Genomic DNA, 57,075 nt, shown 5'->3' with positions numbered 1-57,075 from the left:
CACCGGCACCATCGCGCGCACGGTAACGAACGTGAAAAGCGGAGCCACCAGCCCGGTCTCGGGCATGGTGCATGCCTTGGTGCTGCTGCTGGTGATCTTGGCGGCCGCGCCGCTTGCGGCCTCCATTCCGCTGGCCACCCTGGCGGCCATCCTGATGTACGTGGCCTGGAACATGGGCGAATGGCGCGAGTTCGCGCGGCTCAGGACCTATCGGCTTCCTTACCGCGTCACGCTGGTGTCGGTGTTCCTGCTGACGGTGATCTTCGATCTGACGATCGCGGTGGAATTCGGCATCTTCGCCGCCTGCATCACCTTCATCTACCGCATTTCCAGCCTGTCGCGCGCGGAACGGATCACGGCGGCCGAGCAGCCCCTGCTGGCCGGGGTGGAGGGTAAGGTGGCGGTCTGGCGCCTGTACGGCACGGTCTTCTTCGGCGCGACCAAGCTGGTGGAGTCGCTTGAGGACCATCTGCCCGAGCGGGCGCTGGTGCTGGACCTGAAGAACGTGATCTACGTGGATTCGACGGGGGCCGAGGCGCTCGAAGGGCTGAGCGATGCATGCGACGCGCGTCAGGTTCGGTTGATCGTTTCCGGGCTGATGGGCCAGCCGCAGGACATTGCGCGCCGCATCGGCTTGTACAAGCGCCTGCAGGGCCATCTGCAGCCCGACGTGGCGAGCGCCACGGCGGCTGCCGTGGCGCTCGCCCGGGCGGACGGCGGCGCGTAGGGGGCAGCCGCCGCCAGCCGGCTAGCGGAAGACCACCGTCTTGTTGCGGTTCAGCAGGATGCGGTGTTCGACGTGGCTGCGCACGGCGCGCGAGAGCACCAGGGATTCGATGTCGCTGCCGACCTGGGTCAGGTCCTGGGCGGTCATCGTGTGGTCCACGCGCTCGATGTCCTGGTCGATGATCGGGCCTTCGTCCAGGTCCGAGGTCACGTAGTGGGCGGTGGCGCCGATGATCTTGACCCCGCGCGCGTGCGCCTGGTGATAGGGGCGGGCGCCCTTGAAGCTGGGCAGGAAGCTGTGGTGGATATTGATGGCGCGGCCGTTCAGGGCGCGGCACATGTCCTCGGACAGGATCTGCATGTAGCGGGCCAGCACCACCAGGTCGATGTTTTCCTGCTCGACCAGGGCCAGCACCTGGCGTTCCTGTTCCGCCTTGGTGTCGGCGGTGACAGGCAGGTGGTGGAAAGGGATGCCGTAGGACGCCGCCAGGCTGGCGTAGTCGTTGTGGTTCGACACGATGGCGGCCACTTCGGCGTGCAGGTGGCCGCTGTGCACGCGGAACAACAGGTCGTTCAGGCAGTGTCCCTGCTTGCTGACCATGATGAGCAGGCGTTCCTTGCGGCGGGCGTCGTGCAGCTTCAGCTCCATTCCGTACTCGTCGGACATGGCGGCCAGGCGGGCGCGCAGGTCGCTGGCGGACACGCCGCCAGGCGCGTCGAAGTGCACCCGCAGGAAGAAGCGCCCGGTTTCCTCGTCGCCGAACTGCTGCGAATCCAGGATGTTGCAGCCCAATTCGAACAACAGGCCGCTGACGCGGTACACGATGCCCGTGCGGTCGGGGCAGGACAGGGTCAGGATGTAGTCGTTGTGCTGCATGGCTCAGGAAAGAAAGAGGAAAAATAAAACCAGAAGGCGGTAAGAATGTTAGCCCTCCCGCCGGGCCGCCCCAAGGGAGGGCAGCCCCCTCGGGGGGCAGCAAGCACGCGTAGCGTGCGCGGCGTGGGGGCACTCATCCAAGCCCTCCCGCCGGGCCGCCCCAAGGGAGGGCAGCCCCCTCGGGGGGCAGCAAGCACGCGCAGCGTGCGCGGCGTGGGGGCTAACCATACAGTAGACGGGCCAGGGCCTCTTCGGCCAGGGCGAGGCTCGAAGTCAGGCCGGGCGACTCGATGCCGAAGAGATTCACCAGGCCGGGCACGCCGTGCGCGGCCGGCCCGAGGATGGCGAAATCGGCGGCGGGTTCGTGCGGGCCGGATATCTTCGGCCGGATGCCCGTGTAGCCGGGTGCCAGGGCGTCGTCGGGCAGGGCCGGCCAATAGCTGCGGACCGCGGCGTAGAACACGTCGGCGCGGGCCGGATCCAGCGTGTAGTCCTCGGTGCCTACCCATTCCGTGTCGGGGCCGAACTTGGCTTGCCCGCCCATGTCCAGCGTCAGGTGCACGCCCAGGCCGGCATGCTGCGGCACGGGGTAGATCAGGCGCGAAAACGGGGCGCGGCCGGACAGCGTGAAATAGCTGCCCTTGCAGAGGTAGTCGGTAGGGATGCTGGCCGGCGGCACGCCGTCGATGCGGCGAGCCAGCGCCGGCGCCTGCAGGCCGGCCGAATTGATGAGCACGTTGCAGCTCAGGCTCATGGCTTCGTCGCCGCCGAACTGCAGTTCAAAGCCGCCTTCCGGCCGCACGCGGCCGGACACCAGCGGCGTGTGGAAGACGCATTGGGCGCCCGCGTTCTCGGCGTCGCCCTGGAACGACAGCATCAGCGCATGGCTGTCCACGATGCCCGTGGACGGCGAGGACAGGGCGGCGGTGCATTGCAGCGCCGGTTCCAGGCGCATGGCGTCTTCGCCCGACAGGAATTGCAGATCGTCGACGCCATTGGCTCGGGCGCGCTGCGCGATGCTTTCGAGTTGCGCGGCCTGCTCGGCGTTGGTGGCCACGATGAGCTTGCCCAGGCGCTTGTGCGGCACGCCGCGCTCCGCGCAATAGGCGTAGAGCAGGTGCTTGCCGCGCACGCACAGCCGGGCCTTGAGGCTGCCAGCGGGATAGTAGATACCCGCGTGTATGACTTCAGAGTTGCGCGAGCTGGTTCCGGTGCCGATGGCCTCGGTGGCTTCTGCCACCAGCACTTCCCGCCCCGACTGGGCTAGCGCGCGCGCGATCGCCAGGCCCACCACGCCCGCGCCGATGACGACGCAATCGACGTCCGCGCTCATGGCGTCTTCCTGGCCGAGCGATCGCCGGCGGGAGTCAGGTCGAAGCCGCCGGCATGGAAAACCAGGGGCGGTTCGGCGCTATGGCCGCAACGCTCCACCTCGCCCACCATGATGACGTGGTCGCCCTCCACGTAGCGGCTGCGGTTGTGGCATTCGAACCAGGCTGCGCAGTGGCCGTCCAGCATGGGTGTGCCGCCCGGGGCGTGGTGCACGGGCAGGCCGGCGTAGCGATCGGGGGTCTTGCCGGTGGCGAAGCGGCGCGCCAGCGCGATCTGTTCGGCGCCCAGCACGTTGACGACGTAGCGCTCGCACTGCTCGAAGGCGGCCAGCGAGGACGAGTTCCGGGACAGGCTCCACAGCACCAGCGGCGGGTTCAGCGAGACGGAGTTGAAGGAACTCACCGTCAGCCCGATGGGGGCACCATCGAGGCCGGCCGTCGTCACGACGGTCACGCCCGTGGCGTAGCGGCCCAGCGCGGTGCGGAAAAAAACAGCGTCAAAATCAGGGGAGGAGGCGGTCATGCAATCGTGGATTGGGGCGGGCGCGCGACGCGCCCGGCATCAAGGCGACAGACGTTCGATCTTCCAGGCCGCGCCTTCCGCGACGTAGCGCAGGCGGTCGTGCAGGCGCGAGGGCCGGCCTTGCCAGAATTCGAATGCGGTGGGCTTCAGGCGGTAACCGCCCCAGTGCGGCGGACGCGGCGGCTCTTCGCCGAAACGCTCGCGGAATTCCCGTTCGCGGGCTTCCAGTTCTTCACGGGTGATGGGCTGGCTCTGGCGCGAAGCCCAGGCGCCGATGCGCGAACCGGCGGGGCGGCTGCGGTAGTAGGCATCCGATTCCTCGGTGGCCACTTTTTCCACCACGCCCTCGATCCGGACCTGGCGTTCCAGCGGCTGCCAGAAAAACAGCAGGCAGGCGCGCGGCTCGGCCTGCAGGTCCAGGCCCTTGCGGGACTCGTAGTTGGTGAAGAACGTGAAGCCGCGCTCGTCGAAGCCCTTGACCAGGACGATGCGCGCGCTGGGCTGGCCGCTGGCGTCCACCGTGGCCAGGGTCATGGCGTTGGGCTCGGGCACCTTGGAAGCCAGGGCCTCGTCGAACCAGAGGGTGAATTGCGCGAACGGCGAAGCCGAGGCCTGGCTTTCGAGCAGGACGTTCTTCTCGTAACTTTGACGCAGATCGGAGACGGACATGGGCGTAAGGATTCAGCGTTGATAACAGGGAGTTTATACCGCCTGGACCGCCGTCCCTCTATTGACCCCGCTCAGGTCTCCGGCAAGCAAGCCCCGGAATCCGGGGCGGGCGCCTCACGCGCCTTCCGGCAGGGGGCGCCCATCCTGCTCCAGCCGCCGGGCGATGGCGTCCAGCCGGGCATCATGGATGCCGGCGGCGCGCAGCGCCTGGGCGGTCTGCACCACATAATCGGTGCAGGGCCCGTAGCGGCCGGCGGCGCGGCGCACGATCTCCAGCAGCTCGGGCTCGGGCAGGGCGCGGATATAGGCGGGATTGTCCCGGTTCATGATGAAGACCAGCGCCCGGACGGTGCCGGCCTCGGTCGTGCAGTTGAGCCAGCGCGGCAGGTAGGCGCCCGTGGACATTTCGCGCTCCCAGAGCGCGGGGAAGTAATTGGGCACCTGGTGGCCGGCCAACCGGTACACCACGCCGCGGCACGAACCGCCCCGGTCCAGGCCGAACACCAGGCCCGGGCATTCCGGGGTGCCCCGGTTCACCCGCGACCACAGGCACAGCGCCCGGTGATGGCCGCGCAGGGTGGCGAGCCGGCGCTCCATGAAGTCGAAATCAGGGCGCCAGATCAGCGAACCGTATCCGTACACCCATACATCCTCGCCCGATTGCCAGTGGCGCAAGGCCTCGTCCAAGGAGCCCTGCCGTTCTTCGGGCGTCCAGAGGCGAAACGGCAGGCTGGAGCCGGGAATGCCGGCGGGAGGGGAAGACGGGATGTTCACGACTACGGTTTGCGGTCAGATTCGATCGGGGGATTGCGGTTGGCCCAGCCCCCGGCCATCAAGGCCAGGGAATAGGCCCAGAAAAGGGGGGCAACGCCAATTACCGCACCGAGCGCGCCGAAGGTCAACGGCAACGAGACCTGGGAGCCGTTGATGAGGGCCATACGCAGGCCTACGGCCTCGGCGGCGCGCCCCGGAGGCGAATGCTGGTGCAGCAGGGACAGCATGCTGGGCTGGCAGCATCCCAGGGCCAGCCCCAGGATGAAAGACAGCACGATCAGCACGGTAACGTCGGTGAACAGCGGGTAAAACATGAAGTCGATGGCCGCCGTCGCCATGGCGACCCGCACTAGCGTCCAGGACCGCACCCGGCGCTGGATCAGCGGGAGAACCAGGCGGATGACGAACGTTGCCGCCGCGAAGGACGCAAGAATCACGCCGATCGTGGTGGCCGACAGCCCGATGGCCACGCCGAAGATGGGCACGACGAACAAATGGGTGTCCCAGGCGCCGGACAGAATGGTGTTCACCATCAGGATGCGGCGCAGCGCGGGCACGGCAAGCAATTCGGTAACGCGCCGCCGTTCGGCCTCTTTTGCCCCGGACAGCAGCGAATCCGCCGCCTTCAATTGGTGACGCAGCACGTAAAGCCCGCCCGCCGACAGCAAGGGGCCCAGCGTGAGCAGGCCGAAGGCCAGGCGGGTGCCCAGGTGGTCGATCGCCAGGCCGGCGATCAGCGGCCCGGAAAAGCCCGACCCCGCCAGGGCCAGCGACATGAAGGAGAAGTTGCGCAGCCGCTGCGTGGGCTCGGCGTGGCCCAGCATGTCCTGGGTGGCGACCTGGTGCAGCATGAAGCCGATGCCGATGCAGCAGGATGCGATGAGCAGCGCCAGCTGGGTCTGGAAGATAAAGGGCAATAGGGTGCCGAACGCGACCAATGTAGTGCCGATGACCAGCGGCCGCACGATGCCGACCCGGTCGACCCAGCGGCCCGCGCGCACCGAGAAAAGCATGGGCAACACGGCGAATACCGCAACCAAAGTGCCCACCTTGAAGGTCGACAGCCCCATTTGCAGTGCGGTCAGCGAGACGGTGATGCGTCCCCCCGTCAGCGCCACGTGATTCATCATGGCCAGGAGGCACAGCAGCACCGCCCCGGAAAATTCCGGGGAACTGGACGGCGAGGAGGGGGATCTATGGGAGGTAGACACGGATACGGCTTAACTGCATTCATTCTGTCCATATCGTCGCCCAATGTCGAGGCGGGCGTGTTTTGCAGTGCCGCAATTGGCGCCAATCGTCCGTTACACGATAAAGGCCATCTAGGGTCGAACTCGCATGCTTATGGCGCAAGATGGCGGCATGTTCGGCGCTTCTGGCCGCGCGGAAGCGGCGCCGGCCCGGGCCAAAGCGTTGTATCGTTCTCGCAACGGAACAATCGGCAGGATCCCTGGCAGCGGCGGCGCTTTACGGTTTTTCACTGTTTTGCCATAGATTGACCATGGTTTGGCCGGGCCCCGCGTTTAGGATGTGCAGGCATCGCGGGCAGGCTGTCCTGGTTCCGTCCGCAATTCGCAATACCGGCGCGGGAGCGGATCCCCGCGCCCCATTCGGCAGGTTCAATGAAAAAGTCCCGCAGCAAGTTCAAACGCTATTCCCTGATAGCCGTTCTGCTCCTCCTGGTCGTTTATGCCGTGCGCGCCGCCTTTTTCTCGGCGCCGCCTCCGCCCACTTTCGCCGTGGCCGAGGTCACGCGCGCCGATCTCGAGGACAGCGTCCTGGCCAGCGGCACCATCGACGCCATCGAGCGCGTGAGCGTGGGCGCCCAGGTTTCCGGCCAGCTGAAATCCCTGAAGGTGGCGCTGGGCGACCGGGTCAAGAAGGGCCAGCTGGTCGCCGAGATCGACGACCTGACCCAGCAGAACGACTTGCGCAACGCCGAGGCCGCCCTGCAGACGCGCCGCGCGGAGCGGGCCGCCAAGGTCGCCATGCTGAAGCAAGCCGAGCTGGCTTTCCGCCGCCAGCGCCAGATGCTGGCCGCGGACGCCAGTTCGCGCGAAGCCTACGAGACCGCGGAAGCCACGCTGGGGGTGACCCGCGCGGAGATCGCGTCGCTGGACGCCCAGATCGCCCAGGCCGAGATCCAGGTGGACACGGCCAAGGTCAACCTGGGCTACACCCGCATCGCATCGCCCATCGACGGCGTGGTGGTGGCGGTGGTCACCAAGGAAGGTCAGACCGTCAATTCGATCCAGAGCGCGCCCACCATCATCAAGGTGGCCCAGGTCGACACCATGACGGTGAAGGCACAGATCTCGGAGGCGGACGTGACCCGCGTGAAGCCCGGCCTGCCCGTGTACTTCACCATTCTGGGCGAGCCCGACGAGCGCTATCACGCCAAGCTGCGGGCGGTGGAGCCCGCGCCGGATTCCATCCAGAAGGACGACGCGGCGTCCTCGCTGACCGCGTCCTCCACCGGCAGTTCCACCACCGCGGCCGTCTATTACAACGGCCTGTTCGACGTGCCCAATCCCGACGAGAAGCTGCGCATCTCGATGACCGCGCAGGTCTTCATCGTGCTGGGCGAGGCCAAGGACACCGTCGTGGTGCCGGCCTCGGCTCTGGGCAAGCGGGGCGAAGACGGCCGCTACGCCGTGCGCGTGGTCCTGAAGGACAACAAGACGGAAGAGCGGCAGGTCAGGATCGGCATGAACAACAACGTCCAGGCGCAGGTGCTGGAGGGGCTGGAGGTGGGCGAGCGGGTCGTGTCGGCCGACGCCGCCCCGGCCGTCCCGGCGCCGGGGGCCTGAGATGAGCGGGCCCCTCATCGCGCTGGCAGGCGTGCGCCGCGAGTTCCCGGCGGGCGAGCAGACCATCGCCGTCCTGAAGGACATCGACCTGGCCATCGAGGCGGGAGAAATGGTGGCCATCGTAGGCGCATCCGGCTCGGGCAAGTCCACGCTGATGAACATCCTGGGCTGCCTGGACCGGCCGACCCGCGGCGAGTACCGGGTGGACGGGCGCAGCACCGGCGAGCTGGACCCGGACGAGCTGGCCGAACTGCGTCGCGAGCATTTCGGCTTCATCTTCCAGCGCTACCACCTGTTGTCGGACCTGACTGCGCTGGGCAACGTCGAAGTGCCGGCCGTCTACGCAGGCAAGCGGCGCGAGGCGCGCCTGACGCGCGCCGGCGAGCTGCTGGAGAGGCTGGGGCTGGGCGAGAGATCCGGGCACCGGCCCGGCCAGCTTTCCGGCGGCCAGCAGCAGCGCGTGAGCATCGCGCGGGCGCTGATGAATGGCGGCGACATCATCCTGGCCGACGAACCCACCGGGGCGCTGGACACGCATACCGGCCAGGAAGTGCTGCGCATCCTGGAAGAGCTGAATGCAGCGGGGCACACCATCATCATCGTGACTCACGATATGAACGTGGCGCGCCATGCCCAGCGCATCATCGAGATCAGCGACGGCGAGATCGTTTCCGACCATCGCAACCCAGACGCCCCGCGGCGCGAGATCGCCAGGGACGAGCCGCCGGGGCTGGCCCAGCGGCCCGCCTGGCAGGCCTACCTGGACCGTTGCGGCGAAGCCCTGCGCATGGCGCTGCTTGCCATGAACGCGCACCGGCTGCGCACCTCGCTGACGATGCTGGGCATCATCATCGGCATCGCGGCGGTGGTGTCCGTGGTTGCGCTGGGCGAGGGCTCGCGCCGCAAGATCCTGGACGACATCAGCGAAATCGGCACCAATACCGTCGAGATATTTCCCGGCAAGGACTTCGGCGACGAGAAGGCCGTCAACATCCGCACGCTGGTGGCCGCGGATGCGGATGCGCTGGCGCGCGAATCCTATGTGGACAGCGTCACGCCCGAGGTGTCCACCAGCAATACGCTGCGCTACCGCAACGTGTCGGTGAACGGGGTGATACAGGGCGTGGGCGAGCAGTATTTCCGCGTGCGCGCGATCAGGCTCGCGCAGGGCAAGTTCTTCGACGAAACCAGCGTGACGCGCCGGGCCCAGGAAGTGGTGATCGACGACGGCACCCGCCGGACGCTGTTCGGTTCGCATACCGACCCCATCGGCCAGGTGGTGTTCCTGGGTTCCATGCCGGCGCGCGTAATCGGGGTGACGCAGAAGAAGGACTCCGTCTTCGGCAGCAAGGACACCTTGAACGTATGGATCCCCTACACCACGGCGCTGTCGCGGGTGCTGGGCCAGCAGCACCTGAAGAGCATCACGGTGCGGGTCAACGACGCCTCGCCGCCCGCCGCGGCGGAGCAGGCCATCGTGCGCCTGCTGACACGCCGGCATGTGGTGAAGGACTTCTTCGTCTTCAACACGGATGCCATCCGCAAGACCATCGAACGCACCACGGCGACGATGACGCTCCTGGTATCCATGATCGCGCTGATCTCGCTGATGGTGGGCGGCATTGGCGTCATGAACATCATGCTGGTCTCGGTCACCGAGCGCACCCGCGAAATCGGCGTGCGCATGGCGGTGGGCGCGCGGCGCAGCGACATCATGCAGCAGTTCCTGATCGAGGCTGTGCTGGTGTGCCTGATCGGCGGAGCGATCGGCATCATTCTTTCCCTGGGGCTGGGCGTGCTCGTGTCCAAGGCCACGGGCGGTTCGTTCACAATGATCTACTCCACGGCGGCCATGGTGGCCGCGTTCACCTGCTCGACGCTGATCGGGGTGCTCTTCGGCTATTTGCCGGCGCGCAATGCGGCGCGGCTGGACCCCGTCGAGGCACTGGCCCGGGAATGAGGACGATGAAAGCGGTTTCCTTGATCTGCAAACCCGCCGCGCTGACGCTGCTGCTGGCGCTTGGCGGCTGCGGCGGCCTGCTGCGCTCCGACTACGAGACGCCGGCGGCCTCGGTGCCGGCGGCCTGGTCCCATGGCCCGGCCGTCTCTGCGGCCCAGGCCGGCGCGCTGGTCGAAGGGGGGGCGTGGTGGCGCAACTTCGGCGACCCGGTGCTCAATGGCCTGGTCGAGGGCGCGCTGGCGCGCAACAATGACCTGGCCGCCGCCGCCATCCGGGTGCGCCGGGCCCAGTACCAGGCCGGCCTGTCCGAAGACCAGCTGTTCCCGCAGCTGGGCGGGACCGCCAACGTGACGCGCACCCGCACGCTCAGCGGCGAACGCTTCACCACGCGGAACAATGCGGCCGAGCTGACCGTCAGCTATGAAGTGGACCTGTGGGGCAGGCTGTCCCGCCAGCGCGATGCCGCGCAATGGGAGGCGCTGGCCACCGAGCAGGACCGCCAGAGCGCGGCGTTGTCGCTGGTCGGCACCACCGCCACGCTGTACTGGCAGACTGCCTTCATCAACCAGCGCATCGCGAGCAGCGAAGAGAGCATCGCCTACGCGCGCAAGACGCAGGACCTGGTACGCGCCCAGTACGCGGCGGGGGGCGCGTCGGCGCTGGAAATGGCCGAGGCCGAGCAGACCGTCGCCAGCCAGCAGGCCGCCCATGAGCTGCTGGTGCAGGCGCGGGTGGAGTACGCGAACGCATTGGCCATTTTGTTCGACGGCCCGCCGGAGCGCACCATGGCCGATCCGCCGCGCCTGCCGCAATATCCGTTGCCCGAGGCGCGCGCCGGCGTCCCGGCCGAACTGCTGGGCCGTCGCCCCGATCTGCGTGCCTCTGAACTGCGCCTGCGGGAATCCCTGGCCAACGTCGACGCGACCCGCGCCAGCTTCTATCCGCCCCTGACCCTGACGGGCGCCCTGGGCAGCGCCAGCCCGACGCTGTCCGACATCCTGCAGAACCCGGTCGGATCGCTGGCCGCCGGGCTGACCTTGCCGTTCCTGCAATGGAACCAGATGCAACTCAACATCAAGATATCCAAGGCGGACTACGAAGAGCGCGTGGTGAATTTCCGGCAGTCGCTGTACCAGGCGATGGCCGACGTGGAAAACGCCCTGTCGAACCGCACTCAGCTGCGTTTGCAGGCCGAGCAGTTGGATGCGTCGCTGCGGGCGGCCCGCCAGGCCGAAAGCCTGTACGAGGTTCGCTACCGGGCGGGCGCAGTGCCGCTGAAGGACTGGCTGGACGCCCAGGAAAAGCGCCGCACGGCCGAGATTGCGCGAGACGAGAACATGCTGAACCGGCTGGTGAACCAGGTAACGGTGTACCAGGCGCTTGGCGGGGATGATGCGGCGGACGAGCTTGCCGGTGTGGCGGCGGGATCTTGAGGCGCTTGTCGCGTCGGAGAGCCGCCGGTGTCTGACACCCAGCGCATATCGGGATAGTGTCTGACTCCCTGGGGAGACGGCGGTCAAGTTGCATGGGCGCGCCATAGGGTGTCTGACACCAGCGCATATCGATGGGTGTCAGACACCCGCGGGGCGCTGGAGCCGCGTGAAGGGCACTTCCTTGGGTGTCAGACACTGGGGTGTCAGACACTTGAACGGTGGGGCCCTCATCCCCCCATACCGCCTGCCCTAAAATACCCTCCCATGAACTCCCCAGAACTTCACCATCAGGAACCCGCCGACCTGGACCGCCGCTTCGGCGGCCTGTCGCGGCTGTATGGCCCCGAAGCCCCCGCCCGCCTCCGTAACGCGCATGTCGCGGTCGCCGGCCTGGGAGGAGTCGGGTCCTGGACCGTGGAGGCCTTGGCGCGCTGCGGGGTCGGCGCCTTGACGCTCATCGACCTGGACCACATCGCCGAATCCAACGTCAACCGGCAGATCCACGCGCTGACGTCCACGCTCGGGCAATCCAAGGTCGACGCCATGGCCGAACGCGTGCTGGCCATCAATCCGGAATGCCGGCTCACGCGGGTGGACGATTTCGTGTCGCCGGAAAACGTGGCCGACGTGCTGCCCGGCCCGTACTCCGTCATCATCGATTGCACCGACCAGGCCGCCGCCAAGATCGCGATGATCCTGCACGCGCGGGCGCAGGGCGTGCCCATGCTGCTGTGCGGCGGCGCGGGCGGCAAGACGGATCCGCTGGCCTTGCGGGCGGGCGATCTGTCGGCGGCGGTGAACGACGCGCTGCTGTCCAAGCTGCGCAACAAGCTGCGGCGCGAGCACGGGTTTCCGCGCGCTTCCGACCAGAACGGCAAGGCCTTGAAGCGCGTGCCGAAGATGGGCATCCATGCCTTGTGGTTCGACCAGCCCGCCATCCTGCCGGACGCCTGGACCCGCGCCACCGAAGGCGAGGACGATATGGGCGCGTCGGGCCAGGTGCTGGCGCCGCAAGGGCTGTCCTGCGCCGGATACGGTTCGGTCGTGACCGTCACCGCGGCCATGGGCATGGCCGCGGCCAACGAAGCGCTGCGCCTCGCCGTCTGAGCGCAGGGCCGCGGCGGGCCTGGCTACTACAGCGCCACGAACACCATGCCGTCCTCGATCCTGACGGGGTAGGTGGCGATGTTGTCGCGCAGCGGCGAACAGAGCGCCCGGCCGTCGCGCACGTCGAAGCGGCCCTGGTGCAACGGGCATTCGATTTCGTGCCCGGTCAGGAAGCCGTCGCATAGCCGCGCATTGCCGTGCGTACAGAGATTGTCGGTGGCGTAGACTTCGCCGTCCACGCCGTAGAACGCGATTTCACGGCCGCCCGCCTCGACGGCAATCACGTCTTCTTCCGGCACGTCGGCCCTCGCGATGGCCTTGATCCATTGCATGCTCATGGTGAGGTGTCCTGGTCAGATGGGGTAGATGAGCGAATTCGGCACGAGCTCGCTGTCGAAGATGCATAGGCGCGATTCGAACTTCAGGCCGTCGGGGCCGCGGCGCACCACGTCCAGGTAGCGGCCCACGTTGAACACCGTGGTCAGCTGGCTGGGCTTGGTGCGGAATACGGCGTAGTTGGCTTCGGATTCGATGCGGTCGCCCTGCACCGACAGCACGCGCGGCGCGCCCACGACGTGGCGCTGGTAGTAGGGGTCGTGGAAGATCGTGTCGGTGGCGCCGTAGATGCGGTCTTTCAGCATGCCGCGGCTCTCGAAGGACATGGTCGCCAGGGGATAGCCGCGTTCATGGTTTTCGCGCGGCAGCACCTTGTACACGCAGTCTTCCGTGAAGAAGTCGGGCCAGTTTTCCCATTGCTCCGCGTCCAGCGCGGCGGCGTAGTCGTTGTACAGGCAGGTCAGTTGGTAGTAGAGGGGAAAGTCCAGCATCGTCAGGCCTCCATCACCCGGCGCCAGTACGCGTACATGCCGCGGATCAGCGTTTCGGTCACCATGTGATCCGTGTTCTCGGCGGCCTTGCCTCCCAGTTCCGCCACGCTGCGGTGCCAGGGCTTTTGTTCGAAGCCCGCTTGCGAAAACTCGATGACCTCGCCGTCGTCGGCGGATACGAAGCCCGCCGGGCCGAACAGATTGGCCTGGCGCAGGCGGCGGCGCGTCATTTCCGGTGCGTCATCGGCGAAGCCGAAATGCGTCCAGACGAAATCGAAGGCGTCGTGGCCCACCGGCTGGATGTGGCGGGTGGACAGGGAGTTCACCTGCTGCTGGATGATGACGCTGGGGAACAGCGTCATCAGCACGGCGGTGGGGCCGTTCCACCAGGGTTCCGGCACGATGTCCAGGAAGCGGTCGTCGTTCAGCGACATCTGCTCCTTGAAGCTGGATACGCCGCTGGTCACGCTGCCCTTGCCGCCCTGGCCGCGGGTGGAGATCATGGCGGCGTGGCGGAAGTGGCGGTCCATCTTCAGTTCCGACCGGTTGTCCGCCCTCCACAGGCCGAAGGTGACGAACCACGTATGCAGCAGGCCCGGGTGGTATGGGTCCTTGATGTTCTCCTGCATCAGCTTCCAGTTGCCCGGGATACGCTGGCGGCTGTAGCCGTGGATCACCAGTTCGCGTCCGTCGAAGACGCGGTCGAAATAATGCAGGATGTCCGGCCCCAGGTAGTCTTCCAGCGGCTCGACGTCGTGGTCGAACGAGGCGAAGACCACGCCGTTGCGGCAGGCCACCGCCAGCTTGGTCAGGCCATGCTCCTCGGGATTGAAGTCGGGCGGCATGCCGCCGTTGACCCGGCCGTCCTGCTTGACGCCGCGGCGGAAGGGCACGCCGATCAGGTTGCCCTGCAGGTCGTAGTTCCACTGATGGTAGGGGCAGACGAACTCGCTGCGGTTGCCGGAGCGTTCGCGGCAGAACTGGACGCCGCGGTGGGCGCACACGTTCTCCACCACGCGCACCTGGCCGTCGTTGTCCCGCAGCAGGATGACGGAGCGTTCGCCCACGGCGGTGCGCTTGAAGTCGCCGGGATTCGGGATTTCCGCCTCCAGGCCCACGTAGCTCCAGTGCCCGCGGTAGAAGAAGCGCTCCAGCTCGCGCTGGTGCAGGGCCGCGTCCGTATAGACGCCGAACGGGATGCGGTGGGAACCGTCCCCTTGCCAGGGCGGCACGAATTCGAGGGGGGCTTGGGGGGCGTTCATGGCGTGCCCCTGGTACAGGGCGCGGCCACGAGGCTCGTGCTGGGATGCATTGCGGGTCTCCTTGGTTCGGCTGGCCGCGAGGCGGCCGGGCAGAGCCTGCGCGGCATGGGCGCGGGCGTTTTTCCGCATGATCGGGCAGGGCGTGAAATAAATAAATAGAATCTGATCAATGAGATAAATCACCAAAATGAATATTGGTGGAGACAAGCGCATGAACCTGCAAGACGTGGACCTGAACCTGCTGGTCGTCTTCAATGAATTGAGGAAGCACGGGCGGGTATCGGCCGTGGCGGAGAGCCTGGGGATTTCGCAGCCCGGCGTCAGCAATGCGCTGGGCCGGTTGCGCAAGCTCCTGGGCGACGAGCTGTTCCTGCGGACCTCGCGCGGCATGGTGCCCACGCCCTACGCCGAGGGGCTGGCGCGGCCGATCGCCGATGCGCTGGACGCTCTGCACAGCACGCTGAACGCCCGCGCGGCGTTCGACCCCGCGCACAGCGAGCGCGCATTCGTGATCGGCGTGAACGACGTGGGCGAGACCTACTTCCTGCCCCGGTTGATGCGCGCCCTGGAGCGCGCGGCGCCGGGCGTCACCGTGCGCACGGTGCGCACGACCTCGATCGACGTGAAGGACGAAATGGAACGTGGCCGGATCGATCTGGCCATGGGCTTCCTGCCCGGCTTGAAGAGCGGTTTCTTCCAGCGGCTGCTGTTCCGCCAGCCCTATGTCTGCATCTTCCGGCGGAACCATCCGCTGGCGCGCACCGGCGTGTCGGCCAGGCAGTTCCGCGCGGCGGAGCACGTGGCCATCGTGTCGGAAGGAACCGGCCATGGCGTGGTGGACGAAGTGATCGGGCAGGCCGGCATCCGGCGGCGCGTGCGCCTGACGGTGCCGCATTTCATGGCGGTGGGGCCGGTGCTTGCCGCCACCGACATGATCGCCGTGGTGCCGCGGCGCTTCGCCGACTGCGCCAGCGGGCCGTTCGGCCTGGCCGCCGCGGCCTGTCCTGTGAAGATACCGGAGTCGGTGATCAATGTGTTCTGGCACGCCCGCAACCACCGCGAGCCCGCCAATCAATGGCTGCGCCAGGTGGTGGTGGACGAGTTCGCGGATTGAGCCGGACGGTGCCCGGGAGCGGCCTCAGCTCGCGTGCAGCGTCACGGGGAACCAGCCGCGCAGCGCATTGGACAGGCGGATTTCCTCGGCGGCGTGCAGGTCGGCCAGGGTCAGGACGCGCTCCTCGACGCGGCCGGTATCAAGCAGTTCTGCACGCTGCACGCCCGGCAGGCAGCCGCTGTCCACGGGCGGCGTGTACCAGTCGCCATCCATGCGCAGGTAGACGTTGCTGCGGCTGCCTTCGCAAAGCTCGCCGCGCTCGTTCAGGTAGAGCAGGTCGAAGATGTGCGGATGCGAGGGCAGCCATTCGATCGTCTTGGTGTACCAGGGCCGGTAGGTGGTCTTGTAGCGCAGCAGCGGCTCGGACGAGCGCAGCGTTTCGGGCGCCAGCATGGCTTCCTGCTTCGGGGCCAGGGAGGGCAGGGAAGCGGTCTGGATGCTGCGGCTGCCGTCGCGCGCCACCAGCAGGCGCAGGCGATGCGGCCCCGGCGTCGCCAGGCCCAGCGCGGCGACCATGATGTCGGCTTCCACCGCCCGCCCGCCCCAGCCGTAACCCAGGGCCTTGCAGGACGCTTCCAGGCGCTTCAGGTGGCGGGAAAGGAGCGGCACGCGTCGCTCGGCATCCACCAGGATGGTCTCGATCAGTTCGGGTTGCATGGGACTCTCCATGGCGCGTGGATGCGCGCTCTATCCTACTACCGCGGCCTCTGCCTGGGGGCCTCAGGCCCGCAAAATCCGGGCCTTCCAGTGGCATTCCTGCCATTCTTCCGCCGGGTCGGAATCATGCACGATGCCGCCGCCCACGCTGTAGACGCCGTGGCCGGACGCGTCCAGGACCAGGGTGCGGATCGCGACGTTCAGCGAAAAATCGCCGTCCGGCGCCAGCCAGCCGATGCTGCCGCAATACAGGCCGCGCGGCGCGGCCTCCATCTGGCGGATCCGGCGCATGGCCGCGACCTTGGGGGCCCCGGTAATGGAGCCGCAGGGGAACAGCGCGCGCAGCACGTCCTCCAGGCTGGCGCGGGGCGCCAGCGCAGACACCGTGGACGTCATGGTCCAGACCGTGGGGTAGCGCTCCAGCGAGAACAGGGCATCCACCTGGACCGAGCCCGGCTCCGCCAGCCGGCCGAGATCGTTGCGCAGCAGGTCGACGATCATCAGGTTTTCGGCGCGGTTCTTCTCGCTGGCCAGCAGCGCCTGGCCCAGGCGCTCGTCTTCGGCAGGGTCGGCGTGGCGCGGGGCCGTTCCCTTCATGGGACGGGTGATCAGGCGAGGGCCGTCGCGGCGCACGAACAGCTCGGGTGAAAAGGACAGCACCGTGCGCGCTTCGTCCTGGATGTAGGCGCCATGCGCCACCGGATTGCGGGCCGCGATGCGCCGGTACAGCGTGGCGGGATCGCCCTGGTACCGAAGGTCCAGGGGCTGGGTGAAATTCACCTGGTACAGCTCGCCGTCGCCGATCAGCGAGCGGATCGCGTCGATCTGCCGCACGTAATCCGGTTCGGTCAAGCGAGGGGCGGGCAGGCTGATGGCCGCCGGGGCGCTGCCGGCGTCCGGCGCGTCCCAGGGCGCCTCGTCCACCTTGCGCTCGAATACCAGCGCGGTCAGGCGCGGATCGCCGCCGCCGGACGGAGGCCGCCAGGGACCGGTGGGCGGCGCCAGCGCCGCTTCCGGCAACAGCCATTCGCCCAGCTCGTAGTCCAGCAGGAGCGCCACCCATCGCCCCTGCCGCCGCGCCGCCTCGATGGCGGCCAGCGCGGGGGCGATCCCGGCGGCCGAGCGCGCCTCGATCCGAGAGCGGAAGCCCTCCAATCGAAGCGCGCTGCCGGCCAGCCGGTCTTCAAAACGACATTCCATGCTTCCTACTGCTGTTGATGCGCCAGGAATTCCTTCAGGACCCGCCCCGTGTGGGAATGGTCGCTAAGGGTCATGACATGTTCGGGCGACCCCTCGGCCACCAGTTTCCCGCCGCCCGTGCCGCCTTCGGGGCCCAGGTCCAGCAGCCAGTCGGCCTCGGCGATCACGTCGAGATTGTGCTCGATCACCACCACCGTGTTGCCGGCTTCCACCAGGCGGTGCAGCACGTGGATCAGCTTCTCCACGTCGGCCATGGACAGGCCCACGGTGGGCTCGTCCAGCACGTACAGCGTATGGGGTATGCGCGAGGCGCGGCCGGTCTTGATCAGGCCGTCCGTCAGCCTGGCCTTGGACAGCTCGGTCACCAGCTTGATGCGCTGGGCTTCGCCGCCGGACAGGGTGGGCGAGGGCTGGCCCAGGGTCAGGTAGCCCAGGCCCACGTCCTGCATCAACTGCAGGGGGCGGTGGATCTTGGGATGGGCCGCGAAGTAGCCGATGGCGTCGTCGACTTCCATGGCCAGCAGTTCGCCGGCATTCTTGCCGCGCATCTGCACGCTGAGCGTGTCGCTGTTGAAGCGCGCGCCGTTGCAGGCGTCGCAGGGCACCTTGACGTCCGGCAGGAAGTTCATTTCGATGGTGCGCATGCCCTGGCCTTCGCAGATCGGGCAGCGGCCGTCGCCGGTATTGAACGAGAAGCGCGCCGCCGTCCAGCCGCGCATGCGCGCCTCGCGGGTATCGGCGAACTGCTTGCGCACGTCGTCCCAGAAGCCCACGTAGGTGGCGGGGCACGAACGCGGCGTCTTGCCGATGGGCGTCTGGTCTACTTCCAGGACGCGGTCGATGGCTTCCCAGCCCGTGATGCCCTCGCAGCCCGCCCAGCCGGGCGCCTTGCCTTTCGAGACCGCCTGCATCAGGTTGTCCAGCAGCACTTCGCGCGCCAGGGTGGATTTGCCGGAACCGGACACGCCGGTCACCACGCTCAGGCGGCCGACCGGAATCTTGGCGTCCACGCTGCGCAGGTTGTGCAGGCGGGCGCCCCTGATCTCGATCATGGGCGTGTCGGCCTCTACCGCCCGGCGGCCCTGCAAGGGGTGCGTCAGCGGCTTGGCCAGGTAGCGTCCAGTGACGGACTCGGGCGCGTCGACGAGGTCCTGCGCGGTGCCTTGCGCCACCACGCGGCCCCCGCGGATGCCCGCTCCGGGGCCGATGTCGATGATGTGCGAGGCGCGGCGGATGGTGTCGTCGTCGTGCTCCACCACCACCAGAGTGTTGCCGTTGCCCTCCAGGCGCGCCAGCGCGTCCAGCAGGATGCGGTTGTCGCGCGGGTGCAGGCCGATGGTGGGTTCGTCGAGCACGTAGCACACGCCCTGCAGGTTGGAGCCCAGTTGCGCGGCCAGGCGGATGCGCTGCGCCTCGCCGCCGGAAAGCGTGGGCGCGGCGCGGTCCAGCGCCAGGTAGTTCAAGCCCACTTCCTGCATGAAGTTCAGGCGTCCGCGGATCTCGGCGAGGATGTCGCGGGCGATCTCGCCTTCGCGGCCGCGCGCGACCAGACCCGTGAAGAAGGTGTGGGCGTCCGACACCGGGAGCGAGGCGAGTTCGGCGATCGATTTGTCGCGCCAGCGCACGGCCCGCGCCACGCGGTTCAGGCGCTGGCCGTCGCAGACGGAGCAGACCTTGGCCTCGCCTTCGTACCAGGCGTTCCAGGCGGTTTCCTCGCCGGTCTGTTCTTCGTCGAAGCCCTGCAATTGCAGGCCGGTGCCGAAGCAGCCCGTGCACCAGCCATGCTTGGAGTTGTACGAGAACAGGCGCGGATCGGGTTCGGGGAAGCTGGTGCCGCAGGACGGGCAGGCCCGTTTGACCGAGAAATGCTGCTGCTGCAATTCGCTGTTCAGCGCTTCATGCAGCTTGTTCACCGGCCAGACGACGGACATGACGCCCTGGCCGTTTTCCAGCGCGCTCTTGACCGCCGCGCGCAGCTCGGCTTCGTTTGCCGGATCCACGACCACGTCGGCCACCGGCAACTCGATCGTGTGTTCCTTGTAGCGGTCCAGGCGCGGCCAGGGCGCGACGGGGATGAATTCGCCGTCCACGCGCAGGTGCGTATGGCCCTTGGATCCGGCCCACTTGGCCAGGTCCGTGTAGTAGCCCTTGCGCGCGGTGACCAGCGGAGACAGCAGGCCGATGTGCTCGCCCTTGTGCTCGCGCAACAGCCGCGCCACGATCTGGTCGGTGTTCTGGGGCTCGACCGCGACGTTGCAGTCGGGGCAGTACTGCGTGCCCAGCTTGACGTACAGCAGGCGCAGGAAATGGTGGATTTCCGTCATCGTGGCCACGGTGGACTTGCGGCCCCCGCGGCTGGTGCGCTGCTCGATGGCGACGGTGGGCGGGATGCCGAAGATGGCGTCCACGTCCGGCTTGCCGGCCGGCTGCACGATGGCGCGCGCGTAGGCGTTGAGCGATTCCAGGTAGCGGCGCTGGCCTTCGTTGAACAGGATGTCGAAGGCCAGCGTGGACTTGCCCGAGCCCGACACGCCGGTGATGACGGTGAACTTGTCGCGGGGGATCTCCACGCTGACGTTCTTCAGGTTGTGCTCGCGGGCGTTGCGGATCTCGATCGCCATGTTGTCCTGGCGGCGCGCGCGCACCAGGGATTGCAGCGGCGTGCCCATCCCGGCCCCGTAGGCCGCGCCGGGCTCGGCGATGCGGGCGGTCAGGCCGGCCTGTTCCACTTCCTGGGCATCGGCGTCGCTGGTCACGACCACGTCCGCGGGCAGGATGCTGACGTCGTAGTCGCGCAGGGCCGCGCCCGTGTGCGACTGCGGGTTGTCCATCAGGTCCTGCGGCGTGCCTATGCCGACGACCTGGCCCCCGGCGTCGCCGCCTTCGGGGCCCAGGTCGATCAGCCAGTCGGCCGCGCGGATGACATCCAGGTTGTGTTCGATGACGAGCAGGGTATGGCCCGCGGCCAGCAACTTGCGGAAGGCGCGCATCAGGCGCGCCACGTCGTCGAAGTGCAGGCCGGTGGTGGGTTCGTCGAACAGGAACAGGCTGCCCTTCTTGGCGACCTTGGCGGTGGAGATGCCGCTGCGCGCGGCTTCGGCCAGGTGGCCCGCCAGCTTCAGGCGCTGCGCCTCGCCGCCCGACAGCGTGGGCACGGGCTGGCCCAGCCGCACGTACTCCAGGCCCACGTCGGCCAGCGGCGCCAGGCCGGTCTGCACGTCGCGCAGGCCCTTGAAGAAGTCCAGCGCCTCGCTCACGGTCATTTCCAGCACCTCGTCGATCGAGGCGCTCTTGCCCAGGTGCTCGACGCGCACTTCCAGCACTTCGGGGCGGAAGCGCTTGCCGTCGCAATCGGGGCAGCGCAGGTAGACGTCCGACAGGAACTGCATTTCCACGTGTTCGAAACCCGTGCCGCCGCAGGTCGGGCAGCGGCCGTCGCCGCCGTTGAAGCTGAAGGTGCCCGCCGTATAGGCGCGTTCGCGCGCGAGCGGGGCCTGGGCGAACAGCTTGCGGATGGCGTCGAACGCGCCCACGTAGCTGGCCGGGTTGGAGCGGGTGGTCTTGCCGATGGGGGTCTGGTCCACCATGACCACGTCGGCGATCTGCTCGGCGCCCAGCAGGCGCTCGAAGGCGCCGGGCGCTTCGGAGGGCTTGCCCTTTTGCTTCAGCAGGGCGGGATACAGGACATCCTGGACCAGCGTGGACTTGCCCGAACCCGAAACGCCAGTCACGCAGACCAGCCGGCCCAGCGGCAGCTCGACCGAGACGTTCTTCAGATTGTGCGCGCTGACGCCTTCCAGCAGCAGGCGCGGCGTGTTGGCGGCCACGGGCATGGGCCGCGGCGCTTCCACCCGCTGGCGTCCGCCGAGGTAGTCGCCGGTCAGGGTGTGGGCGGCCCGCAGCTGGGCGGGAGAGCCGTCGAACACGATACGGCCGCCGCGCTCGCCGGGGCCGGGGCCGATGTCGATGATGCGGTCCGCGGCCACCATGACCTGCGGATCGTGCTCCACCACCACCAGCGTGTTGCCGGCGTTGCGCAGCCGGTGCATGACTTCGACGACGCGGTGCATGTCGCGCGGGTGCAGGCCGATGGAGGGCTCGTCCAGCACGAACAGCGTATTCACCAGCGAGGTGCCCAGCGCCGTGGTCAGGTTGATGCGCTGCACTTCGCCGCCCGACAGCGTGCGGCTCTGGCGGTCCAGCGTCAGGTAGCCCAGGCCCACGTCGCACAGGAACTTGAGGCGCGCGCGGACCTCGGTCATGAGCAGGTCGGTGGCGGCGTCCAGCGCGCCGGAGAAGGACAGCGTGTCGAAGAACAGCCGCACCCGCTCGATGGGCAGCAGCATCACGTCATGGATGGACAGGCCGCCCAGCCCGTTCAGCTGCTCGCGGCTCCAGTTGGCGCCCACGGGCATGAAGCGCTTGTAGCGGCCGTCTTCCGGCGGCAGCACCGTGTCGGCCTCTTCCTTGGTGCCCAGGCGCCAGAGCAGCGCGTCGGGCTTGAGCCGCGCGCCGTTGCAGGTGGGGCAGGGCGTATAGCTGCGGTACTTCGACAGCAGCACGCGCACGTGCATCTTGTAGGCCTTGGTTTCCAGCCAGTCGAAGAAGCGCTGCACCCCGTACCACTGGTGCTTCCAGGCATCGCTGCCGCCCTTCCAGTCGGGGGTGCCGTAGAGCACCCAGCGCTTGTGCTCTTCGCTCATCTTCTTCCAGGGCACGCCCAGCGGCACGCCGGCCTTCGGCGCGTACTTCTGCAACTCGTCCTGGCATTCCTTGTAGGAAGGGGTCGTCCAGGGCTTGATGGCGCCTTCCAGCAGGGTCTTGTTCTCGTCCGGGATGACCAGGCCGAAATCGATGCCGATCACGCGGCCGAATCCGCGGCAGGCTTCGCACGCGCCCAGCGGCGAATTGAACGAGAAGCTGCTGGGCAGCGGGTCGGTGTATTCGATATCGCAGTCGGCGCAATGCAGGCGGTCGCTGTATTTCCAGACATGGGCGTTGCCGCCGTCGGCGTCCATGGCATAGACGGCCAGGTGGCCGCCGCCCATGCGCAGCGCGGTGTCCAGCGCTTCCATGACGCGTTCGCGCTCGGCGCCGGCGAAGCGGAAGCGGTCCTGGACCACATGGAGGATGCGGCGCGCTTCGGCGGCGGCTTTCGCGCCCTTGGCCTTCTTGGCGCCCTTGGCCGGGGCCTCGGCGCGCGGCGCCGCGTTTTCCTCGGCGTGCACGCGCGTATAGCCCTGCTGCTCCAGGAAGCCGCGCACCTCTTCCTCCGTGAAGTTGGCGGGGACGGCAATGGGGAAGGTCACCACCAGCCGCGGGTCGCCGGCGGCCGCGGCGCGTTCGGCCAGCGAATGGCGAATGGAGTCCGGCGTGTCGCGCCGCACCACCTTGCCGCAGCCGCGGCAATACAGCCGGGCGCCGCGAGCGAACAGCAGTTTCAGGTGGTCGTTCAGTTCGGTCATCGTGCCGACCGTGCTGCGCGAGCTGCGCACCGGATTGGTCTGGTCGATGGCGATGGCGGGCAGTATGCCCTCGATGCGGTCCACCTGGGGCTTGTCCATGCGGTCCAGGAACTGGCGCGCATAGGGCGAGAAGGTTTCCACGTACCGGCGCTGCCCCTCGGCGTACAGGGTGTCGAAGGCCAGCGAACTCTTGCCGGACCCCGATACGCCGGTCACGACGACCAGTTCACCGGTGGCGATGGTCAGGTCCAGGTTCTTGAGATTGTTCTGGCGGGCGCCAACGATGCGAATTTGAGAGCTCATGGACGGTATCGTAGCCTGAGGGAAGAGGCCTGCCCGAGCGACGGCCTGTCGCTGGTTCCGAGCGCGGCGATATGGAATAATTGCCTATATCGTGAGGCTGTTGTCCAATATATGGACAATAACAGGTTCACTAGCTGTACAAATAAACAGTATCGCAGATTCGTCCGAAATTCGCGCTGTCCGGCTTGAACTTTCTGCTGTCCGCAGCGGTATGGCGAGCCGGCCCTGGGTTGGAGACTGGAGACCCCTTTGCTGGAAACCAAGGTCGCGGGCGCGGCGGCGTTCGCCAAGTTCATGACGGTGCTGCAGGCGGTGGCAGACGCGCCGCAGCCGCCCAGCGCGGCGGCGCTGGCGCGCAGTTGCGGCTATCCCCGGCCCACCGTGTACCGGATCGTGGCGGCGCTGGCCGAGCAGGGCATGCTGGCCGAAACGGCCGGCGCCTACCGCCTGGGGCCGAGGCTGATGTCCCTGGCCAGCAGGGCCTGGTCGCAGTTCGACCTGCGCGCCGAGCTGGCCGCCGAGCTGCGGGCCCTGCGCGACGAAACCGGCGAAACGGTGCACCTGGCGGTTCCCGCCGGGCGCGAGATGACCTACATTGACAAGCTGGAAAGCCCCGGCCCGGTGCGCATGGCGTCGCGCGTGGGGGCGTCCGTGGCGCTGCATTCCAGCGCGGTCGGCAAGGCCTACCTGGCGGCGCTGGACGAGGCCTCGCGCGAGCGCCTGCTGCGCGGCTTGCCGCTGGCCGCGCGCATGCCCGGCACGGTGACCAGCCTGCCTGCCCTGCGGGCCCAGCTGGACGAAACCGCCAGGCGCGGCTACGCCACCGACTACGAGGAAAACGAAGCCGGCATCGTCTGCTACGGGGTGGCGCTGTGCGATGCGGCCGGCCGGCCGGTCGCCGGCGTCAGCGTCAGCACTTTGCTGTTCCGGCGGCGCGAGGATCCGCAAGCCGCCTATATCGAACCCCTGCTGCGGCTGCGCGACGCCGCCGCGGCCAAACTTGCCATGCTGCCCGTTGCTCCCGGCGGCGCCTGACCGTCAGTTCCCAAAGGAATTCCATGACCGCTCCCCTTGCCTCCAAGCTTGCCGCCCTGATGGCCGCCCGGGTCGTGCCCGTATTGCGGTACACGGACGCGGCCACCGCCGCGTACGCGGCCGAAGTCGCCGTGGCCGCCGGGTGCGCCACGCTGGAGCTGACCTGGACCATCCCGGGCGTCACCGACCTGCTGCGCGCCTTGCGCGACAAGCACGGCAGCGCGCTGCAGCTGGGCGTGGGCACGGTGCTGGACGAGCACCAGGCGCGCGAGGCGCTCGTCGCGGGCGCCGACTTCCTCGTGTCGCCCGCGCTGGCCACCGAGATCGTCGACATGGCGCACGCGGCCGACGCGCTGTGCCTGCTGGGCGCCTTCACGCCCACCGAGGTCCTGGCGGCGCGCCGCGCCGGGGCGGATGTCGTGAAGATATTCCCGGCAGACACGGGCGGCCCCAAGCATCTGGCCGCGATCAAGTCCGTCTACCCGGACGTCCTCCTGTGCCCCACCGGCGGGGTGACCCAGGACAATATGGGCGCGTATTTCGCCGCGGGCGCGGCGCTGGTGGGCATAGGCAGCAATCTCTATGACAAGGCGGCCTTCGCCGCCCGCGACACCGCCGCACTGGTGGCGCAGATCGTCCGTACACGCGAGGCCGCCCATGGCTGATTTCGATATAGTCGCCCTGGGCGAGCCCCTGGTCGAACTGAACCAGACGCACAAGGGCCAGCGGCAATACCTGCAGGGCTTTGGCGGCGACACCTCCAACGCCGTCATCGCCGCGGCGCGGCAGGGCGCGCGCTGCGCCTACCTGACCCGCGTGGGCAACGACGCTTTCGGCAGGCAGTTCCTGGACCTCTGGCAGGCCGAGGGGGTGGATACCTCGGGCGTGCAGGTGGACGACGAGGCGCATACCGGCCTGTACTTCGTGCAGCATGGGCCGGATGGGCACGCCTTCAGCTACTTGCGCCGCGGCTCGGCCGCCAGCCTGATGACGCCGGCCTGCCTGGAATCGGGCCTGATCGAGCGCGCCCATTTCCTGCATGTGTCGGGCATCAGCCTGGCGATCAGCACCAGCGCCTGCGACACGGTCTTTGCCGCCATCGAGCGGGCGCGGGTAGCCGGCGCCCAGGTCAGCCTGGATTCGAACCTGCGCCTGCGGCTCTGGCCGGTCGACCGCGCCCGCGCCATCCTGCGTGAAACCATGCGCGCGGCCGACCTGTTCCTGCCCAGCATGGACGACATGCAGCACCTGACCGGCAACGACGATCCGGAGCGCACGCTGGATTGGATCCGCGATGGCGGCGCCACGGGCGTCGTGGTGCTCAAGCTGGGCAAGGACGGTTCCATCATCGATGACGGCGGCAAGCGCGTTCCGATGCCTGCCCTGCGGGTGCAGGCCGTGGACGCGACCGGAGCGGGCGATTGCTTCGCCGGCAGCCTGCTGGCGCGCCGCTGCCAGGGAGACTCCTGGGAGGACGCCGTGCGCTACGCCAACGCTGCCGCGGCGCTTTCCACCCTGGGCTATGGCGCGGTCGATCCGCTGCCGCGCGCCGAGCAGGTCCGGGAGCGGCTGAAGGACATCTCCGGCTGAGCCTCGGGTGCCTGCCGGCACATGGCGGGCCGAGCCTGTCCCGATTTTCAGGCCGCCCGCCGTGCCAGAGGGCGAGGCGCTCGATTTTCCGCTATTGGCGTTCGAGGCCGGTTTCAGGCTAAAATGCCAAGTTACCCGAATTTTCCGCCAGCCCAGTACCCGGTTGTGCGGGCTCGCCTTTTCCGCACAATTTCATCAGGAGAATAAACATGGCCGAACGCAAACGCGTGCGTCGCAACACCCTGGAACGCCGTTGCCTGGGCAAGGCTTTCAAGCGCTTGTTCGTCAAGTCGCCCAAGGGCGTTTTCAAGATGCTCGAAAAGATCAAGCGCGTCTAATCACGCGCCGGGCCGAAGCGCGCTTCGGCCCCGGTCTGAGAAAAACCCGCCGGCTCGCGCCGAGCGGGTTTTTTTGTCTTGGGCCGTCCCAAGGCAAAAAAACCTTGGGGGCAGCAAACCCGCAGGGCGGATGCGGCGTGGGGGCATTTTTTGTCGCCGGGCCGTCCCAAGACAAAAACGCCCCCCTGGGGGGCAGCAAACCCGCAGGGCGGGTGCAGCGTGGGGGCATTTTTTGTCGCCGGGCCGTCCCAAGACAAAAACGCCCCCTTGGGGGGCAGCAAACCCGCAGGGCGGGTGCAGCGTGGGGGCCCTTTCTCTGTGTTGCCGCAAAACCCTCGCGCTTCACTCGTCCTGCGGCGGGCCCAGCTTGGGCAGGATGAAATCCATGAAGGCCCGGGTCTTGGCCGGCTGGATGCTCGAAGGGTACACCACGTAGATCGAGATCGGGTCCACCGACCAGCCGGGCAGCACCCGCTTGAGCGAATTGCGCTTGATGATGGGGTCCAGCGCCTGGCAGTGCGGCATGCGCGTAATCGCCAGGTCCAGGCCCGCCAGGGTGCCTGCAATGCTCATGTTGTTGGCCGCCAGGTGGCCGGTGACGGGCACGCGTTCGCTGACCGCGCCCCGGTTCAGCGTCCAGTACGAATGCGCCTCGTCGATCGTAGTGCGCAGGCACTGGTGCTGCGTCAGGTCGGCGGGCGTCTTGGGTTCGCCGTGCAGGGCCAGGTAGCGGTCGGACGCATACAGGTAATTGTCGAGGGACACCAGCTCCTGCACCACGGCGCCACTGTGTGCAACGCCGTTGCCGGTTTCCACGGCGGCTTGCGGATGGGACGTATCGCGGCCAAAGCGCAGCACCACGTCGAAGGGCGTGCCCTGCGCGTCGGATGCCGTCATCATGCTCAGGTCGAACTCGCACTCCACTTCCGGGTAGCGTTCCGTGAAGTCGTTGATGGTTTCGGGCAACAGCCACATCGCCAGGCTGTACGGCATGGATACGCGCAGATTGCCGGAGGGGCCGCCCGACAGCATTTGCAGCTGCTCGTGCGCCAGGCGGGCTTCGTCGATCAGGCCCTGGCAGCGGCTCATGTAGGCCGCGCCGGCTTCGGTGAGGTCCAGCCGGCGCGTATTGCGATTGATCAGCCGCAGGCCGATGGCGCGTTCCAGCTCGTTGATGCGGCGCGACAAAGTCGACGTGGGCATGTTCAGCGCGCGCGCCGCCAGGCTGAAGCTCTTGCGCTTGGCAACCTCCACGAACAGGGCAATGTCATTGAGCTGGACGGTCGAAGCTTCCATAGGCATTCCGAATTTGGCCGCCCGAGTTTACGCCACTCGCGTGCGCCGCCCAAAGCCGGCGCCGCCCGAATGATCGGGATTAAATCGAGTTTTGTCAGATTTGATTGCAAATTCGAATGCCGCGGCGTCTGTACGCGCGGGCATATCCCCTAAACTTCAGGCGAATACATAAAGACCAAGACCGCAGCGGTTGCATGAGGAATCGCAAAGGGGCACAGTGGGCATGACCGACACGCCAACATTTTTTACCGTACTGACGCCCACCTACAATCGGGCGGGCACGCTGCACAGGGTATACGAGTCTCTTTCCCGGCAGACTTTCCGGGGTTTCGAATGGGTCGTAGTGGACGATGGATCCACCGACAACACCCACGAATCCATCCTGGGCTGGCAGGCTCGCGCCGATTTTCCTATCCGTTATTTCTGGCAGAACAATCAGCACAAGAAAACGGCGTTCAACCGCGGCGTGCGCGAAGCGCGCGGCAAGCTGATCGTCGGGCTCGACAGCGACGACGAGATGCCGCCCGACGCGCTGGCCATCTTCAAGGAAGCCTGGGACAGCATTCCGCCGGCGCGGCGGGAATCCTACGTTGCCGTCACCGGCCTGTGCGCGCGCCCCGACGGCAGCATCGTGGGAGACTCGTATCCGCAGGACGTGTTCGACAGCACGGCCGTGGACGTCTATTTTCGCTACCGCATCAAGGGCGAGAAGTTCGGCTGCATGCGCACCGACATCCTCAGGACCTATCCCTTTCCCGAAGACGTGGCGGGTTTCGTGCCCGAAAGCCTGGTGTGGTGGGCGATCGCGCGCGCCGGCTACCTGAGCCGCTTCATCAACCGCGTCGTGCGCACCTATCACGATACGCCCGGCAGCTTGAGCCAGGGCGCGGTATCCGCCGCCAACAACGCCCAGGGTCTCTACCTGCTGGCCTGGGACATGCTGCAGCATCACCTCGAATTCTTCCGCTACCGGCCACGCGAATTCATCATGGCCGCCGCGCGCTACACGCGATTCCGCCTGCACCTGAAGCATTCCGGCGTGCCCACGGCGGTCCAGGCCTACCGGCTGACCAATCCCGTGGCCAAATTCATGGTGGCGGCGATGTGGCCGCTAGGCTATGCGCTGTACCGCCGCGACAGAAGGCGCGGCGTAGCTTAATACCCTGCGTGTCTGACACCCCTACGAGACGGCCTGCCAGGCAAAGACAACCTCACCGGTGTCTGACACCAGCTAAATTAATACCCTGCGTGTCTGACACCCCTACGAGACGGCGTACCAGGCAAAAACAACCTCCCCGGGGTGTCTGACACCAGCTAAATCTAAAAAAGTGTCAGACACCCGGCAAGACCGTCCCAGATTCGCGGCACCATCCCGTACGGGTGTCAGACACGAAGCCAGGCGCCCTACGCGCTCGCGCCATGCCCCAGCCCCAGGTACACCTCGACCACGCGCGGGTCCGCCGCGACCTGTGCGGCGGGGCCTTCCAGCGTGACGGCGCCCGTTTCCAGCACGTAGGCGTAATCGGCCACCTGCAGCGCGGCGCGGGCGTTCTGCTCGATCAGCAGGATGGACACGCCCATTTCCCGCAAGCGCGCCACGATGCGGAAAACCTCGCGCACGATGCGGGGCGCCAGGCCCAGGCTGGGTTCGTCCAGCATCAACAGCCGGGGCTTGGCCATCAGCGCGCGGCCCACCGCCAGCATCTGGCGCTCGCCGCCGGACAGCGTGCCGGACAACTGGGCGCGGCGCTCCTTGAGACGCGGAAACAGCTCGTAGACTTCCGCCAGCGTCGCATCCTGGTCGCGCATGCCGTTGCGGTAACGGTGGAACGCGCCCAGCATCAGGTTGTCCTCGACCGTCATCTCCGCGAAGAGTTCGCGCTTCTCGGGCACCAGATTCATCCCGGCGGCCACCATCTCTTCGATTTCGGCGTGCTCTTGCCGCTTGCCGCCAAAGACGATCTCGCCGCTGGACGGCAGCACGCCCATGATGGCCGACAGCAGCGTCGTCTTGCCCGCGCCGTTCGGGCCGATCACGGTAACGATCTGGCCTTCTCCCACCGCGATGCTGACGCCAGAGACGGCTTCGACCTTGTCGTAGGCGACGCGCAGATCGCGCACTTCCAGCAGTTTCGCGCTCATCTATTCCACTCCGCCCAGATAGGCTTCAAGCACCGCGGGGTTGTTCTGGATTTCGGCGGGCAGGCCTTCGGCGATCTTCTCGCCGAAATCCATGACCACGACGCGGTCCACGAGCCCCATCACGAAATCCATGTCATGTTCGACCAGCAGGATCGCCATGCCTTCGGCGCGCAGCATTTTCAGCAGGTCCGCCAGCTCGCGCTTTTCCTGGTAGCGCAGCCCTGCGGCAGGCTCGTCGAGCAGCAGGATGCACGGGTCGGAGGCGAGCGCGCGCGCGATCTCCAGGATGCGCTGCTGGCCCAGGGCGAGCGATCCGGCTTCGTCGTGCAGATGCTTGCCCAGGCCGACGCGCTCCACCTGCCGGGCGGCTTCGGCCAGCAGGCGCGCCTCTTCCGCGCGATCCAGCCGCCACGCGGCCGGCATCACGCCGCGGTGGCCGCGCAGGTGGGCGCCGATCGCCACGTTTTCCAGCACGCTCATGCGGCCCAGCAGGCGCACGTGCTGGAAAGTGCGCGACAGGCCGAGCCGGGCGATGGCGCGCGCCCCGGCGCCCGCCACTGACCGGCCCAGCAGCGTGACCTGGCCCGAGGTCGGCGTGTCCACGCCGGAAATCTGGTTGAACATCGTGCTCTTGCCGGCGCCGTTGGGACCGATGAGGGCCAGGATCTCGCCCGCGCGGATTTCCAGGTTCATCGCATTGTTGGCGACCAGGCCGCCGAACTTGCGCGTCACGTCCACGGCCTTCAGCACCACTTCGCCGCGGGGCGGCATGGGCTTGCGGGGCAGCGGTTCGGCGTCCATGTCCAGCCTGCGCGCCTGCTTCTTCAGCGGAACGCAGCGCGTCAGCACCGGCCACAGGCCGCTGCGGGCGCGGTGCAGCAGCAGCACCATGCCGAAACCGAAGACGATGACCTCGAAATTGCCGGTCTGGCCCAGCAGTCTGGGCATCCAGTCCTGCAGCCATTGCTTGAGCACAGTGAACACGCCCGCGCCGACCAGCGCGCCCCAGACCTGCCCGGCGCCGCCGATGACGGTCATGAACAGGTATTCGATGCCCATCTGCAGGCCGAAGGGGTTGGGATTCACGAAGCGCTGCATGTGCGCATAAAGCCAGCCCGAGGCGCAGGCCTGCAGGGCCGCGATGATGAAGATCACCATGCGCGAGCGCGCCGTGTCCACGCCCATGGACTCCGCCATCACGCGGCCGCCCTTGAGCGCGCGGATGGCCCGGCCCTCGCGCGAATCCAGCAGGTTCTGGGTGGACCACACGGCCACCAGCAGGAAGGCCCAGATCAGGTAGTAGATGCTGTCGCCCTGCGTCAGCGGCCAGCCGAAGAGGTTGATGGGAGGAATGTCCGGAATGCCGGTGTGGCCGCCCAGGCCTTCGACCGAGCCGAAGACGAAGTACAGCGACAGGCCCCAGGCAATGGTGCCCAGCGGCAGGAAGTGGCCGGAGAGCTTCAGGGTGATCGCGCCCAGCAGATAGGCGATCGCCAGGGTCAGGGCCAGCCCGGCAAGCAAGGTCAACCAGGGCGATGCGCCCAGCCACGCCAGCCAGGACGGCAGGGTGTCGGCGCGGGTGGTGAGCAGCGCAGTCGTGTAGGCGCCCACGCCCACGAAGGCCGCCTGGCCGAAGCTCGTAAGCCCGCCCACTCCGGTCAGCAGCACCAGGCCCAGCGCCACCATGGCGTACAGACCGATGTAGTTCAGCAGCGTGACGTAGAAGGGCGGCAGGGCTAGCGGGGCCAGCGCCAGCAGCGCCAGGAATGCGAGGAGGATATGGCGAGGATTCATTCGTCTTCCTCCTCGACGTGATGGCTTTTAAGCGAGCGCCAGAGCAATACGGGGATGATCAGCGTGAACACGATGATTTCTTTATAGGCGCTGGCCCAGAACGAGGAAAAGGCCTCGATCAGGCCGACCAGGATGGCGCCGGCCGCGGCCAGCGGATAGCTCACCAGGCCGCCGATGATGGCGCCCACGAAGCCCTTCAGGCTGACCATGAAACCGGAATCGAAGTACATGGTGGTGATCGGGGCGATGAGAATGCCCGATACCGTGCCGATCAGTGCGGCCAGGAAAAAGGTGGCCTTGCCGGCGAAGATCGGCGAGATGCCCATCAGCCGGGCGCCCAGCCGGTTGAAGGCCGCGGCGCGCAGCGCCTTGCCGTACATGGAGCGTTCGAAGAACTGGTAGAGCACGATGATGAGCAGCGCGGACACCGCGACGACCCACAGCGCCTGGCTATTCACATTGAGCGGCCCCAGCGTGAGGCTGGCGTCGCTGAATGGCGCGGTGCGGGCGCCTTCTGCGCCGAAGGCGAGCAGCCCGAGCCCGACCAGCGCCAGGTGCACGGCGATGGATACGATCAGCAGCACCAGCGTGGAGGCGGAGGCGATGGGCTGGTAGAACAGGCGATACAGCTGCGGTCCCATCGGCACGACCAGCAGCAGCGTCAGCAGCGCTTGTGCCGCTATCGGCAACTGGGCGAGCGGCAGCTTGTAGAACAGCGCCGCGAGGATCAGTGGATAGGCCAGCTTGGCGGCCATGCGTCCGAGGCCACGATTGCGGCCCGGCCGCTTGCGGCGGGCCATCAGGTCGGCGGCGGCTTCGGCCACCGCGAAGGCGAACAGCAGCCACACCAGCATGACCGGCTTGCCGGCCTGGAGCGCGGCCATGGTGAGCGCGCCGAACGCTACGAATTCTCCCTGGGGGATGAACAATACGCGGGTAACGGTAAACACAAGCAGGATGGACAAGGCCAGCAGCGCATAGATGGCGCCGTTGGTGATGCCGTCCTGCCCAAGGATCAGGGCAATCTGAGCATTCATCGGAACTTCCGGATAGAACAGACAAACATGGCAGATACCTCATCTCCGCGTGAGCGCCTCCCCATCGGGATGCCGCGGAGCCGGCTTTGCCGGTCCGCTGGCATGCCCCCCTGGGGGAAAGCGCGCAGCGCTTCGGGGGGGGCCACCTTGCGGATCCGGGCTCTGCCGGTCCGCAGGCATGCCCCCCTGGGGGGGAAGCGCGCAGCGCTTCGGGGGGGGACTACTTCACCAGCGTCCAGGCGCCGTTCTTGACGGTGATGAGTTCGCGGCCGCGGTCGTCGAAGCCGCTGTGGTCGGCTGCCGTCATGTTGTAGACGCCCTGGGTGCCGACCAGCTCCTTGGTCTGTTCGAGCGCATCGCGCAGGGCGCTGCGGAACTCCTTGGTGCCCGGCTTGCCTGCCTTCTCGGCCAGCGGCACCGCCTTTTCCAGCAGCAGGCCGGCGTCGAAGACGTTGGCGCCGAAGGTGGCGGGCCGGGAGCCGTTGAGTTTTTCGTAGGCGGCGATGTAGTCGGACGCGACCTTTTTGGACGGGTTGCTGTCGGGCATTTCCGGCAGCACCAGCATCAGGCTTGCCGCCAGCACCGTGCCCTCGACCTTTTTCCCGCCCAGTTTCAGGAAGTCGGGCAGGGCGGCGCCGTGGGTCTGGTAGAACTTGCCCTTGTAGCCCTGGTCGTACAGGGTCGTCTGCGGCAGTACGCTGGCGGCGCCGGGAGCGGCGACCAGCACGGCGTCCGGCTTGGCGGCCAGGATCTTCAGCGCCTGGCCCGTGACCGAACTGTCGAAGCGCAGGTAGCGTTCGTTGGCGGTGATCTTGATGCCTTTCTCGGCAACCAGCCCCGAGAAGACCTTGTACCAGTTCTCGCCATAGGGATCGTTCAGTCCGATGAAGCCGACCGTCTTGATGCCGGTCTTGACCATGTGATCCACCAGCGCGCGGGCGATGATGTCGTCGTTCTGGGTCGTCTTGAATACCCACTTCTTCTGCTCGTTCATCGGCAGCACGACCGCGGCCGTGCCCACCGGGGCCAGCATCGGCACGCCCGCTTCGGCAGCGAACTGGATCACGCCCATTGCGTTGGGCGAACCCGAGGGGCCGATCAGCGCATCGACGTTCTGCTCCGAGATCAGTTTCTTGAAGGCGGTGACCGAGTTGGTGGAATCGCTGGCGTCATCCAGCGAGATGTATTCCACGGTCAGGTCGCCGATCTTCTTGGGCAGAAGCGGCACGGTGTTCTTCTGCGGAATGCCCACCAGCGCGGTGGGGCCCGTGGAGGAGGTGACGACGCCGACCTTGACTTGCGCCAGGGCGGGCAGGGCGAACAGCGCGGCTACCGCGGCGGCCGCGGCCAGGGGGAGTTTCTTCGACAGCATGGCAAAACCTCCGGATAGGGAGCAGGGTGGGAGTGCGGCTGGAAAACGGAGAAAACAGGAACTGCTGGAATTACTTGTTGCTTAAAGTTTCCTGGGGCAGGCTCAGCACTGTAGACCGCGTCGCAGTGCTTACCTATCCGTCAAAACCCGAAGCGGCGGCCGGTGCGCGGCCGTCAGATGGTGATGGAGCTGACGCTGGCGCCGCCGCAGACGAACAGGGTCTGCCCGGTGACGAAGCTGTTGGCCGGATCCGCGAAGAACATGACCGCGCGCGCCACGTCGTCGGATCGGCCCAGCCGCTTGACCGGAATGCCGGCGGCCAGCTGCTTTTCGCGTTCGCTGCCGGGTTCGATCACCTCGTAGAACATATCGGTCTGGATCGGGCCAGGCGCCACGACGTTGACGGTGATGCCATGGGGCGCCAGCTCCAGCGACCAGGTGCGCGCCATGCCCACCATGCCGGCCTTGGTGGCCGAATAGGCGGTGCGCGTGGGCAAGCCCAGCGCGCCCCGGGATGACATCAGCACGATGCGGCCGAACCGGCGTTCCTGCATGCCCGGCAACGCGGCCTGCACCAGGCTGATGGCCGCGCCCAGGTGGATCTGTGTCAGGCCGTGCAGTTCCTCCTGCGTGACCTGCGGCAGCAGGTTCGGCCAGATGACGCCGGCGTTGTGGATGACGTGGCTGATGGGAAACTTCGCCGCGGCTTCGGCCCCCGCCTGCGCGGTGGCCTCGGCGTCCAGCAGGTCCACCTGGACGTTGTGCAGGCGCGGATGGCTGAAGTCGGCTGCGCGGCGCGCCATGGAGATCACTTCGTAGCCGGCGTCCAGCATGCTGCGGCAGATTTCGGCGCCGATGCCGGCGCTGCCGCCGGTGACGAGGGCGACGTGGGTTTGCGTCATGGTTTCCCCTTGTTGTCGTTGTTCAGGCCTTGGGCGCCAGCGCCAGCACGCGCAATGGGCTGCCCGAGCCGCTGCGGATCTTGAGCGGCGCGGAGAAGATCACCGCGCCCGTCGGAGGCAGCTGGTCCAGGTTGGTCAGGCATTGCAGGCCGTAGCGGTTATTGCCGTGCATGTAGTAGTGGCAGGGGTAGGGCGGGTCCAGGTGCTGCGCCTGGCCGGCGTCCGTGCCCACCGATTCGGTGCCGAAACCGTGCACGTCGCGCTCCTTGATCAGCCAGGGCACGACCTCGGCGTCGGGGCCGGGGGAGTGCGCGCCGTCTTCCTGCATGTTCAGGTAATCGGCGGGCTTGGCGCGCTTGGACCAGTCGGTGCGCATCAGCACCCAGGAGCGGGCGGGAATGCGCCCATGGCGTTCCTCCCATTTCCGCACGAAGTCTATGGTCAGCAGGAAGTCCGGGTTGCCGCTCGCTTCGGCCGAGCAGTCGATGACGCAGGCGTTGGCGATGAAGGCGTCGATCGGGATGGTGTCGACGGTGTTGTCGGGCTGGTCCTTGCCCGTCACCCAGTGGGCCGGCGCGTCGAAGTGCGTGCCGGTGTGTTCGGAACACGAAAAGTTGTTCCAGTACCAGCCGGGGCCGCGTTCGTCGTAGCGCGAGATCTCTTCGATCCGGAACGGCCAGGCCTGGCCGAATTCGGGCGGCAGCACGATGGTGGGAAACTCGGGGGTCAGCGTTTCGGTGAGATCCACCATGCGGATGCGGCCCGACGCCAGTTCGGCCATGAATTGGGCAAGAATGTTTTGGCTCATGCGCGGTTCCTCGTGGTTTGCGTGTCGTCGGGCGGCGCCGTCAGGCGCCCAGTTCCCGTTCCAGTCCCTTGGGGTTCTCCGCCAGGCGCGCGCGGAACTCCTGCGCCACGTCGCCGACGTAGACGTCTTCGGTGCCTTCCTTCAGCGCGCGCACGATGGCGGCGGCGATCGCGGCCGGCGCCACGCGCGGGGGCGGAGTGCGCTGTTCCCATTCATGGTCCACCGGGCCGGGGAACACGTTCACCACGCGCACTCCCGCGCCGCGCATTTCCGCGCGCAGGCATTGCGCCAGCGATAGCGCGGCGGCCTTGGAGGCCGACCACATCCCGCGCGACGGCAGATTCATGTGGGCGTAGATGGACAGCACGTTGACCCAGGCCGCGGCGCTGTTCACGCCGTCCGCGGCGCGGCCGCACAGCGCGGGGCCGAAACCCTGCGCCAGGCGCATCAAGCCCAGCACGTTCACGTCCATGGCGTCGCGCGCCGTGTTCACGTCCTTGCGGTTCAGCAGGCCGCCTTCGCGCTCCAGGTCGGCGGTATTCACCAGGATCTCCACCTTGCCGCCGATGGATGCGGCCAGGCGTTCCACCGAATCGGTGTCGGTCACGTCCAGGGTCACCGCCTCCACCCGTGGATCCGCCGCCAGGGCGTCGAACGCGGCGTCGCGGCGCCAGGCCTGGGGGTTGCCCAGGAACACCTTGGGGCTGCCGGCCTCGAGCAGCGCCCGGGCGACGGCCATGCCGACCGCCGACTTGCCGTCGGTGACGAGCGCGCGGCGGAACTTCGGATCGCACGAGGTTTCGCGCAGGGTCTTGTCGTCTTCCATGTTGGGGGTGTTCCTTTCAGGCAGGGCGATCATCACGGCTTGGCCGCTGCGGTCCAGTTTCAGGGCGAGCCGCACGCGGGCGCCGTCGGCGCAGTCCTGGTGCACGTGGGCGACTACCGAAGGACCCGCGGCCATGCGCACCGTGCCGACGCGCCAGGGCAGGCGTTCACGGAAGTACAGGTCGTTGCTGTGATGCAGGACCGTGCTGACCAGCAGGACGCCGGCGGGATCGGCGGGGCGCCAGGGCAGGCGTTCGGAGAGGCAATGGCCGCAGACTTCGCGAGGCGGATACTGCACGGCGCCGCAGTCGGCGCAGGTCTGCAGATCGAAGCGGCCTTCGGCCGCCGCAGCGGTCAGGCCCAGGGCGCTGCGGCTGCGCGAGCCGGGCGGCAGGGTGGGCTGCCGGGTGCGGGCGACGGGGTTCTTGCGGGGCGGCTTGGCCAAGGGTTCGGTCATGCGTTGCTCCCCAGGATGGCCGCGGCGGTGCAAAGGCCGCGGTCGTAATTGATCATGCCGAAGCCGCTGACCATGCCGAGACGGGCCCCTGCCACTTGCGTGCCGCCGGCCGTGCCGGTCAGCTGGCGCAGCGCCTCGACCATTCCGAGATAGCCGCCGGCCGCGCCGGCCTGGCCCACCGATAATTGGCCGCCGTTGGTGTTGAACGGGAAGCTGCCGTCCACGGTGAACGAATTGGCGCGCACGAATTCCGGCGCCGAGCCCTTCTCGCAGAAGCCCAGGTCTTCCATCTGCATCAGGTTGATGACGGGGTAGTCGTCGTAGGCCTGCAGGAAGTCCATGTCGGCGGGCTGGACGCCGGCCTGGCGGTACAGCTCGTCCACGTCCATGGTCCAGCCGCCGCGCATCTGGATGGGATCCTCGATCCAGGCGTTGTGGCGCTCGATGGTGGAGAGGATGCGGGCGTGGGGCAGGCCGAGCGAGCGCGCCCGGTCCTCGCTCATGACGAGGAAGGCGTCGGCGCCCGCGCAGGGCATCACGCAATCGAACAGATGGATGGGTTCGGTGATGACGCGAGCATCCAGGTACTGGGCGAGCGTCAGCGGCTTTTTCATCAGCGCGTGCGGAAATCGCAGGGCATTGTCGCGCTGCGCCACGCAGAGCTTGCCGAAGTCTTCGCGCGTGGCGCCCGTCGCGCGCATGTAGTTGGCGGTCAGCAGGGCGAAGCTGGCGTTGGGGCCGCCCGCGCCGTAAGGATAGACCGCGTCCTGCGCGAAGCGCGAGAACTGGCTGACTGTGTTGCGGAACGAGTCCACGTGGTTGGCGTCGCCCGCGATGCAGGCGACGATGCTGGCGTCGCCGGCCTGCACGGCGCGGGCCGCCCGGCGCAAGGCGGCCACGCCGCTGGCGCCGCCCATGGGGATGTGGTCCAGCCAGCGCGGGCTCATGCCCAGGTGCTGCACCAGGCCGACGGCCGTGTCGGGCGCAAGCGTGAAGCTGGAAACGCAAAGCCCGTCCACGTCCGTCTTGGCGACGCCGGCCTGCCGGATCAGCGCGCCCAGCGCGCGACCCAGCCACCAGTGGGCGGCGTGCGTGGAATAGCGCTCGTACGGGATGGTGACGGGCAAGGCCGCCACCACGCCGTCATAGCCGCGGCGCGTCGGGCTCATGGCGCGGACTCCTGGCGTTGAGCCGCGCCCGTTTCAGCCTGGGGACGTTTCTTCATCGCGCAGGTGTCCACGCAGCGGGCCGTGCCGGGCAGCGTGGGAGCCAGCGCCTTCATCTCGCCGCGCTGGATCTTGTTGGTCGTGGTGAGGGGCAGGCTGTCCACGAAGGCGACGTAGCCGGGCGCCTTGTAGTAGGCCAGCTGCTCCAGGCTCCATTGCACGATGCTGCGCGCGGCCTCGGCCAGATCCGCATGCGTGGCGGGCAGCCGCTCCGGCACCACGCAGGCCAGCACCTCGTCCCCGCGCACGGGGTCGGGCACGGCGGCCACGGCCACCGCCTTCACCAGCGGGTGCTGCATCAGCACGCTTTCGACTTCGACGGCCGAGATGTTCTCGCCGCTGCGGCGAATCACGTTCTTCTTGCGGTCCACGAAGCGCAGCGCGCCATCGGCCTCGCGGCGCACGATGTCGCCGGTGTGGAACCAGCCGTCTTCCCAGGCCTGGTCCGTTGCCTCGGCATCCTTGAGATAGCCGGCGAAGAAGCCGTAGCGCGGATCGTCGCCGGCGTGGCGCACCAGCAGTTCGCCCGGTTCGCCGGACTGTGCTTCGGCGCCGGCGTCGGTCACGATGCGCACCTGCACATCGTCTTCCTCGCTGCCGAAGCAGCTGCTGCCGATGTGGCGGGGTTCCTTGTTGGCGATGACGACCGCGCCCGCGCCGGTCTCGGTCATGGCCCACGCCTCCAGCAGCGGAAAGCCGAAGCGCTCCTCGAAAGGCTGGTGCAGCTTGCGGTCCACGCCCGCGCCGAAGCCGAAGCGGATGGCGGGCTGCAGATCGCGCGCCGAGGGCTCCGCCTTCATCAGGATGGCGGGCATGACGCCCAGGTAGTGCAGCACGGTGGCGCGCGATTCGCGCACGCTGTCCCACCAGGTCCTGGGATGGAAGCGGTCCAGCGGGATCAGGCAGCCGCCCGTCAGCACCATGGCCATGGCCGAATACGCCATGGCGTTCATGTGCACGAGCGGAAGCGGTGTCAGCATGCGTTCCTGGCCGGGGCGCAGAGCGGCCAGGCCGCCGATGCGGGCGTACCATCCGCCCGCATGCAGGAAGTAGCGGTTGGGCAGGATGCAGCCCTTGGGCCGGCCCGTAGTGCCGGACGTATAGAGCAGCGCGCACTCGGTCAGCTCTCCGGGCTCCGCGCCCGCCAGCGGCGCGGCGAACGGCGCCGGCGGCGGCGCGTCGTCCGGACCCATCACGCGCAGTTCCCGGCCGGCGCGCTGCGCGGCCGCCAGCAGGTCGCCATGGCGTTCCGGCAGGGCCACCGCCAGCGCGATCTCGGAGTGTCCGGCCAGGTATTCGAGTTCCGCCGCCCGCAGGTCGGGATTGATGGGCACCACGGAAACGCCCAGCGCGTTCAGCGCGAACCAGTGCAGGAAAAACGCGGGGCGGTTCTCCAGCAGCAGGCCGGCGCGGTGGCCGTGCCCGTAGCCTGCCTGGGCGTAGGCCGCGCGCAGGGTTTCGATGGCGTCGGCGGCCTGGGCGTAGCCCAGTTCGCCCGCGCCGATGCCGTAGGCCTGCGCGGTTTCCTCCAGGATGCAGAGGAAGGGCTGGGCGCCGTAGCGGGCCGCGGTGTCGCGGAATGCCTGATGGACCGTGGTGCTCACAAGCCGCTCCTACATGAACAATTGGATATTGCCGAAGGCCGCGTCGCAATTGACGAGGTCCACGCGCTTGAGCCGGATGCGCAAGGCGCCGTCCTGCTCCACCAGATGGTGGGTGGCCCAGCCCGCGTACAGTGTCTGCGCGTCCTGCCGGGTCTCGACGTAATGGAAGGCGGTGCGGACCACATGGCGCCCTTCGGCAGGCGCGGCGTCGGGATGGTCGTGCTCTACCGTGGGCGCCTGCAGCAGGTGATGGCAGCGGCTCTTGGGCTGCTGCGAGAAAGTGCGCTGGCCGGCCAGCCGCTCCACGCGCACGCGCAGCAGCAGCTTGTCCTCGTACATCAGCGAGGCGTGCAGCCTGGGGTCGGTCTGGCCATGCGCCAGCGGCATCCAGTAGTGCCCGTCCTCGGTGTACAGGTTCAGCCAGTCCTCGAAGCGCAGCTCGTCCAGCATGCGCGCCTCGGCGTAGACAAAATCGATCAACTCGCGGTCGCTTGCGCTCATACCGACTCCGGTCCGGTCATGTAGCGGCCCCATGCGCGGTACTGGTTGCGCATCTGCCATTCATTGGTGCCATTGGTGGCGACGTTCTTCTGCCCGACTTCGTCGGGCGAGTACAGCCGGCCCACGTTGACCCAGTCCCGCGCCCGCGATTGCAGGCCGTCCTGGGCACGCTCGTACATTTCCAGGTCGTCGTGCCCGACCACCGAGGTCGGCGCGTTGATGAGACGGTTGTACATGAGCGTGCGTTCCAGCAGCAGGTCGGGCGCGCCCACCAGGCGGAAGGTCCAGGACTCGACCAGGGTGCGGTCCGCCGCGATGGGCTTGAAGACGCGCAGCGTCTGGATCGGGCCCTTGACCATGATGTTGGGGAAGTACACGGTGTTGTGGCGCACGTCGCCCAGGATCTGCTTGGCGCGGTCCTCGCCGTAGGCCGCCACCATGGAATCCCAGTAGCCCGGAATGCCGGAATACGAGGCATGGATGGAATCCGACACGCCGGTATGGCCGTGGCCGTTCTCCCATACGCGGATGCCCATGTTCTCGAAGAACTCGTAGGGGGAGATGAAGGGCGCGAACAGCTCCACGGCCATGGGCTTGGGCGTGCCTTCCGGCGCCTGTTCCCAGACCTTCACGGCCGTGCCCGCCGAGGATTCATGCGCCACCATCGGGTGGCAGGTGTCGGTCTGGTTGTCGACCAGCATTTTCCAGTTGCAGCGGTGCATGTAGCGCAGCACGCCGCCGGCCACTTCCAGCCTGCCTTCGGGCGAGCGGTCGACCATGTTGTCCAGGGTCGACAGCGATTCGCCGAAGAAATCCTCGAAGGACTGGCCTTCCGGATTCAGCCGGCAGAACACGAAGCCGCGATGGTTCTTCACGTCCTTCACCGCGGCCATGCCCTGGCTGGCTTCGCAGTTTTCCAGGCCGGTGTTCTCGTAGCCCTTCTTCAGCGGGATGGACAGCAGGCTGCCGTCGGTCTTGAAGGTCCACGCGTGGTAGGGGCAGCGGAAGAACTTGCCGGTGTTGCCGCAGGCGTCGCCGGCGACCATCGTGCCCTTGTGCGGGCAGCGGTTGTGCAGCACGCGCACGCTTTTGTCGCCATGGCGCACCATCACCACCGGCTGGTTGCCGACCGTGGTGGTGATGTAGTCGCCGGGATTGGGCACCTGGCTGTCGTGGCCGACATAGACCCAGGTGTTGGCGTACAGGCGTTCCATTTCCAGGTCGAACAGCTCCTGGTCGATGAACAGGTCCTTGTGCACCTCGGTGTCGCGCAGCAGGGCGCGGATGGCGTCGGGGTTGTCGCGGTATTTGCTCATGATGGCGCTTCCTTCCTATAGATCCAGCACCAGGCGCGCCGATTTCGCGCGCGAGATGCAGATCTGGATGATCTTGCCGCTGGCCTTCTCCGTATCCGAGAGGTAGTAGTCGCGGTGGTCGGGCTCGCCTTCCAGCACCGTGGCCTGGCAGACGCCGCATTCGCCGCGCTTGCAGTCGTACATCGGATCGCAGCCTTCCTCTTCCATGACGTCGATGATGGTCTTGTCGGCGGGGATGGTCAGCACCTTGCCGGACTGCCGCAGCTCGACCTCGAAGGGCTGGTCGCCAGCCTGCGGCGCGGCGGTCGCGAAGAGTTCGAAATGGATGTGTGCATCGGGCCAGTGGCGCGCGTGGGCGCCCTGGATCACCGCGTCGATCAGGCCCTTGGGGCCGCAGACGTACAGATGCTGGCGCGGCGAGGACGCGTCCAGCAGCGCCTGCAGGTCGAAGCGGCAGGACGGATCGTCGTCGGCGTGCAGGCTTAGGTCGTCGCCGGCCAGCGCCTGCAGTTCGGGCAGGAAGGCCAGCTGGTCCTTGCTGCGGCCGCAGTAGTGCAGGTGAAAGGCGCGCCCGGCGGACTTGAGCGCCGCGGCCATGGAGGCCACCGGCGTGATGCCGATGCCGCCCGCGATCAGCACCACGGGTTCGTCGCCGGCGGGCGATTCGTGCAGCGGGAAGTCGTTCTTCGGGCCTTCGACCGTGAGCGTGTCGCCCTCGGCCAGCGCGTGCATGTGGCGCGATCCGCCCTGGCTGGTTTCCTCCAGGCGCACGCCGAGGCGGTATTCCGCGGGCTGGGCGAACTTGCCGGCCTCCGGCGCCAACTGCACCAGGGAATAGCAGCGCGGCTCGCGCAGGCCGGGCACCGTTACCTTCAGGTGCGCGCCCGGTCCGAAGGCGGGCAGGGGGCCGGCGTCCTCGCGCGCCAGCCGGAACGAACGGATCAGCGGCGATTCCTGCCGGACTTCCCGGACGATGAGTTTCAGTGTCTGCACGGCGTTTGTCCCTATCTTTACTTGTCTCAGGCCGCCAGCTTTTCGGCCAGCTGGCGTTCCATGGGGCCGCATTTCTCGTTGGCCAGGGCGGTGTCGCGCAACGCGCGCAGCGCTTCGGCGGCGTCGGGCCGGCCGGCCAGCTGTTCCGCCGCGGCGATCAACTGGCGGTACTTGCCGCCGCCGCGCGCGTGCGTGTCGCTATAGCCCTTGACCAGGCGGCGGCAATTGACGGTTTCGACGGCCAGCGCGTAATCGCGCGGCGCCAGTTTCGCGATCAGGTCCAGCCATTGCGCGAGGCCGGCGGCCTCGGCCTGGTGGCGCAGCGTGCCGCGGCGAAAGCGGCGCATGCCGGCCAGCGCATACAGCATCAGGAAGCCGCCCAGCGTGCTGCTCTGCATGCGGCGGCCGTGGCCCAGCCGCCGCGCCACGAAGCCGCCGAAGGCCTTGGATCCTTCCAGCCAGCGGCCCAGCCCGGCGGGCAGGGTGCCGCAGATTTCTTCCAGGCGCGGGTGCATGAATTCCGTCGTGTGGACCAGTTGGTCCGGACGCGCGCCCACTTCCTGGCGCACACGGTCGAAACGCGTGGCGCGGGTTTTCAGATCGGCGACGCGGATCACGTCGTCGTAGGCCATGGCCGTGGCCACGTAGCGCGCGGCAGCGCAGGTCAGCGCCCACTGCCGGGCCTCCCCGCCATGCGCGGCGTCCAGGTCGCGGATCGACTTCATGTGGCGCAGGTAGTCGCCGGCGTAGGCCAGGTCCTGGAATTCGAGCTGGCGGCGCACGCCGGCCGTCAGCATGGGCTGCGCACAGGCGGGAAAGTCGCGCTTGATGGTGTCCAGCAGCGCCTGCGTCCTGGGGCTGGCTGCGACGTCGGGCAGGGCCGGCACCGGCCGCTCCAGGTCGATGGGAGCGGGCTGGGCGGGCGCCTGGTCGGCCGATTCGAAGCCCAGGGCGAAGGCGCGCAGGCTGGCGTCCACGCCCAGGCCGGCGCGCCGCACGGTGGCTTCGTAGTCTTCCCGCGCGAAGGGCAGGGCGCCGCTGCCGGCCACCGCGCCGAACAGGCTGGCGCTGATGACGCTTCCGGCGCGGTCGGCCAGCGCCTGCAGGTCGAAACACAGAAAGCGCTTGGCCGCGGCGCGGCCCGCTTCCAGGACCTTGTTCGGGTCGGCGATGCCGTTGCCGGGCGCGGACTTTTCGCTGACCGCGTAGCTGCGGTGGGAAGAGGCCAGCAGCACCGTGCGCTCGGGCGTGACGAGGCCGCGCTGGATCGCGCGGCCGCCTTCCATCAGTTCGGCCGCCACCACCAGGTCCACATCGCCGGGGGTGGGCATCAGCGCCAGGGCCGGCTGCCGTCCGGCGCGCTTCACGTCCGATTCAGGCAGCAGTTCCAGGTAGTAGATCGTGGCGCCGGTTCGTTGGGCCACGCCGGGCACCGAGGTGGTCTGCGCCCACCAGCCGGCATGCTCGGCCATGTCGACGATCCAGTCGGCCAGCACGCCGCCGCCCTGGCCGCCCATGGCCAGGATGGCGATCTTGATCGGGTTGCCTTGCTGCATAGCCACCGGTTTCATGAGGCGGGTGTCCTTAGAGTGAACGGGCCTTAGAGGGCGTTGTTGGCCAGGCGGGCCGCGCGGCGCCGCTGGAGCAGGCCGATGACCGCCCCGCGCACGCGCGCCAGGAAACGGTCGCGGCCGGTGGGGTTGTGGATGATGTCGGCGCGGTAGAACGACGGGCACAGCACGGCGGCATGGGCGACCTCGCCGCAATTGCCGCAGCCGACGCAGCTGCTTTCCACGTGCGCGACCGGGTCTTCCTTCAGCGGGTCGCCGCTGTCCTTGACCGTCAGGGAAGGGCAGCCCGACAGTCGAATACAAGCGTGGTCGCCGGTGCAGACGTCGGGGTCCACGCCGAAGCGTTCCTTCACCGCGCGCTTGCCTTCCTTCACGGCCTTGTTGAACTGCGGCTTGATGCGGCGCTGCTTGTTCAGCATGCATTCCGACTGCGCGATGATGACCTTGGGGCCCTTGACGTCGGTGGTCAGCGCCTCTTCGATCGTGGCGCGCACCTTGGCCACGTCATAGGTGCGGTCCAGCGTGCGCACCCATTTCACGCCCACGCCGCGCACGGCCTGGTCGATGGGATTGTTGGTCGAGCGGTCGGGATTCTCTGCGCGTGAAGACAGGATGTCCTGCCCGCCGGTGGCCGAAGCGTAATAGTTGTCGACGATGACGATGACGCCGTCGTACTTGTTGAACACCGCGTTGCCAATGCCCGAGGCCAGCCCGTTGTGCCAGAAGCCGCCGTCTCCCATGATGGAAATGGGGCGTTTGGCGGCCGGCACGTTGAACGCCGCCGCGCTGGAGGCTCCCAGGCCATAGCCCATGGTGGTGGCGCCCAGGTTGAAGGGCGGCAGGATGGAAAACAGGTGGCAGCCGATATCGCAGGAGATATGGTGCTGGCCCAGCGTTTCCTGCGCCAGCGTCAGCGCCGAGAAGATCGGCCTTTCGGGACAGCCGGTACAGAAGCCCGCGGGCCGGGGCGGGACCACCGCCGCCAGGCCTTCCACGTGCTTGTGGAAAGTGATGGGCTGCTCGGCGGGCGGGGCGGGCCTGGGCCGGGCCAGCTCGGTGATTTCGAGCTGACGTTCGGCGGCCTGGGCGTCGGCGGCCGCGGCCGGATGCGTCTGCAGGGATTCCGGCCGGTTGCGCTTGAGGAATTCGCGCAGGCCGTCCCGCATGACCTGGGTGGTGTATTCGCCCGCCATGGGCAGCACGTCCTTGCCGGACAGGCGCGTGTCGACGCCTGCGCGGCGCAGCACCGCGTGGAGGTTCTGCTCGATGTAGTCGGGCTGGCCTTCCTCGAGGAGCAGCACGGCGCGCTTGCCGCGGCAAAAATCGATGACCTCGTCCTCGATGACGGGATAGGTCACGTTCATGACGTACAGCGGGATGCGGCTGTTGCCGAAGTTGTCGGCCAGGCCCAGCAGCTGCAGGGCGCGGATGACGCCGTTGTACAGGCCGCCCTGAAGAATCAGTCCGATATCGTCCTGATCGCCGTCGAAGTATTCGTTGAGCTTGTGTTCTTTGATGTAGCGGATGGCCGCGGGCCAGCGCTCCTTGATTTTCTCCTGCTCGTGCAGGAAGGAGGCGGGCGGCAGCACGATGCGGCTGGTGTCGCGCGCGGGGCTTTCCAGCGCCTGGGCGAGCGAGAACTCGGGGCGCTTGTTTTCCTTGGCGACGAAGCGGCCATGCACGTGGCAGCCCCGGATGCGCAACTGCAGCATGACGGGCGTCTTGCTGGCCTCGGACAGCTCGAAGCCATCCTCCACCGCCTTGACCATGCTTTCGAGGTTGGGGCGGGGATCCAGCAGCCAGATCTGGGACTTCATGGCGAACGCGTGCGAGCGCTCCTGCATGATGGACGAGCCTTCGCCGTAGTCCTCGCCCACGATGACCAGCGCGCCGCCCGTGACCCCGCCGGAAGACAGATTGGCCAGGGCGTCGGACGCGACGTTGGTGCCCACGGTGGATTTCCAGGTGACCGCGCCGCGGATCGGATACATGACCGAAGCGGCTAGGGTGGCCGCGGCCGTGGCTTCGGAAGCGCTGGCCTCGAAGTGCACGCCGAGTTCCTGGAGGATGTCGTTGGCGTCGGCCAGCACGTCCATCAGGTGCGAGATCGGCGAGCCCTGGTAGCCCGCGACATAGCCCACGCCGGACTGCAGCAGGGCTTTTGTGACCGCAAGGATGCCCTCTCCGCGGAACTCTTCGCCCGCGCCGATGCGCAACTGCTGGACTTCTTTCTTGAAAGACCTTTCAGCCATCTAGAACTCCTTCCCGGCCCGGCCTGCGGGTCCTCAAGCTTTGCTGCTGCGCAGCATCGTCACGTCAGGAAAATCTCGCCTAAAAAATACTTTAGGAGTCAACGTTTTAGCTGTCAACAAAAAAGATGAAATTTCATGGAAAGAAAAAAATATCACGCTAAAACAAGGACGTATATACTCGTTGTTCTCTAGTTTCAGAGCACGCGGCGAGCGCCGGCATGGTGCAAAAACGGGTTGCGATTCCGGGTATACCCTGTGTTGCGCAACAGCAAGCGCCCCGTCCGGGCGCATGATCGCGCCGCCGTGGTGCACGCATGGGAGCAAGGCAGTATGCGGTTGGAAAAGCGGCGGGACACATCCACGGCGGCGCCTGGCGGCCGTTTCGTCGACGGCTACCTGGCCTACCTGCTGGCGCAGGCCAGCCAGCGCATCTCGGCGGAATTCCATCAGCAGGTCAGGGCGGCCGGCCTGTCGGTCACGCAGTGGCGGGTGCTGGCCAGCCTCCAGGGCAGCGCCGGCGAAACCATCGGCACGCTGGCGGTGCTCGCCATCACCAAGCAGCCCACCTTGAGCAAGGTGGTGCAGCGCATGGAGGCCGAGGGCCTGGTGGCCCGTTCGGGCGTGCGGGCCGACCGGCGGCAGACTCGGGTCTGCATCACCACCAAGGGCTCCAACCTGATCGCCGCCCTGTGCGACCAGGCGCTGCAGCATCAGAAGGCGGTGCTCGCGCCTTTCGGCGATGAAAAGGCCGCGCTGCTGATCGAGATGCTGGACGTGCTGATGACGGAGCACGTGCCGCTGGAAATGGCGGCGCCCGAAGACGAATAGGGCAAGCGCTCCGGCGGATCGCGGCGGCCCGTTCCAACGCCGTTTACATCGATTTTTTTGTTACAAGCATATGCGTCCCCGATATGTTTTCCCTCTGTGAAAACATGTTCCGGTACGCATAAACCCTTAATTGACGGGGGTCTTGCGGCTAGGCAATATCGCGCCGGTATTCAGACTATTGTCAGGAGTTGAAACTATGCGCCGCACTTTGATTGCTATCGCGATCGCCGCCGCCGTGGCCGCGCCCTCGATCGGGCAGGCCAAAACCTTTCGTTGGGCCGCCCAGGGTGACATCCTCACTTTCGACCCGCACTCGCAAAACGAGGGCATGACGATCGCCGCCAACAGCTACATCTATGAACCGCTGGTGGACTACGACAAGTCCTTCAAGGTGTCGCCGCGCCTGGCGACGGAATGGGAGCAGGTTTCGCCCACGCTGTACCGCTTCAAGCTGCGCCCCAACGTGAAGTTCCATGACGGCGCCGCGTTCACCGCCGACGACGTGGTGTTCTCGATCCACCGCGCCATGGCGCCCACGTCGAACTACAAGGCCTACACCACCGGCATCAAGGAAGCGCGCAAGATCGACGAGCTCACGGTCGAGGTCGAGACCTCCGCGCCCAACCCCGTGCTGCTGCGCCAGTTGACCAATGTGTTCATCATGAACAAGGCCTGGTCCGAGAAGAACAACATCGCCAAGCCGCAGGATTTCGTCAACAAGGAAGAAACCTACGGCGCGCGCAACACCAACGGCACCGGCCCGTACAAGCTCAAGTCGCGCGAAGTGGACGTGCGCACCGTCTTCGAGGAAAACAAGGACTGGTGGAACAAGGCCGGCAAGGTCGGCAACGTGACCGAAGTGGTGTTCACGCCGATCAAGCAGAACGCCACCCGAACCGCGGCCCTGCTGTCGGGCGAGATCGACTTCGTGCTGGACCCCGCCGCGCAGGACCTGGACCGCCTGCGCCAGTCCGCCAAGGTGGTGGAAGGAAACGAATACCGCACCATCTATCTCGGCCTGGACCAGAAGCGCCCCGAGCTCCAGTATTCCAGCATCAAGGGCAAGAACCCGTTCCAGGATATTCGCGTGCGCGAAGCGCTGTATCGCGCGATCGACGTGGACGCGATCAAGCGCGCGGTGATGCGCGGCCTCTCGGCGCCCACCGGCACGATGATCGCGCCGCAAGTGCACGGCTGGGCCGAATCCCTGCACAAGCGCGTGCCCTACGATCCCGAGAAGGCCCGCGCCCTGCTGAAGGAAGCCGGCTACGACGGCACCCTGAACTTCACGCTGGACTGTCCGAACAACCGCTACATCAACGATGAAGCCATCTGCCAGGCCGTCGTCGGCATGTGGGCGAAGGTGGGCGTGAAGGCGACGATGAACGCCATGCCGCGCTCCACGTACTTCCCCAAGGTGCAGTCGTCCGACACCAGCGCCTACCTGTTCGGCTGGGGCGTGCCCACGTTCGACGCCATGTACACGCTGCAGAACCTGATCCGCACCAAGGGCGAGGGCGCGGACGGCATGTACAACCTGGGCAACTACAGCAACAAGGAACTGGACGTCATCATCGACCGGATCAAGACGGAAACCGATGCGGCCAAGCGTGACGCCGACATCATCACGGTGCTGCAGGGGCACGCCAAGGACTTCGGCCATATTCCCCTGCACGACCAGGTCATCCCCTGGGCGATGCGCAAGAACGTCACGGTCATCCACCGTGCCGACAATCGTCTCGTTGCCGATTGGGTCAAGGTTGACTGATCCAGGCTAATCAAACGGCGGGGCCTTTCCGGGCTCCCGCCGTTTTGCCTTTTCCGCCTATGTTCGCTTTCATACTGCGTCGCCTGTTGCAGGCCGTAGCGGTGATGCTCACCGTCGCGCTACTGGCCTTTGTGCTTTTTCAATACGTCGGCGACCCTGTCACCATCATGCTGGGGCAGGACGCCACCGATGCCGAGCGCATCGAATTGCGTGAGCGCCTGGGGCTCAATGAGCCCGCCATCGTCCAATTCGGCCATTTCGTGGCCAACGCCGTGCAAGGGAATTTCGGCATTTCCCTGCGCCAGAGCGAACCCGTTTCCGCCTTGCTGAAATCCCGTCTGCCGGCCACGCTGGAGCTGTCCATGGTGGCCGCCCTGCTGGCGCTGCTGGTGGGCGTTCCGCTCGGGGTCTACACCGCGCTCAAGCGCAACAGCCTGGTGTCCCAGCTGCTGCTGGCCGGTTCGCTGCTGGGCGTGTCGCTGCCCACATTCCTGATCGGCATCCTGCTGATCCTCGTGTTCTCCGTCCAGCTGGGCTGGCTGCCCAGCTACGGGCGGGGCGATACGGTCAGCGTCGGCTGGTGGACGTCCGGGCTCTTCACCGCCACGGGCTGGAAGCACCTGATCCTGCCGTCCATCACCTTGTCGCTGTTCCAGATGACGCTGGTGCTGCGCCTGGTGCGTTCGGAAATGCTGGAAGTGCTGCGCTCGGACTACATCAAGTTCGCGCGCGCCCGCGGCCTGAAGCGCCGCGCCATCCACTTCGGCCATGCGCTGAAGAACACCATGGTGCCGGTCATCACCATCACGGGCCTGCAGCTGGGCGGCATCATCGCGTTCGCCATCGTGACCGAGACCGTGTTCCAGTGGCCGGGCATGGGCCTGCTCTTCATCCAGGCGGTGCAATTCGCCGACGTGCCTGTCATGGCCGCGTACCTGTGCCTGATCGCGCTGGTGTTCGTGGTCATCAACCTGATCGTCGATCTTCTGTATTTTGTCGTGGACCCCCGCCTGCGTTCCGGGCTTACCCGCGGCGGGGGGGCTCACTGATGCGCGCCATACTCAAACGCTGGTGGGACAGCGACATCGCCTGGGCCTGGCGCCGGGCTCCCGTTGCCATCGCGGCGACCCTGCTGCTTGCGCTCCTGCTCATCGGCTCCTTCGGCGCCGGCTGGGTGGCGCCGCACAATCCCTTCGACCTCACCAAGGTGGAATTGCTGGACGCGTTGCTGCCGCCCGCCTGGGAGGCCAACGGTCTGTCGACCTATCTGCTGGGCACGGACAGTCAGGGGCGGGATCTGTATTCCGCGATCCTGTACGGCACGCGCGTGTCGCTGCTGATCGGGCTGGCGTCGGTGCTGCTGTCCATGCTGATCGGCATCGTGCTCGGGCTGATATCGGGGTACGCCGGAGGCCGGATCGATGCGTTCATCATGCGCGTCGCGGACGTGCAGCTGTCGTTCCCCGCCATCCTGATCGCCCTGCTGATCGATGGAGTGGCGCGCGCCGCCGTTCCGCGTGAAATGCACGAGCTGATCGCCTTTCCCGTGCTGATCGGCGCGATCGCGCTGGCGGGCTGGCCGCAGTACGCGCGCACGGTGCGCGGCTCCACCCTGGTGGAGAAGAACCGCGAATACGTGCAGGCGGCCCGGGTGATCGGCGTGGCTTCGCCGGTCATCATGTTCCGCCACGTGCTGCCCAACGTGCTGGGACCGGTGCTGGTGCTTGCCACCGTGCACCTGGCCACCGCCATCATTACCGAGGCGACGCTGTCGTTCCTGGGCGTGGGAGTGCCGCCGACGGCGCCTTCGCTGGGCACGCTGATCCGCATCGGCAATGACTTCCTGTTTTCCGGAGAGTGGTGGATCACCATTTTCCCGGGCGCGGCGCTCGTGCTGCTGGTGTTGTCCGTCAACCTGCTGGGCGACTGGCTGCGCGACGCGCTCAACCCGAAATTGAATTGAGGTATCGCGCATGAGCGCATTACTTGAAGTCCGCAACTTGCGCGTGGAGTTTCCCACGCGCCGCGGCACGCTGCGCGCGCTGGACGACGTTTCGTTTTCCATCCAGGCGGGCGAAGTCCTGGGCGTAGTGGGCGAATCCGGCGCCGGCAAGTCGCTGACCGGCGCGTCCATCATCGGCCTGCTGGAGCCGCCGGGGCGCATCGCCGCCGGCGAGATCCTGCTGGCGGGCCGCCGTATCGACAACCTGCCCGACGAGCAGATGCGCCGCGTGCGCGGCCGCGAGATCGGCGCGGTGTTCCAGGACCCGCTGACGTCGCTCAACCCCCTGTACACGGTGGGTCGGCAATTGGCGGAAACCATCGTCACGCACCTGGACATGAGCTGGTCTCAGGCGCGCAACCGCGCCGTGGAACTGCTGGCGGCAACCGGTATCCCGGCGGCGCGCGAGCGCATCGACCACTATCCGCACCAGTTTTCGGGCGGCATGCGCCAGCGCGTGGTGATCGCGCTGGCCCTGGCGGCCGAGCCCAAGCTGGTGGTGGCGGATGAACCGACGACCGCGCTGGACGTGTCCATCCAGGCGCAGATCATCGAGCTGCTGAAACGCCTGTGCCGCGAGAACGGCACCGCTGTGATGCTGATCACGCACGATATGGGCGTGATCGCCGAGACCGCGGACCGCGTGGCGGTGATGTACGCGGGCCGCGTGGCCGAGATCGGCCCGGTGGCGGACGTGATCCACAAGCCGCGCCATCCCTATACCTCGGGGCTGATGGGATCGATCCCATCGCTGGACGGGCATGCCGACAGGCTGGTGCAGATCGACGGCAGCATGCCGAGGTTGAATGCCATCCCGCCGGGCTGCGCCTTCAATCCGCGCTGCGGCCGGCGCTTGCCGCGTTGCGGGCGGGACAGGCCCGAATTGATGCCCGCGGGCACGTCCCTGGCGGCCTGTTGGCTGCATGACGGGGCCGTTCCGGCGGCCCCCCAAGGGGAGGAGTCGAAATGAGCATGCCCTTGGTGGAAGTGAAGGACGCCGCCCGCTGGTTCGACGTATCGCCGCCATGGCTGGAACGCAAGCTTGCGGGCAAGCCCCAGGTGATGCTGCGCGCCGTGGACGGCGTGTCGTTCGAGATCGCGCGCGGCGAGACGCTGGCGCTGGTGGGCGAATCGGGCTGCGGCAAGTCGACGGTGGCGCGCATGCTGGTCGGCTTGTACGGCCTGACCCGCGGCGACATCCTGTTCGACGGACAGCCTCTTTCGCGTATGTCGGAACCAGGAGGGCGCGCGCTGCGCAAGCGCCTGCAGATGATCTTCCAGGATCCGTATGCCAGCCTGAACCCGCGTTGGCGGGTCGGCCGCATTATCGCGGAGCCCATGCTGACGCATACGCGGATGACGCCGGCGGAGCGCAGCGCCCGGGTGGGCGAGCTGCTTACGCAGGTGGGGCTGGACCCGGCCGACCAGAGTCGTTATCCGCACCAGTTCTCCGGCGGCCAGCGCCAGCGCATCTCGATCGCGCGGGCGCTGGCGGTGAACCCCGAGTTCCTGGTGTGCGACGAGCCGACGTCGGCGCTCGACGTCTCGGTGCAGGCGCAGGTGCTGAACCTGATGAAAGACCTGCAGCGCAAGCTGGGCCTGACCTACCTGTTCATCTCGCACAATCTGGCGGTCGTGCACCATGTGGCCGACCGGGTGGGGGTGATGTACCTGGGCCGCATGGTGGAGGTGGCGCCACGCGACGAGCTGTTCCAGCGGCCCCGGCATCCGTACACGCGCATGTTGCTGGAGGCCATTCCGGACATCAATGGCGCGGGCAAGCCGCGCACGGCGGTGGCGGGCGAAGTGCCGAATCCGCTCAATCCGCCGTCGGGCTGCACGTTTCATCCCCGCTGCCCGCACGCGAACGAGCGATGCAAGCGCGAAGCGCCCGCGGCGATGGCTGCGGGCCTGTCCGTGGTGGCTTGCCATGCGGTGCAGGAGGGGCGGATCACCGGCTGATCCGCCTGGCTTGGGGGGGCAGGCCTGACGGGCGGCGCCGGGCGCCGTCAGCCGCCGGACCCCGTTTCGTCAGTGGCGATGGCCGTGGTCGTGAGGATGATGCTGGGGATCGCCGTCTTCCCCATCGGCATCCTCCTCGTCGTCCTCATCCTCGTCTTCGTCCTCGTCTTCGTCCGGGTCGTCCGGCAGAGGTTCTTCGGTCAGCGCGAACGGCAGCACGTCTTCCAGGCTGTCCGACCAGGCGGACTCCTCGCCGTCGTGGTCGAGCTTGACGAAGCGCTCGCCCTCGTTCAACGAGATTTCGATGGCCCAGAGATAGAGGCAGTCGTAGGTGTCGTCGTCGGACTGGGGCAACCCGCCGCGGTTGCCCAGCAGCCGGGCGCCGGGGCCGCCCAGCTGGACGTGGGTCTGTTCTTCGTCCGGCTTGGCGTTTTCGTCCACGGGCACGCCGTAGGTCACCCATTCCGTGCCGTCGTCGCCCAGCACGACTTCGGCCAGCACGGGTTTGCCCAGATAGGCGCTCAGCGCGTCTGCGGTCTTGGCCAGCATGTCCAGTTCGGATGCGTTGAAATGGGTCAGGGAAGCTGGGGGAGTGGCGGAGGCGGACATGAGGGGAATTCCTGGGCGCGATGAAGCCGCGACGGCACGGCAAGACGAAAGTCAGGCGTATTGTCGCTCTATCGGCCCTGCCTTGCATCCGACGCTTGGACGACGCGATTTTCCCGGGTCACGAAGAGGGTGAGCAGCCCAGGCTGCGCCTGCGCGCGCTGTCGGGCGATTCGCCCGTCAGCCGCTGGAACATGGCGATGAAGGCCGACGGGGTGCTGTAGCCCAGCTCGCGCGCCACCGACTGGACCGACCGGCCTTCGTCCAGCATGCCCAGCGCGCTGACCACGCGCAGCCGTTGCCGCCATTCATTGAACGACATGCCCAGGCGCTGCTGGCAATGGCGCAATAGCGTGCGCTCGGTGATGCCTGCGGTGGCGGCCCAGTGCGCGGCGCCGCGCTTGTCTCCCGGACGCTGTTGCAGCGCCGACAGGATGGGCGCAAGCACCGGGTCGGCGGCGGACGGCAGGTAGCTGGCGTAGGCGCGGGCCTGGCGGGCCTGGTCGATGACGATCTGAGCCATCCGCCGATCTTCAGGCGTATCCGGATAGCTGATCCCCCGCCGTTCGAAGTCGGCCAGAATCGCGCGCATGACCGGGCTGATCTCCAGCGTGCAGGGCTTGTCGGGCAAACCGGCGCATGCGGCGGCGGGGATGTCGATGCAGGCGTAATGCACTTCGCCTTCGTTCTGGCAGCAATGCTCGACATGGGGAGGTATCCAGATGGCGTACTGCGGCGGCGACAGGTAGGTCACGCCGCCGATGCCGAGCTCCATGATGCCGGAGATCGCGAAATTCAGTTCCGCCCATGGCGAAGCATGGCGCCTCATGCGCGAATTGGGCGTGAAGTGAAGAATGCGGCAGGCCAGCGGGTAGGGCAGGTGGCTGGCCAGCACCGGCGCGGCGTCTGCTGGCGGCATGTCGGAACTTCGTCTGGATTTGTCTGTTTTTCATTATATACAGCAGGTCGGACAGGTCCTAAACTTGTCGCTCTGTTTCGTTTTGCCTTGCCCCCGCCATGTCGACCGCCCGCGCCACGCACCCTTCCGCCCGCTATCTGCTGTTTCCCTTGCTCGCGGCCCTGATCTGGTCGGTCAACATGATCGTCACGAAGATGGCGGCGGGCGTGATCGCTCCGGCCGCCATCGGGTTCTACCGCTGGGCGCTGGCGGGCGTGATGCTGACCCCATTCGCCCTTCCCGGCGTCTGGGCGCAGCGCCGCCAGATCCTGCCCAGCCTGCCCAAGCTCGCGGTGCTGGGAGGCCTGGGAATGGCGCTGTACCAGGGGCTGGCCTACGTGGCGGCCGCCAGCACAACCGCGACCAACATGGGCATCATCACGGCCATGATTCCGTTGATGACCATTGCTGTGGTGGCGGTGGTGCTGCGCGAGCTGCCGTCGATGATGGCGATGCTGGGCGGCCTGCTGTCCCTGGCGGGCCTCGCTCTCCTGATCGGCGAGGGCGATCCCGCCCGCCTGCTGTCGGTGGGCGCCAACCACGGCGATGTGCTGATGGGCGTGGGCGCGCTGGCCTATGCGCTGTACGGCGTGCTGCTGCGCCGCTGGGCGCTGCCGGTGGGCCCGTGGCAGTCGCTGTACGTGCAGGTGGCCTTCGGCGTGCTGTTCCAGCTGCCGGCCTTCCTGGCGGCTCCGGCTTCGCCCCTCAATGGCGACAACCTGCCGCTGGTCCTGTACGCCGCGATCTTTCCGTCGCTGTTCGCTCCCTTCCTGTGGATGCAGGGCGTAAAGCACCTGGGGCCGAACCGCGCCAGCATCTTCCTGAACGTCATGCCGGTCGCCACGGTCGCGATCGCGGCGGTATTCCTGGACGAGAAGCCGCACCTTTTCCACATCGTCGGCGGCGCGATGGCGCTGGCTGGCGTCATGCTGGCGCAGATGCGCCCAAGCCGTCCGGCGGGGCAGCCCAGGGCGGCCTGAAGGCCCGCCCGCGTGGGCCGCGCAGGGCATTTGGCGGCGACCGCACGCCGGTCAGGGTTCCGGCCTACAATCAGCGGTTTATCAGCTATATCTTCGATACGAGCCCATGGCCCAATACGTCTACACCATGAACCGCGTCGGCAAGATCGTGCCGCCCAAGCGGCAGATCCTGCGCGACATCTCGCTTTCGTTTTTTCCTGGCGCCAAGATCGGCGTGCTGGGCCTGAACGGCTCGGGCAAGTCGACGCTGCTGAAGATCATGGCAGGCGTCGACCGCGAAATCGAAGGCGAAGCCATCCCCATGCCGGGCCTGAACATCGGCTACCTGCCGCAGGAACCGCAGCTGAACCCCGAGCACACGGTGCGCCAGGCGGTGGAAGAAGGCCTGGGAGCCGTCGTCACCGCGAAAAAGCGGCTGGATGAGGTCTACGCCGCCTACGCCGAGCCGGACGCCGATTTCGACGCGCTGGCCGCCGAACAGGCCGAGCTCGAAGCCATCATCGCCGCCGCCGCCTCCAGCGGCGCCGACGATATCGAGCACCAGATGGAAATCGCCGCCGACGCCCTGCGCCTGCCGCCCTGGGATGCCATCGTAGGCAAGCTGTCCGGCGGCGAAAAGCGCCGTGTCGCGCTGTGCCGCCTGCTGCTGTCCAAGCCCGACATGCTGCTGCTCGACGAACCCACCAACCACCTGGACGCCGAAAGCGTGGAGTGGCTGGAACAGTTCCTGCACAAGTTCCCCGGCACCGTGGTGGGCGTGACCCACGATCGTTACTTCCTCGACAACGCGGCCGAATGGATCCTCGAACTGGACCGCGGCTACGGCATTCCCTGGAAGGGCAACTACAGCTCGTGGCTGGAGCAGAAGGAAGACCGTCTCAAGCAGGAAGAGGCCTCGGAATCCGCGCGCCAGAAGACCATCAAGAAGGAACTGGAGTGGGTGCGCCAGAACCCGAAGGGCCGCCAGGCCAAGGCCAAGGCGCGCCTGGCCCGCTTCGAGGAACTGTCGTCCTACGAATACCAGAAGCGCAATGAAACCCAGGAAATCTTCATTCCGGTGGGCGAGCGCCTGGGCAACGAGGTCATCGAATTCAACAACGTCAGCAAGGCCTACGGCGACCGCCTGCTGATCGACGACCTCAGCTTCAAGGTGCCGCCTGGCGCCATCGTCGGCATCATCGGCGCCAACGGCGCTGGTAAGTCCACGCTGTTCCGCATGATCGCGGGCCGCGAGCAGCCGGATTCGGGCGAGGTCAAGATCGGCCAGACCGTGAAGCTGGCCTACGTGGACCAGTCGCGCGACGCGCTGGAAGACAAGAAGACCGTGTTCGACGCCGTGGCCGATGGCGCCGATCTCCTCACGGTGGGCAAGTTCGAGATGTCGTCGCGCGCCTACCTGGGCCGCTTCAACTTCAAGGGCGGCGACCAGAACAAGGTCGTGGGCCAGTTGTCTGGCGGCGAACGCGGCCGCCTGCACATGGCCAAGACGCTGATCGCCGGCGGCAACGTGCTGCTGCTGGACGAACCGTCCAACGACCTCGACGTGGAAACGCTGCGGGCCCTGGAAGACGCGCTGCTCGAGTTCCCCGGCAGCGTCATGGTGATCAGCCACGACCGCTGGTTCCTGGACCGCATCGCCACGCACATCCTGGCCTTCGAAGGCGATTCGCAAGTCGTGTTCTTCGACGGCAACTACCAGGAATACGAAGCTGACAAGAAGCGCCGCCTGGGTGAAGAGGGCGCCAAGCCCAAGCGCCTGCGCTACAAGGCGCTGAAGTAAATCGGTGTCAGACACCCGCGATGCACCCCATAGGGTGACCGTTATCTCGTACGGGTGTCAGACACTGCCACATCTAGGTGTCTGACACCCGTAC

General features: G+C 67.3%; 48 protein-coding genes (1 of these 48 only partly in view). 19 read left to right on the top strand and 29 right to left on the bottom strand.

All coding sequences use genetic code 11. From position 1 onward, the window contains the following. A protein-coding gene (locus tag JL37_RS04980) for a SulP family inorganic anion transporter (RefSeq protein WP_043542451.1) crosses the window boundary here: on the top strand, positions 1-727 show its end. The gene continues 947 nt to the left of window position 1, outside the view; only the last 727 of its 1,674 coding nucleotides appear in the window; the start codon falls outside the window, past its left edge; the stop codon is at positions 725-727. 21 nt (positions 728-748) lie between these two features. On the opposite strand, the gene purU is transcribed toward JL37_RS04980, so the two are convergent. From purU to JL37_RS04950, 6 genes are all read right to left on the bottom strand, one after another. Next, on the bottom strand, positions 749-1,603 hold the full coding sequence (purU, locus tag JL37_RS04975; protein ID WP_043542450.1) for a formyltetrahydrofolate deformylase: 855 nt from the start codon (positions 1,601-1,603) through the stop codon (positions 749-751). Positions 1,604-1,823: 220 nt separating this feature from the next. Further along, positions 1,824-2,936, bottom strand: coding sequence for an NAD(P)/FAD-dependent oxidoreductase (locus JL37_RS04970; RefSeq protein WP_043542449.1), 1,113 nt, complete (start codon positions 2,934-2,936; stop codon positions 1,824-1,826). Further along, positions 2,933-3,457 (bottom strand): flavin reductase family protein, encoded by a 525-nt coding sequence (locus JL37_RS04965; RefSeq protein ID WP_043542447.1) that lies wholly within the window; start codon positions 3,455-3,457, stop codon positions 2,933-2,935. The genes JL37_RS04970 and JL37_RS04965 overlap by 4 nt, the downstream gene beginning before the upstream one ends. A 39-nt stretch (positions 3,458-3,496) precedes the next feature. Further along, on the bottom strand, positions 3,497-4,126 hold the full coding sequence (gene pdxH, locus JL37_RS04960; RefSeq protein WP_043542446.1) for a pyridoxamine 5'-phosphate oxidase: 630 nt from the start codon (positions 4,124-4,126) through the stop codon (positions 3,497-3,499). 114 nt (positions 4,127-4,240) lie between these two features. After that, positions 4,241-4,894, bottom strand: coding sequence for a gamma-glutamylcyclotransferase (locus tag JL37_RS04955; RefSeq protein WP_197064575.1), 654 nt, complete (start codon positions 4,892-4,894; stop codon positions 4,241-4,243). An 8-nt stretch (positions 4,895-4,902) separates the two neighbouring features. Beyond that, a complete protein-coding gene (locus JL37_RS04950) occupies positions 4,903-6,111 on the bottom strand; it encodes an MFS transporter (protein ID WP_156124225.1) in 1,209 nt (402 codons plus the stop codon). 411 nt (positions 6,112-6,522) lie between these two features. Between JL37_RS04950 and macA the strand changes: the two genes are divergently transcribed. From macA to JL37_RS04930, 4 genes are all read left to right on the top strand, one after another. Then, complete coding sequence (gene macA / locus JL37_RS04945; RefSeq protein ID WP_043542445.1) at positions 6,523-7,710, top strand: macrolide transporter subunit MacA; 1,188 nt, start codon at positions 6,523-6,525, stop codon at positions 7,708-7,710. A gap of 1 nt (position 7,711) precedes the next feature. Further along, entirely contained in the window at positions 7,712-9,670 is a 1,959-nt protein-coding gene (locus JL37_RS04940) for a MacB family efflux pump subunit (RefSeq protein WP_043542444.1), read from the top strand. 5 nt (positions 9,671-9,675) lie between these two features. Beyond that, the gene (locus JL37_RS04935) at positions 9,676-11,103 is read left to right on the top strand and encodes an efflux transporter outer membrane subunit (protein ID WP_052096868.1); all 1,428 of its coding nucleotides are present in this window, start codon (positions 9,676-9,678) and stop codon (positions 11,101-11,103) included. Between the two features lie 264 nt (positions 11,104-11,367). Further along, positions 11,368-12,210: a ThiF family adenylyltransferase gene (locus tag JL37_RS04930; protein ID WP_043542443.1), complete on the top strand. Its 843-nt coding sequence runs from the start codon at positions 11,368-11,370 to the stop codon at positions 12,208-12,210. Between the two features lie 26 nt (positions 12,211-12,236). Here the strand turns inward: JL37_RS04930 and JL37_RS04925 are convergent, their stop codons facing one another. From JL37_RS04925 to JL37_RS04915, 3 genes are read right to left on the bottom strand one after another with little or no spacing between them, the layout of a single operon-like run. Further along, complete coding sequence (locus tag JL37_RS04925) at positions 12,237-12,548, bottom strand: non-heme iron oxygenase ferredoxin subunit (protein ID WP_043542442.1); 312 nt, start codon at positions 12,546-12,548, stop codon at positions 12,237-12,239. A gap of 15 nt (positions 12,549-12,563) precedes the next feature. Then, positions 12,564-13,037: a nuclear transport factor 2 family protein gene (locus JL37_RS04920; RefSeq protein WP_043542441.1), complete on the bottom strand. Its 474-nt coding sequence runs from the start codon at positions 13,035-13,037 to the stop codon at positions 12,564-12,566. Between the two features lie 2 nt (positions 13,038-13,039). Then, the gene (locus JL37_RS04915; RefSeq protein WP_043542630.1) at positions 13,040-14,299 is read right to left on the bottom strand and encodes an aromatic ring-hydroxylating dioxygenase subunit alpha; all 1,260 of its coding nucleotides are present in this window, start codon (positions 14,297-14,299) and stop codon (positions 13,040-13,042) included. 211 nt (positions 14,300-14,510) lie between these two features. On the opposite strand from JL37_RS04915, the gene JL37_RS04910 reads away from it, so the two are divergent. Next, a complete protein-coding gene (locus JL37_RS04910; RefSeq protein ID WP_043542440.1) occupies positions 14,511-15,413 on the top strand; it encodes a LysR family transcriptional regulator in 903 nt (300 codons plus the stop codon). 24 nt (positions 15,414-15,437) lie between these two features. Here JL37_RS04910 and JL37_RS04905 read toward each other — a convergent pair whose 3' ends face one another. The 3 genes from JL37_RS04905 to uvrA all read right to left on the bottom strand — a co-directional run bounded on the left by JL37_RS04905 (position 15,438) and on the right by uvrA (position 23,038). Continuing rightward, positions 15,438-16,070, bottom strand: coding sequence for an aminotransferase class IV family protein (locus JL37_RS04905; protein WP_043542439.1), 633 nt, complete (start codon positions 16,068-16,070; stop codon positions 15,438-15,440). Positions 16,071-16,133: 63 nt separating this feature from the next. Beyond that, a complete protein-coding gene (locus JL37_RS04900; protein WP_043542438.1) occupies positions 16,134-17,270 on the bottom strand; it encodes an aminodeoxychorismate synthase component I in 1,137 nt (378 codons plus the stop codon). A gap of 5 nt (positions 17,271-17,275) precedes the next feature. Then, complete coding sequence (gene uvrA, locus JL37_RS04895; RefSeq protein ID WP_043542437.1) at positions 17,276-23,038, bottom strand: excinuclease ABC subunit UvrA; 5,763 nt, start codon at positions 23,036-23,038, stop codon at positions 17,276-17,278. 249 nt (positions 23,039-23,287) lie between these two features. Between uvrA and JL37_RS04890 the strand changes: the two genes are divergently transcribed. From JL37_RS04890 to JL37_RS30980, 4 genes are all read left to right on the top strand, one after another. After that, complete coding sequence (locus JL37_RS04890) at positions 23,288-24,073, top strand: IclR family transcriptional regulator (RefSeq protein ID WP_052096866.1); 786 nt, start codon at positions 23,288-23,290, stop codon at positions 24,071-24,073. Between the two features lie 23 nt (positions 24,074-24,096). Then, on the top strand, positions 24,097-24,738 hold the full coding sequence (locus tag JL37_RS04885; RefSeq protein ID WP_043542435.1) for a bifunctional 4-hydroxy-2-oxoglutarate aldolase/2-dehydro-3-deoxy-phosphogluconate aldolase: 642 nt from the start codon (positions 24,097-24,099) through the stop codon (positions 24,736-24,738). Next, positions 24,731-25,663 carry a sugar kinase gene (locus tag JL37_RS04880; RefSeq protein ID WP_043542434.1) on the top strand — a complete coding sequence of 311 codons (933 nt, stop codon included), beginning with the start codon at positions 24,731-24,733 and terminating at the stop codon, positions 25,661-25,663. The genes JL37_RS04885 and JL37_RS04880 overlap by 8 nt, the downstream gene beginning before the upstream one ends. Before the next feature lie 209 nt (positions 25,664-25,872). Further along, a complete protein-coding gene (locus tag JL37_RS30980; protein ID WP_006226408.1) occupies positions 25,873-26,001 on the top strand; it encodes a hypothetical protein in 129 nt (42 codons plus the stop codon). Between the two features lie 342 nt (positions 26,002-26,343). Here JL37_RS30980 and JL37_RS04875 read toward each other — a convergent pair whose 3' ends face one another. After that, positions 26,344-27,297: a LysR family transcriptional regulator gene (locus tag JL37_RS04875; RefSeq protein ID WP_043542433.1), complete on the bottom strand. Its 954-nt coding sequence runs from the start codon at positions 27,295-27,297 to the stop codon at positions 26,344-26,346. 223 nt (positions 27,298-27,520) lie between these two features. On the opposite strand from JL37_RS04875, the gene JL37_RS04870 reads away from it, so the two are divergent. Further along, positions 27,521-28,456, top strand: coding sequence for a glycosyltransferase family 2 protein (locus JL37_RS04870; protein WP_043542432.1), 936 nt, complete (start codon positions 27,521-27,523; stop codon positions 28,454-28,456). A gap of 245 nt (positions 28,457-28,701) precedes the next feature. On the opposite strand, the gene JL37_RS04865 is transcribed toward JL37_RS04870, so the two are convergent. The 14 genes from JL37_RS04865 to JL37_RS04800 all read right to left on the bottom strand — a co-directional run bounded on the left by JL37_RS04865 (position 28,702) and on the right by JL37_RS04800 (position 46,097). Next, on the bottom strand, positions 28,702-29,439 hold the full coding sequence (locus JL37_RS04865) for an ABC transporter ATP-binding protein (RefSeq protein WP_043542431.1): 738 nt from the start codon (positions 29,437-29,439) through the stop codon (positions 28,702-28,704). Beyond that, entirely contained in the window at positions 29,440-31,233 is a 1,794-nt protein-coding gene (locus JL37_RS04860; RefSeq protein ID WP_043542430.1) for an ATP-binding cassette domain-containing protein, read from the bottom strand. It abuts the gene before it with no gap. Next, positions 31,230-32,270, bottom strand: coding sequence for a branched-chain amino acid ABC transporter permease (locus JL37_RS04855; protein WP_043542429.1), 1,041 nt, complete (start codon positions 32,268-32,270; stop codon positions 31,230-31,232). The genes JL37_RS04860 and JL37_RS04855 overlap by 4 nt, the downstream gene beginning before the upstream one ends. Before the next feature lie 220 nt (positions 32,271-32,490). Continuing rightward, positions 32,491-33,642 carry an ABC transporter substrate-binding protein gene (locus JL37_RS04850; protein WP_043542428.1) on the bottom strand — a complete coding sequence of 384 codons (1,152 nt, stop codon included), beginning with the start codon at positions 33,640-33,642 and terminating at the stop codon, positions 32,491-32,493. A gap of 173 nt (positions 33,643-33,815) precedes the next feature. Beyond that, entirely contained in the window at positions 33,816-34,544 is a 729-nt protein-coding gene (locus JL37_RS04845; protein WP_043542427.1) for an SDR family NAD(P)-dependent oxidoreductase, read from the bottom strand. Between the two features lie 22 nt (positions 34,545-34,566). Next, positions 34,567-35,352, bottom strand: a complete 786-nt coding sequence (locus JL37_RS04840) for a cyclase family protein (RefSeq protein WP_043542426.1) — start codon at positions 35,350-35,352, stop codon at positions 34,567-34,569. Between the two features lie 40 nt (positions 35,353-35,392). Beyond that, positions 35,393-36,634: an SDR family NAD(P)-dependent oxidoreductase gene (locus JL37_RS04835; RefSeq protein ID WP_043542425.1), complete on the bottom strand. Its 1,242-nt coding sequence runs from the start codon at positions 36,632-36,634 to the stop codon at positions 35,393-35,395. Beyond that, a complete protein-coding gene (locus tag JL37_RS04830) occupies positions 36,631-37,803 on the bottom strand; it encodes a thiolase family protein (RefSeq protein WP_043542424.1) in 1,173 nt (390 codons plus the stop codon). Before JL37_RS04830 ends, JL37_RS04835 begins: the two co-directional genes overlap by 4 nt. After that, a complete protein-coding gene (locus JL37_RS04825) occupies positions 37,800-39,464 on the bottom strand; it encodes an AMP-binding protein (protein WP_052096863.1) in 1,665 nt (554 codons plus the stop codon). Before JL37_RS04825 ends, JL37_RS04830 begins: the two co-directional genes overlap by 4 nt. 9 nt (positions 39,465-39,473) lie before the next feature. Next, entirely contained in the window at positions 39,474-39,965 is a 492-nt protein-coding gene (locus JL37_RS04820) for an aromatic-ring-hydroxylating dioxygenase subunit beta (protein WP_043542423.1), read from the bottom strand. Further along, positions 39,962-41,281: an aromatic ring-hydroxylating dioxygenase subunit alpha gene (locus tag JL37_RS04815; protein ID WP_043542422.1), complete on the bottom strand. Its 1,320-nt coding sequence runs from the start codon at positions 41,279-41,281 to the stop codon at positions 39,962-39,964. Before JL37_RS04815 ends, JL37_RS04820 begins: the two co-directional genes overlap by 4 nt. 15 nt (positions 41,282-41,296) lie before the next feature. Continuing rightward, the gene (locus JL37_RS04810; protein ID WP_043542421.1) at positions 41,297-42,274 is read right to left on the bottom strand and encodes a PDR/VanB family oxidoreductase; all 978 of its coding nucleotides are present in this window, start codon (positions 42,272-42,274) and stop codon (positions 41,297-41,299) included. Between the two features lie 26 nt (positions 42,275-42,300). Then, positions 42,301-43,845 carry an indolepyruvate oxidoreductase subunit beta family protein gene (locus tag JL37_RS04805; protein ID WP_043542420.1) on the bottom strand — a complete coding sequence of 515 codons (1,545 nt, stop codon included), beginning with the start codon at positions 43,843-43,845 and terminating at the stop codon, positions 42,301-42,303. 29 nt (positions 43,846-43,874) lie between these two features. Further along, positions 43,875-46,097, bottom strand: coding sequence for an indolepyruvate ferredoxin oxidoreductase subunit alpha (locus JL37_RS04800; protein WP_043542419.1), 2,223 nt, complete (start codon positions 46,095-46,097; stop codon positions 43,875-43,877). 330 nt (positions 46,098-46,427) lie between these two features. Here JL37_RS04800 and JL37_RS04795 point away from each other — a divergent pair, with 330 nt between their 5' ends. From JL37_RS04795 to JL37_RS04770, 6 genes are all read left to right on the top strand, one after another. Continuing rightward, positions 46,428-46,925, top strand: coding sequence for a MarR family winged helix-turn-helix transcriptional regulator (locus tag JL37_RS04795; protein WP_043542628.1), 498 nt, complete (start codon positions 46,428-46,430; stop codon positions 46,923-46,925). Between the two features lie 196 nt (positions 46,926-47,121). Next, positions 47,122-48,693, top strand: coding sequence for an ABC transporter substrate-binding protein (locus JL37_RS04790; protein ID WP_043542418.1), 1,572 nt, complete (start codon positions 47,122-47,124; stop codon positions 48,691-48,693). A gap of 59 nt (positions 48,694-48,752) precedes the next feature. After that, entirely contained in the window at positions 48,753-49,742 is a 990-nt protein-coding gene (locus tag JL37_RS04785) for an ABC transporter permease (RefSeq protein WP_043542417.1), read from the top strand. Further along, a complete protein-coding gene (locus JL37_RS04780) occupies positions 49,742-50,656 on the top strand; it encodes an ABC transporter permease (RefSeq protein ID WP_043542416.1) in 915 nt (304 codons plus the stop codon). The genes JL37_RS04785 and JL37_RS04780 overlap by 1 nt, the downstream gene beginning before the upstream one ends. A 10-nt stretch (positions 50,657-50,666) precedes the next feature. Continuing rightward, positions 50,667-51,665 (top strand): ABC transporter ATP-binding protein, encoded by a 999-nt coding sequence (locus JL37_RS04775; protein ID WP_043542415.1) that lies wholly within the window; start codon positions 50,667-50,669, stop codon positions 51,663-51,665. Further along, complete coding sequence (locus JL37_RS04770; protein ID WP_043542414.1) at positions 51,662-52,657, top strand: ABC transporter ATP-binding protein; 996 nt, start codon at positions 51,662-51,664, stop codon at positions 52,655-52,657. The genes JL37_RS04775 and JL37_RS04770 overlap by 4 nt, the downstream gene beginning before the upstream one ends. A gap of 69 nt (positions 52,658-52,726) precedes the next feature. Here the strand turns inward: JL37_RS04770 and JL37_RS04765 are convergent, their stop codons facing one another. Both JL37_RS04765 and JL37_RS04760 read right to left on the bottom strand, forming a co-directional pair. Then, on the bottom strand, positions 52,727-53,266 hold the full coding sequence (locus tag JL37_RS04765; protein WP_043542413.1) for a hypothetical protein: 540 nt from the start codon (positions 53,264-53,266) through the stop codon (positions 52,727-52,729). A gap of 118 nt (positions 53,267-53,384) precedes the next feature. Next, positions 53,385-54,182, bottom strand: coding sequence for a helix-turn-helix transcriptional regulator (locus JL37_RS04760; RefSeq protein WP_043542412.1), 798 nt, complete (start codon positions 54,180-54,182; stop codon positions 53,385-53,387). A gap of 98 nt (positions 54,183-54,280) precedes the next feature. Here JL37_RS04760 and JL37_RS04755 point away from each other — a divergent pair, with 98 nt between their 5' ends. Both JL37_RS04755 and ettA read left to right on the top strand, forming a co-directional pair. Then, the gene (locus tag JL37_RS04755; protein WP_156124224.1) at positions 54,281-55,201 is read left to right on the top strand and encodes a DMT family transporter; all 921 of its coding nucleotides are present in this window, start codon (positions 54,281-54,283) and stop codon (positions 55,199-55,201) included. Between the two features lie 106 nt (positions 55,202-55,307). Beyond that, positions 55,308-56,981: an energy-dependent translational throttle protein EttA gene (gene ettA / locus JL37_RS04750; RefSeq protein ID WP_043542411.1), complete on the top strand. Its 1,674-nt coding sequence runs from the start codon at positions 55,308-55,310 to the stop codon at positions 56,979-56,981. Positions 56,982-57,075 lie beyond the last annotated feature (94 nt).

The sequence above is a fragment of the Achromobacter sp. RTa genome (assembly GCF_000757485.1).
Lineage (GTDB): Bacteria > Pseudomonadota > Gammaproteobacteria > Burkholderiales > Burkholderiaceae_B > Achromobacter.
The sequence above is the reverse complement of the archived record's forward strand: the minus strand, read 5'-3'. Positions and strand labels throughout refer to the sequence as shown.

Excerpts from the sequence above, each read along its gene's own strand:
- purU (WP_043542450.1), bottom strand. The coding sequence starts at position 1,603 with ATGCAGCACAACGACTACATCCTGACCCTGTCCTGCCCCGACCGCACG.
- JL37_RS04970 (WP_043542449.1), bottom strand. The coding sequence starts at position 2,936 with ATGAGCGCGGACGTCGATTGCGTCGTCATCGGCGCGGGCGTGGTGGGC.
- JL37_RS04965 (WP_043542447.1), bottom strand. The coding sequence starts at position 3,457 with ATGACCGCCTCCTCCCCTGATTTTGACGCTGTTTTTTTCCGCACCGCG.
- pdxH (WP_043542446.1), bottom strand. The coding sequence starts at position 4,126 with ATGTCCGTCTCCGATCTGCGTCAAAGTTACGAGAAGAACGTCCTGCTC.
- macA (WP_043542445.1), top strand. The coding sequence starts at position 6,523 with ATGAAAAAGTCCCGCAGCAAGTTCAAACGCTATTCCCTGATAGCCGTT.
- JL37_RS04940 (WP_043542444.1), top strand. The coding sequence starts at position 7,712 with ATGAGCGGGCCCCTCATCGCGCTGGCAGGCGTGCGCCGCGAGTTCCCG.
- JL37_RS04935 (WP_052096868.1), top strand. The coding sequence starts at position 9,676 with ATGAAAGCGGTTTCCTTGATCTGCAAACCCGCCGCGCTGACGCTGCTG.
- JL37_RS04930 (WP_043542443.1), top strand. The coding sequence starts at position 11,368 with ATGAACTCCCCAGAACTTCACCATCAGGAACCCGCCGACCTGGACCGC.
- JL37_RS04925 (WP_043542442.1), bottom strand. The coding sequence starts at position 12,548 with ATGAGCATGCAATGGATCAAGGCCATCGCGAGGGCCGACGTGCCGGAA.
- JL37_RS04920 (WP_043542441.1), bottom strand. The coding sequence starts at position 13,037 with ATGCTGGACTTTCCCCTCTACTACCAACTGACCTGCCTGTACAACGAC.
- JL37_RS04915 (WP_043542630.1), bottom strand. The coding sequence starts at position 14,299 with ATGAACGCCCCCCAAGCCCCCCTCGAATTCGTGCCGCCCTGGCAAGGG.
- JL37_RS04910 (WP_043542440.1), top strand. The coding sequence starts at position 14,511 with ATGAACCTGCAAGACGTGGACCTGAACCTGCTGGTCGTCTTCAATGAA.
- JL37_RS04905 (WP_043542439.1), bottom strand. The coding sequence starts at position 16,070 with ATGCAACCCGAACTGATCGAGACCATCCTGGTGGATGCCGAGCGACGC.
- JL37_RS04900 (WP_043542438.1), bottom strand. The coding sequence starts at position 17,270 with ATGGAATGTCGTTTTGAAGACCGGCTGGCCGGCAGCGCGCTTCGATTG.
- uvrA (WP_043542437.1), bottom strand. The coding sequence starts at position 23,038 with ATGAGCTCTCAAATTCGCATCGTTGGCGCCCGCCAGAACAATCTCAAG.
- JL37_RS04885 (WP_043542435.1), top strand. The coding sequence starts at position 24,097 with ATGACCGCTCCCCTTGCCTCCAAGCTTGCCGCCCTGATGGCCGCCCGG.
- JL37_RS04880 (WP_043542434.1), top strand. The coding sequence starts at position 24,731 with ATGGCTGATTTCGATATAGTCGCCCTGGGCGAGCCCCTGGTCGAACTG.
- JL37_RS30980 (WP_006226408.1), top strand. The coding sequence starts at position 25,873 with ATGGCCGAACGCAAACGCGTGCGTCGCAACACCCTGGAACGCCGTTGC.
- JL37_RS04875 (WP_043542433.1), bottom strand. The coding sequence starts at position 27,297 with ATGGAAGCTTCGACCGTCCAGCTCAATGACATTGCCCTGTTCGTGGAG.
- JL37_RS04870 (WP_043542432.1), top strand. The coding sequence starts at position 27,521 with ATGACCGACACGCCAACATTTTTTACCGTACTGACGCCCACCTACAAT.
- JL37_RS04865 (WP_043542431.1), bottom strand. The coding sequence starts at position 29,439 with ATGAGCGCGAAACTGCTGGAAGTGCGCGATCTGCGCGTCGCCTACGAC.
- JL37_RS04860 (WP_043542430.1), bottom strand. The coding sequence starts at position 31,233 with ATGAATCCTCGCCATATCCTCCTCGCATTCCTGGCGCTGCTGGCGCTG.
- JL37_RS04855 (WP_043542429.1), bottom strand. The coding sequence starts at position 32,270 with ATGAATGCTCAGATTGCCCTGATCCTTGGGCAGGACGGCATCACCAAC.
- JL37_RS04850 (WP_043542428.1), bottom strand. The coding sequence starts at position 33,642 with ATGCTGTCGAAGAAACTCCCCCTGGCCGCGGCCGCCGCGGTAGCCGCG.
- JL37_RS04845 (WP_043542427.1), bottom strand. The coding sequence starts at position 34,544 with ATGACGCAAACCCACGTCGCCCTCGTCACCGGCGGCAGCGCCGGCATC.
- JL37_RS04840 (WP_043542426.1), bottom strand. The coding sequence starts at position 35,352 with ATGAGCCAAAACATTCTTGCCCAATTCATGGCCGAACTGGCGTCGGGC.
- JL37_RS04835 (WP_043542425.1), bottom strand. The coding sequence starts at position 36,634 with ATGACCGAACCCTTGGCCAAGCCGCCCCGCAAGAACCCCGTCGCCCGC.
- JL37_RS04830 (WP_043542424.1), bottom strand. The coding sequence starts at position 37,803 with ATGAGCCCGACGCGCCGCGGCTATGACGGCGTGGTGGCGGCCTTGCCC.
- JL37_RS04820 (WP_043542423.1), bottom strand. The coding sequence starts at position 39,965 with ATGAGCGCAAGCGACCGCGAGTTGATCGATTTTGTCTACGCCGAGGCG.
- JL37_RS04815 (WP_043542422.1), bottom strand. The coding sequence starts at position 41,281 with ATGAGCAAATACCGCGACAACCCCGACGCCATCCGCGCCCTGCTGCGC.
- JL37_RS04805 (WP_043542420.1), bottom strand. The coding sequence starts at position 43,845 with ATGAAACCGGTGGCTATGCAGCAAGGCAACCCGATCAAGATCGCCATC.
- JL37_RS04800 (WP_043542419.1), bottom strand. The coding sequence starts at position 46,097 with ATGGCTGAAAGGTCTTTCAAGAAAGAAGTCCAGCAGTTGCGCATCGGC.
- JL37_RS04795 (WP_043542628.1), top strand. The coding sequence starts at position 46,428 with ATGCGGTTGGAAAAGCGGCGGGACACATCCACGGCGGCGCCTGGCGGC.
- JL37_RS04790 (WP_043542418.1), top strand. The coding sequence starts at position 47,122 with ATGCGCCGCACTTTGATTGCTATCGCGATCGCCGCCGCCGTGGCCGCG.
- JL37_RS04785 (WP_043542417.1), top strand. The coding sequence starts at position 48,753 with ATGTTCGCTTTCATACTGCGTCGCCTGTTGCAGGCCGTAGCGGTGATG.
- JL37_RS04780 (WP_043542416.1), top strand. The coding sequence starts at position 49,742 with ATGCGCGCCATACTCAAACGCTGGTGGGACAGCGACATCGCCTGGGCC.
- JL37_RS04775 (WP_043542415.1), top strand. The coding sequence starts at position 50,667 with ATGAGCGCATTACTTGAAGTCCGCAACTTGCGCGTGGAGTTTCCCACG.
- JL37_RS04770 (WP_043542414.1), top strand. The coding sequence starts at position 51,662 with ATGAGCATGCCCTTGGTGGAAGTGAAGGACGCCGCCCGCTGGTTCGAC.
- JL37_RS04765 (WP_043542413.1), bottom strand. The coding sequence starts at position 53,266 with ATGTCCGCCTCCGCCACTCCCCCAGCTTCCCTGACCCATTTCAACGCA.
- JL37_RS04760 (WP_043542412.1), bottom strand. The coding sequence starts at position 54,182 with ATGCCGCCAGCAGACGCCGCGCCGGTGCTGGCCAGCCACCTGCCCTAC.
- JL37_RS04755 (WP_156124224.1), top strand. The coding sequence starts at position 54,281 with ATGTCGACCGCCCGCGCCACGCACCCTTCCGCCCGCTATCTGCTGTTT.
- ettA (WP_043542411.1), top strand. The coding sequence starts at position 55,308 with ATGGCCCAATACGTCTACACCATGAACCGCGTCGGCAAGATCGTGCCG.